Below are 52242 nucleotides of genomic sequence, written 5' to 3' on the forward strand. Positions count from 1 at the left end.
GACTCTGAGTGTTTTAGCCTTATCGTCATTGGCGGTAGCCTGCTCTAAATCCGCCTGAGTAATAACCTTAAAGCGTTGACTGGCTTTTTGCTTAATCTGACTGATTAAGTAACGCGACACCTCAACAATGTCTTTATCATCTAAGTTGTCGTAACGGGTTTTATCATCCAGCACTAACCAAGCTTGATCAACAATCACATTGTCATATTGATTCAAAATGTGGTTCAGATCGTTAACGCTACCAATTTTAGGCTGCGCCCAAATCAGATCGCTACCACCTTCAGGTCCGGGACGAAAGTCATCAAATGAGCTAAACATCTGCGAATTTCTATAATCCTGTACCGCCCCACAGCCGGTTAATAATAGAGACAAACCTAATAAAAAGAGTCGTGTTACCGTCATTATCGTTACTCACTTAGCAGCCACGTTAACAAAGGTGCTAACGCTAAACGCGCAAAGTTTACACGACACATAAACCAAAAGACAGCGAAATACACAGCTGTGTACAACAAAGCTTAACTCGTCGCTTAATTGCAATGGCCGATTAATCGACGAGTTAATCGTTAATCGGGATTAAATACCCCAATCACAGCACCAGTGGCTTTTTTGGCGACTTTCTCTTCAGTTTGTTGTTCACGATAATCACAGTCGACACACTCTACGGTTTCGATGCCATTTTCTTTAAACAATACGATTGACTCTTTTGATTGGCACTTAGGACATTTAGCGCCGGCTACAAAACGTTTTTTCACTTTTTTAGTTGTTATTGTCATGATTTAAATTCCTATCCATCTATATCGCTATTTTGCCACAAAAGTCGCATCAAGACCGTACTTTTCTAGGATCTGCCATAGAAGTATCTAGCGGTTCTGGGCTATCATCTGTCCCCAATATTTGCTGTTACTCTGACTTTAAGCCGACTTCAATGATCACCATCACTCAAGCTCAACTCGTTCGTGGCTCAAAAACCTTGCTCGATGAAACTTCATTAACTGTCTATCCAGGACATAAAGTCGGGCTTGTCGGTGCCAATGGTAGCGGTAAATCGTCACTGCTCGCACTCATCATGGGCAAGATTAGCCTAGATAAAGGCGAGTTCAACATGCCTAACGGCTGGCAATTGGCCACCGTTGCTCAGGAAACCCCAGCGCTTGATGTATCCGCAATAGAATATGTGATTGATGGTGATGCCGAATACCGTGAATTAGAAGCTAAATTACACAAAGCTCAAGAGGCCGATGATGGCCATAATATTGCGTTATTACACGGACAAATCGACGCGATTGGTGGCTATGCTATTCACTCGCGCGCAGCAAGCTTATTAGCGGGTTTAGGTTTTAGTGAGCAAGAACAAAGTAACCCAGTGAAGAGTTTCTCTGGTGGTTGGCGCATGCGCCTTAACTTGGCTCAAGCGTTACTTTGTCGGTCAGACTTATTATTACTCGATGAACCAACCAACCACTTAGACTTAGACACTATGTACTGGTTAGAAGGTTGGATTAAGGCTTACCAAGGCACGCTAATTCTGATCAGTCACGACCGCGACTTTATTGACGGTATTGTCGATGAAATCGTGCATGTCGAAAACGCTAAGCTTAACTATTACAAAGGCAATTACACCTCGTTTGAGCGAGTGCGCGCCGAGCGCATGGCTCAACAGCAAGTTGCATTTGAGCGCCAACAAAAAGAACGCGCTCATATGCAGTCGTTCGTTGACCGTTTCCGCTATAAAGCCAGTAAGGCGAAGCAGGCTCAAAGCCGCTTAAAAGCTCTTGAACGCATGGCTGAATTGTTGCCGTCTCAGGCTGATAGTCCATTTCATATGGCGTTTAGAGAGCCAGCAGCGCTGCCAAACCCACTGGTAACTATGGAGCAAGTCTCTATTGGCTATGGTGAAACCGAGATCCTTAAAAAAGTTCACCTTAATTTAGTACCGGGCGCGCGTATCGGCCTACTTGGCCGTAATGGTGCAGGTAAGTCGACCTTAGTAAAGCTACTTTCTGGCGAGCTATCGCCAATGCAAGGTAAGTATGAAACCAACCCCGGCTTAAATATCGGTTACTTTGCCCAGCATCAGTTGGAGTTTTTAAGTTTAGATGACTCGCCATTGCAACACATGGTGCGCTTGGCGCCAACGACGACAGAACAAGAGTTACGTAACTTTTTAGGCGGTTATGGCTTTAACGGCGATATGGCTCTCGCGCCCGTAAGACCTTTCTCAGGTGGTGAAAAAGCTCGTTTAGTATTAGCGCTACTTGTGTGGCAACGCCCTAATCTATTGCTACTCGATGAACCTACCAACCACTTAGACTTAGAGATGCGTCATGCATTAACCATGGCACTACAAACTTTTGAAGGTGCAATGATTATCGTATCGCACGATAGGCATTTATTGCGCTTAAGCTGCAGTGACTACTACCTTGTGGACCAAGGTGAAGTTAACAGCTTTGAGGGTGATTTAGATGATTACCATCAATGGCTACTCGATGCGGCTAAAAATGCGGGTAAAGAAGAAGCTGTTGAAACCAGCACGCCAATTCAAGACAAGAAGTTACAAAAGCGCTTAGAAGCAGAACTAAGACAGAAGCTATCACCGCTGAAAAAGGTGCAAACTAAGCTTGAAAAAGATCAGCAAAAAGCCAATGACCGTTTAAAAGAGCTCGAAGAGATGCTAGCGGATACTAGCCTTTATGATGCTGATAATAAAGCTAAGCTAACTCAGGTACTCAATGAGCGAACCACTTTGACTCAAGGCTTAGAAGAAAGCGAAATGGAATGGCTTGAGATCCAAGAAGAAATTGAAAATATTGAACAAAGCGTTCGCGCTGAAGTCTTATAGTTATCTTTTAAAGGGAAGCATTGCTTCCCTTTTTGTTAATGCCTCTTTTTAAGCTAGGACTAATCATCGATGACATTACCCGGTAGTTTTAACCCCAGCTTTTACCAAAGCCTTTGGCAAGATTGTGACGCCATCTATATGCAGCAACAGGCTACTTGCTTAGCACTGCAAGATGACCACCAGCTAAATGTAAACTTACTCCTATTGGCGCTATGGCTTGATAGTCACCATCAGCGACTCACTTCCTCTGATTGGCAACAGTTACAGCAAGATCTACTCAGCTGGGAGCAAAGACTATTACTGCCTTACCGTAAGCTAAGACGCTTAAGCAAAGCCGTACTTGAACAGGCTGAATATCAACAAATGCTGGATGTGGAGTTAATGTTAGAACGCAAGTCACAGGCTAAGATCCTCATAGCACTCAAGCCTATGGTTCTAGATGAAGTTTACCCTGCTAAAACCGATAGCAATGTGAGTCGCTACTTGGCGCTATTTAACCTTAAAAGCCAAAACTACCCCAGCCTAAACCAATAACGAGTTGCACTCTTCGGTTATGGGATAAGTGTTTTAAACGAATACTAAAAGGCGAGCTCTGCTCGCCTTTTTAGTCAACTAAACTTTGCTATTACAGGTTAAGCCGTCAACTTTTCAGCCAAGCGAGTGGCATTTCTAGCGGTAATGCCATAAATGGATAGCTGTGGATTCGCCCCTAAGCTAGTTGGAAAAATAGATCCGTCCATTACAGAGAGGTTCTCGAAGTAATGTGACTCACCAAAACTATTAACCATAGAGACTTTTGGATCTTCACCGAATGGGCAGCCCCCCATCACATGCGCAGAAGCAACCACGGTTTTCAGTGGCGCTAATTCCATCTCGTTAATCGCTTTTTTAGCCTCATTCCAGCTCGACAAATAAGGCATACCTTCACTAATCGGCAAAACCTGTTGTGCGCCAGCAGCAAATTGTAATTCAGCCATACTGGCAAAGGCACGGCGCGCAGCACGCCAGAAGGCATCGGTTAATGGGTAATCCAATGCAAAACCATTTTCAGTCAGCTTAACTTGCCCGCCTTGGCTATTTTCATGATAACCATCACGCACTAATGCGATTGTCACTTGCAGCTGATTAAACTTCTCCATCAACTCAGCATGGCTTTTACCATAACCAATCGTTTTTGAGGCGATTAAAATAGGGTGGATCGGCGGCACTTCAAGCTTGTAGCCAAGTTCGCCGTCAGCACCATTTTGCCAAACAAACTCATCAGAGTAGATAGATTGCGGCGCGCCGCTATGGCCATTGATAGGGTCACTAAACACAGCGCCACTAAGCAAGGTTGGGTGTAAAAAAGTGCGTTTACCGATTATCTCATGCGGGTCTGGCAGCTTAGAGCGCAACATGATTGTTGGGGTATGAATTGCGCCCGCAGCCAAAATATAGTGCTTGGCCTTAAACATAACTTCAATCGCTAATGGCTTCATATTGTCATCAACAGCTTGGGCTTTTACTGCAAAGACTTTGTCATTATGGTGCTCTAGTTTCATCACTTTAGCTTGGCTCACTAATGTTGCCCCGGCCTCAAGTGCAGCTGGTATCGTGGTGACTAACATCGACTGCTTAGCATTAACGGGGCAGCCCATACCGCAATAGCCGGTGTTCCAACAGCCTTTAACGTTGCGCTTAATCACTGTGTGCTGCCAACCCAATTGCTCACAACCTTGCTTCAATGCTTGATTGTTTCGATTAGGTTCATACGCCCATTTACTGATATTGAGCCGCTGTTCCATTTTTTCAAACCAAGGGTCAAGCTCTGCCCGAGACAAACCTTCTACCGATTTGCTCTGCGACCAATATTCAAGTGCGGGCTCAGGCGTACGAATTGAAGTGGTCCAATTGACCGTAGTAGAGCCACCTACTGCCCGACCTTGAAAAATACCAATGGCTTTATCAGCGGTTTTCATTCCAGCGGCTTGTTGATAAAGATCAGGGTAAGCGCGGCGCTCTTCCATATTAAAGTTACTAGATGATTTAAGCGGACCACCCTCAACAATAATAACTGATAAACCTGCTTGTGTGAGGATCTCAGCGGCAACACCGCCTCCCGCACCACTGCCAACTATCACAACATCGGCTTCTAAGGTTTGGCTTTCACTGAGCTGAGCCGCATTTATATGCGCCCAGCCAGAATCCAGTCCTGTTACAATAGGATCTTCAATGGCCATAAACGCGTCCTTTATCTTGAGCTTTTATTATCTTCGCCCGCTTGGTTAGCATCCGTATTAATAGCGCCGAAAGTAATCCAATTAACATCACGGCCTATCCTCTAAGAAACTCGGCTTAGCGTAATGCAATCGACTCCAGTGCTCAGGGCTTGAGTAGTAACTGGCCATGACCAGTTCACGTAAGCCTTGATAGGCAGTGACCATCATATCAAGATAACTTGTACGCCAACTTTGCAGCATATCGATGAGTTCAGACTGATTACGCATCATCAGCGGAGTGACGCTGCCAGTTAATATAAGCAGACCTAAGCGACCTTCAAGCATCCCAAGTAGCTGTTCTAGCTCTGCTTGGCTGTCTTGAGGCAAAATTGAAATAGTGTGTTCAATCGCATCTAATGTACGGTTAATCGCATCACGTTTTAAGGTTGCAACATCTGGTAAAGCACCATCTAAAAAAACGGGCACTAATACGCTAAATAACAAACGGTGTTTGTCATCTAGTCCTTTGTTGACCGCTATATAATCTGAAGAGCAGTAATTCACTCCCAGTGCGATACAGGCTGTGCCAGCTAATGCTGTTGTGATAAAAGTCCGTCGTTCCATCGCGTCCTCTAATTCTTATCATGGTATTTTTATGGCGCTCAAGCCTGTTTACTCTGTCAGAGTTTGAAACGCTTACAACTGGAAACAAAGTCAATAAACAGCCCAAATTCAAGTTGTGCTACACTCTGCTGATAATAACAACTAAACACACGTTTTAATTTTCAGCAATAGCCAATAATTATGAGCCAAATATTTTCACCACCTTGGTGGGCCAGAAATCCCCATGTGCAAACGATCCTCCCTGTACTGACTAAAGTGGACAGACCAGAACTAAAACGTGAAAGATTAGAGTTGGCAGACGGCGACTTTATTGATCTCGATTGGCAAGGTAGCCCCGCAGCTGAACAACCTATTTTAGTGATTATCCATGGCCTTGAAGGCAGTGCAGAGTCGCATTATGCTCGTAGGATTTTAGCCGAGAGTAAAACCTTAGGCTTAAGTGCAGTAGTGCATCATCACCGTAGCTGCTCGGGTGAGTTAAATAGACTACCCCGTGGTTATCACAGCGGCGATACCGAAGATCTTCATTGCACACTACAACACTTAAAAAATCGTTTCCCAAATAATGCATTGCTCGCGGTAGGCTATAGCTTGGGTGGTAATGTGCTAGTTAAGTATCAAGGTGAGCAACAGCAACACAGCTTAATCACCAAAGCTGTAGCCGTATCGGCGCCGCTACAACTAGGCTCTTGTGCTAACCGTTTAGAAAAAGGCTTTTCCAAAGTTTACCAGAGTTATTTAATTAAGCAGTTACAGCAAAAAATGCGCGGTAAAGTCGCTAATCCTGATTTAGCCCCTAAAATGCCAATTACCCATCACGATATCGAACAACTCAACACCTTTTACGCATTTGATGATAAAGTCACAGCGCCGCTGCATGGTTTTGAAAATGTCGATGATTACTATACTCGCGCAAGCGGTATGCCTTATTTAAGTAAGATCTGTAAACCGACCTTGGTTATTCATGCAAAAGATGACCCTTTTATGACCCCAGCTGTCATCCCTAACTCTCAACAGCTATCCACTCACGTGCAATATGAACTGCATGCTAATGGCGGCCACGTTGGCTTTATCGATGGAGGTAGTCCGTGGCGACCACGCTACTACCTTGAAAAACGCATTTTAAACTTTTTAACCTCTTTGGAAGCATCCGTATGTTAGTGCCTTATGAGTCTCTAGTGCAGCTGCCTAGCGAAACCTTTGATAACTTAATAAAAGAATACCTCATTAGCCAAGTCGAAGATGGCAGTTTTTCTGGTGATGGTGAACACAGTATGGAAAGAGCAATTGTTCAGTGCAAAGCTGCGCTTAAGCAAGGGACTTTGGTTGTGGAATACAGCGAGGAAGAAGAATCAATCGGTATTAGACGCAAAGAAGATATCGTCGTCCAAGATTGGCAGCAAGATTAATATCACGCAGTAAAAGCTTGCTCTTGGCTGAGGTCATAGATTGACCTAAGCCAAGTGAAGCCGTATAAATGAACACTATCAGCACAAGCTTCTTACCTTAATCACTATAAATGAGTCTTAAATAGACCCTGTGCAGGTGATAGTTAACTCTCTTTCTTTGGGTAAAAAAATGTCAGCAAAACATCCAATTATTGCAGTAACCGGCTCGTCAGGCGCAGGCACGACAACCACAACAACTGCATTCAATCATATCTTTAGACAGCTTGGCATCAATGCAGCTATTGTCGAAGGCGATAGTTTTCATCATTTTACCCGTCCAGAAATGGCGGTTATGATCCGCAAAGAAAAAACAGAAAACCGTAATATCAGTTACTTTGGCCCAGAAGCTAATGATTTCAATCGACTAGAACAATGTTTTAGCGATTACGGTAATACCGGCCAAGGCGAAACCCGCGCTTATTTGCACACTTTTGATGAAGCCGTGCCGTTTAATCAGATGCCGGGCACCTTCACCCAGTGGCACCCATTACCTGAAAATACCGATATGCTTTACTACGAAGGTCTGCATGGTGGTGTAGTCACTGACGATTGTGATGTCGCTAAGCATGTCGATTTACTGATTGGTATGGTGCCTATTGTCAACTTGGAGTGGATTCAAAAGATTATTCGCGACACCTCTGAGCGTGGCCATAGCCGTGAAAAAGTGATGGACTCTATTGTGCGCAGTATGGACGATTACATTAACCATATGACGCCACAGTTCTCACGAACCCATATTAACTTTCAGCGAGTACCAACGGTAGACACGTCAAACCCTTTTAGCGCTAAGAGTATTCCGAGTTTAGATGAAAGCTTTGTCGTGATCCGTTTTCGCGGCATCAATAATGTCGACTTCCCTTACTACCTCAGCATGATTCAAGGCTCATTTATGTCTCGCGTAAACACCTTAGTGGTGCCAGGTGGCAAGATGTCTTTGGCAATGGAGCTAATCCTCACCCCGCTGGTTAAAGATCTTATGGATAAACGCCTACAGCTTATTTCACCAGAAAACGAATAACCCAGCTAAGATAATTCTGTATTAAGATTAGTTTAAGCCAATAAATGTAGACTTCATCTTATCGGGATTTCAGGCGAAAGAACGATAAGCTAGCAGTCCTTTGGAGGTAAATTCCCCCATCTTGATCTGTTTATCACCTTTGGATTGCTAGCTGACCTTATCTCTAAAAACTACCTAGAAATCATCTAAAGAAGTTTAATTCCACCTTCATGCTTGATCTGTTTATCACCTTTGGATTGCTAGCTGACCTTCTCACCAAAAAGAAAGCTTAATTCCACCTGCATGCTTGATCTGTGTATCTCCTTGAGATTGCTAGCTGACCTTACAAAGACTTCCCTAAAAGAAAGCTTAATTCCACCTTCATGCTTGATCTGTTATTTTCTTAGGATTGCTAGCTGACCTCCTCACCAAAAAGAAAGCTTAATTCCACCTGCATGCTTGATCTGTGTATCACCTTTGGATTGCTAGCTGACCTCCTCACCAAAAAGAAAGTGAATTCCACCTGCATGCTTGCTCTGTTTATTTTCTTAGGATTGCTGGCTGACCTCCTCACCAAAAAGAAAGCTGAATTCCACCTGCATGCTTGATCTATTTATCTCTTTGGGATTGCTAGCTGACCTAAACCCCCTCTAAAAATCACCTAAAGAAAGCTCAATTCCATCGTCATGCTTGCTCCGCTCATGTTCTTAGGGGTGCTAGCTGACTTTATATCCCCACAAAATAAATTTAAATTTCGCCACTGTGTTTAATCGGTTCAATGCCAGAAATGGCTATCTAAGCTTAGCTATAAGCTAGGGATGGATAAGCTAATTTTTAAGTTTAACAACTGATTTTAATATATAAAAATGGCTGTTTTTATCAAAAGCACTAAAAATAACTCGTCTATGGCAGTCATACCCTTTTGCTATTGGCTATAGAGTCAGAACAATGAATAGAGCACGAGTTACCTCCTACGGGCACAAAAAAAGCCCCTAATAACTTAGGAGCCTTATTCATTATGCGTTTTACCATAGAAATGGTTTAAATCAGTCCAAAATCTACAGTCTTTTATTCAGCCATCAATGGCAAAGTTTCTCGATACGGTTTGTCATTCTGATAGTTTTTTAAACGTTGCTTAAACTCAACGGTTTTACTGGTATCTTCAGTTAACTTAAGGGCATTAATCGCTTTTTGTTGCGTCGAAATCGCCGCTGCAAAATCGCCAATTTCAGCATACGCCGCAGCTAAATTATCTAATGTCGTAGGGTCTTGTTCATTCGATTCAAGTAGCGCCAAAGATAACGCTAATGCTTTATCGCCATTACGATACTGAGCTTCGGGGCAAGTTGCTAAAATCCAAGCTACATTACCTAAAGAAACTTGATCGCCAACGGCATTAAATTGCTCAACAGCCTTACCACAGTTACGCTCTACGCCTTCACCGCCTGCAGCATAAATAAAACCAAGCCTAAAATTCGCCCATTTGCTACCTTGCTTACTCAGTGCGCTATACCATTGCTCTGCCGTTGATAAATCTCGTTTTATTAAGCTGCCTTCAAAAGCTAAATCAGCCATTGTTTGCTGAGCTTTAGCATGTCCAGAAGTTGCCGCTGCAGTAACCCACTTAGCGCCTAAGACTCGATCTTGTGCAATATAGCGACCCGATAAATACATTAGCCCGAGTAGATATTGGGCATCGGCATCGCCTTGCGCCGCTTTTAACTGAATATGAGCTGAGCGACTCGCTTCTTCAGCTCCCTTAGGTTGTGGGATTGAGAAAGCACTAGCACTACTACTTAGCGCCAAACAAAAGACCACAACAGTATTTAAAATCCAAGGTCTATAATTCAAAACAGCCTCCAACAATCGCTAACACAACTTAGTACCTAATCAGGTTTTCGGTAATTTTTATATCTTATTTTCAATCAAGTTAGCCAGAAATTGACCACAATGTCGAGTTTAAATAGCTCACCTATAGAAATGAGAATCGTTATTATTGACAAAGTTCAAAATTATCACGTTTTTTATTATATTTTACTTCTCTGACAAGCCTAAGACTTCTTATCTGCTACATATTGGTTTTGTATTTGCTAGGACAAGGTATTTTTTGCGCTAAAATCAATACTTACACCACGTAGACAACCAGCGTATTTGTAACAAGATGTGATGTAAGCCTAATTGTTAAAGCAACAATCAAGCTTAGTGGCGGATTCAGTTGACATATATCACTAATGTATCAAAATACCCTATATCTAAATGGTTATTCACCTTCGAATTGAGACGGTCTAAAGTAAGACTTCTATCAAGGTTTTAATCACTTAATTGACGTAAGATACTTAATTAGCATATTCTTACTTTTAATGTAAATCAGCCGAGGAACATAGGCATGGCTCTGATTGGAAAGCCAAAACCAGATCCAACTTTGGAATGGTTTTTATCACACTGTCACATTCATAAATATCCAGCCAAAAGTACTTTGATCCACGCTGGTGAAGATTCAGATACACTTTACTACATAGTTAAAGGCTCTGTAGCCGTCTTAATTAAAGACGAAGAAGGTAAAGAGATGATTCTTTCTTACCTTAACCAAGGTGACTTTATCGGTGAGTTAGGTTTGTTTGAAGAACAAGCTGAACGTACTGCATGGGTTCGTGCTAAGCAAGCTTGTGAGATTGCAGAAATTTCATACAAGAAGTTTAAGCAACTAATTCAGGTTAACCCTGAGATTCTGATGAAGCTTTCTTCTCAGATGGCTTACCGTCTGCACAGCACAAGTCAAAAAGTAGGCGATTTAGCCTTCCTAGATGTTGCTGGAAGAATTGCACAAACATTGCTTCACCTTGCGAAGCAACCAGATGCAATGACGCACCCTGACGGCATGCAAATCAAGATCACACGTCAAGAGATTGGCCAAATTGTTGGTTGTTCTCGTGAGACTGTAGGTCGTATCTTGAAAATGCTTGAAGAACAAAACCTTATTCAAGCTCACGGTAAAACTATCGTAGTTTACGGAACGCGCTAAGCCAGTATTAAGCTCGGTTTAAGACAGCTTCTATAAAGTGGCCTGAGATTATCTCAGGCCATTTTTTTATTAGGAGTTCAGCGTGAAAATAGCATTTTACTTATGCCTTTTGACTGCAGTACTGCACCAGCCTAACGCATTAGCTAATCAAAAAATTGAAATTCAGCATTACGAAGCACAAAACCTTGTTAGTAGCGGACAAATTCTTTCTCTAGATGTCACCCTTTCTAGCATCCAAGCTATGTGTCATGGCAAGCTTATTGATGCACACTTATATCAAGATGACGGCAATTGGCGTTATGAAGTACAAATCCGAACCACTAAGGGCCAACTGGTAGAGCTTTTACTCGATGCCAGTACAGGTCAGCTTGCTAAACCGACTCGCTTTCCAGCCAGCTGCACCCCTGAAAAACTGTAATAATGGTTTAAAAATCAAATCTAGTTACACTGAAGTGACATTTTTGAGTTAACATGAATTCACGCTATAAACTGCCTGTCACGTTAAATAGTAACATTGAGAGCACTCTATGAAATTACTCCTTGTAGAAGACAACACCCTTTTAGTCGAAGAGCTGGTTAAACAGCTAAAACAAGCCGGATACGTTACTGATACAACGGATAAGGTCAGCGAGGCTGACTATCTCATTAAAGAAACCAATTATGATTGCGTTATATTGGATATTGGCTTGCCTGATGGCAACGGTTTAGAACTGCTAGAAAAATGGCGTGAACAAGGCATTAATACCCCAGTAATTATGCTTACCGCCCGCAGTCAATGGCATGAAAAAGTTGAAGGCTTTAACTCCGGTGCTGATGATTACTTAGGTAAGCCATTTCATACTCAAGAGCTATTAGTACGGATTCAAGCGCTAATCCAACGCGCCCATGGTAAAGCCAATACGCCAAATAAACAGCTCACTTATGCGGGCGTAGCACTTGATGAAAACCAACAGTCTGTTGCTGTAGGCGAGCAAGAGTTTGAGCTTACGGCCATGGAGTTTAGGCTACTCAAAATCTTCCTTATGTCGCCGAAAAAGCTGTTATCTAAAGCCCAGCTAACTGACAAGCTTTATCAGTTTGATGATGAAAAAGAGAGTAATGTGGTTGAAGTCTATGTGACTCACTTACGTAAAAAACTCGGTAAAACAGCCATTGAAACACGTCGCGGACAAGGGTATATCTTCCACGGTCTGCAACAATGATATCTATCCGTACTAAACTAAGCCTGTGGTTAACAGGCTTAGTGGTTATCTCTACCGCAATTGGCATCATTTTTTTTGAGTCCATGCTACGCCAAGCATTTCACGACTCTATCATCGCTCGTCTACAAGAAGACTTACAGCAAGTCTTGCTTGCAACTCATTTAGAAGATAGCTCTTTTAGTATTGACGAAAGCCAGTTATCTAGCTTTTATCGCCCAGTCTATTCAGGTCGTTATTATCAATTAGATTTACCCGAGCAGGAGCTCAGATCTCGTTCTTTATGGGATCAGCGTCTTGAAGTTGTCGACTTAGAAAAGGGCGAAACTCGAGCCTGGCAAACCAAAGGCCCACAGAATCACGATATTCAGCTTTTATCTATCGGGCTAAAATCTGAAACCTCAGGACTTACCGCTACGTTAACCGTTGCGCAAGACTTAAGTATTGGCCGCAAGGTTTTCACTGAAGTATACGGCACTAAGTTGATTGTCAATTTAGCCATGTTATTGGCCATGATCATGGGTATTTTCTTGGTGCTGCGCCAATCCTTTAAACCGGTTAATCAGATGAAAGACACCTTAGCTAAATTACGTGAAGGTGAGATCTCATCATTCGATCTCAACTCTATTCCACTAGAGTTGCAGCCACTGGCTAAAAATTACAATGAATTGCTCACATATTCGAGTAAACAAATCGAACGTAGCCGCAATAACTTAGGCAATTTGAGCCATGGTCTTAAAACGCCGCTAGCGGTAATGCAACAGCAAGTCGAAGCTCTGTATTTAAAAGAGCCTGAGTCTGCAGAGGCAATGCAAAAGCAGCTCGATTTAGTCCACAAGATGATTGAGCGAAAATTAGCTGCAGCGCGAATTACTGGTGACATGTTACCTGCCGCGCAGATGCAGTTACCTAAGGATATTGAAGATTTAGCGCAAACCCTAAATAAGGTTCACCGCACCAAATCGGTTCACTGCCGCTTTGATATTCCTCCTGCAATCACTAGATTACCAATGCACCGTGAGGACGGTATGGAGTTACTGGGTAATCTACTTGATAATGCCTACAAATGGGCAAGCTCTGAGATTCGCGTTTGCATTAGCAATAATAATCAGCAGCTTAAGTTAAGCATAGAAGACGATGGCCCTGGGGTAGAAACGGAAGAACTCGCCCTGTTAACTCACAGAGGTAAACGTCTGGATGAAGCCACTATGGGGCATGGCTTAGGCTTGTCGATTGTTAAAGATATTGCCGAGCAATACAAGATTGAACTTAAATTTGAACATAGCCAGAGCCTATCAGGGTTAAAAGTGACGTTATTGTTCTAACCCACTGAGGATTGCTACAGCCATAAAAAAACCGGAATCACTTCCGGTTTTTTATGCTACATAGCTAATCAACTAAGAATTAACGTTAGTGCTTTCAAAAATCTTGTCCGCAGAAGCCGCTACAAAGCCCGTGTAAAGCTCACCGTCTGGTTTGGCATAACGCAAAGCAAACTCATAGAAACAGCTAGGAATGCTAACCACAGCGTCTGAGAAGCTAACTTCAATCTTGTCTGCCATCGTTGATGACTGCTCAAGTAATACTTCTGGAGTGCCCTTCACTTCACCGCCAGAGGCATTTAATACAAAGCCTGCCGCTTTCAAGGCATCATTCACTTCAAAAATCGTCTCATAACCCGGCAAGTGATTAATTGAAACGGTAAAGTGATTGGCACGATAACCAAATGCAGCAACCCAAGCTGCGTATTCGCTTTCAGCTAATAATGCTTTATAGGTTTCGCTATCCAACTGCCAGTGACGACCTGAGTACAAGAAGTTGTCAGCAGTCGTCGCAGCAGTGTCGATTTGCTCGATCAAGCCCTTAACGGTTGCTTGTAGCTCATCGCTGAACTCTTCAACAAGTAGCTCAGAGATAAACACTTTAGGCTGTGTACTATCAGGGTGTTCAAAATGCTTAGCGTTGAGCTTTTTAGCTTCAAACTTATAGTCGCCACAGGCAACATAGCCAATAGATTCGAAATGCGCTGCTAATACTTCAAGGTTTACTTTGGCAATATTAAAAGTACGTAGAGCAATATGATCGTTAATGATCGTATCGCCTTTAGACAATAATTGATGCACCTTCGCCGCCGAAGGTGTCATCTCAATATAGTCTTGCCAAAGTGCTTCAAATAGCGCGTTTACATTCGTGTGCATTGTTCACTCCTTTATGCCGACATGCTGACCTGTTTATTTATTAGTTTGGCTTATTGCATGCGGCTGTACACGTTTATAGGGATACAGCTTGCTTGTTAGGGTACTGCTTTCATATCAAGTGTTATAAATAAAAGGGAAGCGCCCCGAGCGCTTCCCTTTTGATTTAATCACTATGCTTACAGGCTTAAACCTGGGCTCAGTGTTGCTGGTAGGCTTACTGCATCAGCTTCCACAGATGCAACTGGGTAAGCACAGTAATCAGCGGCATAAAATGCGCTTGCTCTGTGGTTACCTGATGCACCGACCCCACCAAATGGTGCCGCGCCAGAAGCGCCTGTGATCTGCTTATTCCAGTTAACGATACCCGCACGAATACGTGCTAAGAAGTAGTCATAATCTTCACGACTGTCAGCCAAAATACCTGCAGACAAACCGTAGCGAGTAGCATTAGCGAGTTTAATGGCTTGATCAAAGTCGCTGTAACGCACGACCTGTAGTAATGGACCAAAGTATTCTTCATCTGGCAATTCAATAACATCAGTGACGTCGACTAGACCCGGAGAAACTAAGCCAGTGCCTGCTTCTACATGAGTCAGCTCGACTAACACATTACCGCCTAAGTTAACTAAGTTGCGCTGTGCTTCAACCATGCCTTTCGCGGCAGCTTCAGAAATCATCGATCCCATAAATGGCTGTGGCTGTGCGTTCCATGGGCCCACTTGAATCTGCTTAACTGCTGCAACAAGTTGCTCTAGTAGCGCATCACCTGCCGCGCCTTTCTCAACATAGAGGCGACGCGCACACGTGCAGCGCTGACCTGCAGAGATATAAGCTGATTGAATGATGTCATGTACAGCAGCCTTAGTATCTGCAACACCTTTAATAATAAGCGGGTTATTTCCGCCCATTTCTAGCGCTAAGATCTTACCTGGATCGCCAGCATATTGCTGATGCAAGATATGACCTGTACGAGAGCTACCAGTAAAGAAAAGACCGTCGATTTGTGGGTGCGCAGCTAATGCTTTACCAGTTTCAACTTCACCTTGCACTAGGTTAATAACACCTGCTGGTAAACCAGCTTTTTCCCAAAGCTTAAGCATTAGCTCAGCCACTTTAGGCGTAAGCTCTGATGGCTTAAATACCACTGTGTTACCCGCAAGTAATGCTGGGACGATGTGGCCATTTGGTAGGTGACCAGGGAAGTTATATGGACCAAATACCGCTACCACACCATGTGGCTTATGACGCAGCACTGCACGTCCTGCAGGCGTATCATTTTCAGTTGTGCCAGTACGCTTGTTATAAGCCGCTACTGACAAGCCAATTTTACCAATCATGGCACCCGCTTCAGTGGCGGTTTCCCACTGTGGTTTACCGGTTTCTTGGGCAATCACTTCCGCCATTTCAGCTTTGTTAGCCTCAAGTTGGTCGCGATAAGCTTCAACAATCGCTAGGCGAGCTTCAAAGCCAAGCATAAACCAATCAAACTGTGCGTTACGCGCTGCATCAACTGCTGTAGAGACTTGCTCTGGCGTCGCTGTTTTACTGCGCCAAATTACTTCTTGGTTTGCAGGATTAATTGATGTCACGTCGTGACCTAAACCTGCAACCCACTTTCCTTCAATAAATTGTGTCATTTTTTGTTCCTACATTGGCAATACGCGGATCTGCTCACCATCAGCGACCATCAGGCCTGCTGCGGTTTCGGCATCTAAGATCACGTCGTCACTGTCGTCTAATACAGCTAAGTTAGCTGCGCTAGCGCGGTAATTAGCTAATTGAGTATTTGAAACGATGTAGCTTGTTGCATCGCTTGGTGTCTCACCTATGCTCACGGTGAGTAAGCGGCTCTCGCGCACTGAACGAATATCGTTTAAGTGACACTCAACCGTAGGGCCTGCATCAAAAATATCAACATAGCCACGGCATCTGAAACCTTCAGCTTGTAATAGATTTAACGCTGGACGAGTATTAGCATGCACTTCACCAATCACTTTTTGGGCTTCTTTTGGTAACAAGCAAACATAAACTGCATTTTTAGGCATCATTTCGGCCATAAAGGCCTTTTGACTCAAGCCCGATAGGTAATCAGCTCTCACAAAGTCGATACCTAAAAAGTGCTCTTGTAACCAACCATAGAATGGCGAGTTGCCCTCTTCATCACTTTCTCCGCGCATTTCAGCAATCACTGTTTCACCAAAGCGCTGTGCATGCTGTGCTAAAAACAGGAAGCGGCTACGTGAAAGCATACGACCATTGTTATTTTTGCGATAACTACTGCGTAAAAACAGGGTGCAAAGCTCAGCGGCACCGGTGTAATCGTGACATAGGGTTAAGGTTTCAACTTCATTGCGAACATCAATTTGCTCTGAATGATAAACCTCAGTGCCGAGTCGGTAATGATAGAAAGCGTCAACCATGCCAACGGCAGCTTCGATACCACAAGTACCAACAACCTCACCGGTTTCGGTATCTTCTAGCACCATTAAATAGCCTTCATCGAATGGCTTATCGACTTGCTTGGTAAATGACTCTTCTACGCGAGCAATCTTGCTACGCAGCAATTCTTCATTCACAGGTAGAGATGTAAAGCCGTGCCCCGACTCCTGCGCAATTTGATACAGCGCCTCATAGTCAGTAGATCGGATTGGACGTATAACTAGCATCTAGGAGTCTCCTCGCTATCGCTTGGTAAATAGGTTTCCCCACCAGCCAAGCTTTCCTAAAGACAAAAAAGGAGTACCACTTTTAATAGCACTCCGTTTGCCTATTAGGCTGCAACCACTTTAGCTACTGCACGCTCAAAACGTGCTAGACCTTCGGCGATATCGGCTTCTGGGATGACTAGAGAAGGCGTGAAGCGCACAACGTTTGCACCAGCAACTAGACTCATTACGCCTTCACTAATACCGGCAACAAGGAACTCTTTTGCGCGACCTTGGAACTTTTCATTCATTACCGCGCCAATTAGCAAACCTTGACCACGGATCTCAGTAAATACGTCGTACTTGTCATTGATCTTAGTCAGACCGTCGCGCAGTAACTGCTCACGGTGTTTAACGCCATTCAATACTTCAGGTGTATTAACAACATCAAGGACTGCGTTACCAATAGCACAAGCGAGTGGGTTACCGCCGTAAGTAGAACCGTGAGTACCAATTTTAAGATGATCGGCAATCTCTTTAGTGGTTAGCATTGCTGCAATTGGGAAGCCGCCGCCGAGTGCTTTTGCTGTTGTGAGTACATCTGGCACTACGTCGCCACGCATGTAAGCATAAAGCTCGCCTAAACGACCAACACCAGTTTGTACTTCATCGAATACCAACAGAGCGTTGTGCTTATCACAAAGAGCGCGTACCGCTTTTAGGAACTCTGGATCGGCATCAATAATGCCGCCTTCACCTTGCAGAGGCTCCATCATGATGGCGCAAGTTTTATCTGAAATAACGGCTTCTAACGCAGCAATATCGTTGAAAGGAACATGAGTGATGCTTTGTGGCTTAGGACCAAAACCATCTGAATAAGCCGCTTGACCACCTACGCTTACAGTAAAGAATGTACGGCCATGGAAGGCTTTATCGAACGCGATAATTTGGTCTTTTTCAGCGCCAAATTTATCCATTGCATAACGACGAACCAGCTTAAGTGCAGCTTCGTTAGCTTCTGCACCTGAGTTGGCAAAATAAACACGGTCTGCGAATGTTGCGTCAACTAGCTTAGTCGCAAGTTCCAGTGCTGGCTCGTTAGTCATAACGTTAGCAAGATGCCAAAGCTTCTCGCCTTGGGTCTTAAGTGCACCAACGAGGGCTGGATGACAATGACCTAAACAGTTAACCGCAATACCACCAGCGAAGTCGATATACTCTTTACCTTCCTGATCCCAAACACGGCTGCCTTCGCCACGAACAGGGATAACGGCTGAAGGCGCATAGTTAGGCACCATAACTTCATCAAATTGGGCACGTGTAAGATTCATATTTACGCTCATTCTTTCTCATCCTTTGTCGTTAATCGGCCTTTTAGCTGGCCGTATTTCGCTCTATGTCTTTATCTTCTATAGGTGACATGGCGATTGTTTGTCTAACTAGGAAGACATTATTAGCTAAAATGTGATCAAAATACCAGTTTTTAACAAGCTACAAGTGAGCCAAGTCCGTAAACAATGCATAAAGATTTGAGTTTTAGAATTAACAAAGCGTATATAGCGGGGCTTTAAGCATAAATAGTCATAAAAAAGTTATCTAGCGCCAAAAAACACTATCTATTCATAGTAAATGAATAACTAATTAGACTTTATCGTCATTTTGAACTCACGTTTAATGCTAGAAAGTGAGTGCTTATCTGAGCGGATATCCAATATAAGTAAGATTAATCAGTATAATCAAGGAAGGTCAAATTTTGCCAAGAAAGCAGCTGTGATTAAACCTCTAGCAAGCTCACTTTCAAGTAATGCATAAAAGATGAAAAAGCGCTCAATACGGTACCCGACAACCCCTCATTTTTAGCCATAAAATAAACACCATCAATTTGAAGCGGCAAAATTTGAAACACATAAGTAACATGCGGATGCTATACCGCCGTATAAAAAATCAAAACAGCGGTAATTTGTTGAGGTTTTGCTTACTTAATTTAAGCAACTCTTGCTCTGTTACCTGATAATAATCGAACATTAATCGAGATTCAGCGACAGTTATATTTCCAGTCTCCTTTAACAAGAATACCTTAGCATAACAATTTGCTCGTTCAATGATGGCTGTATCTGGATCAAGTTCTGCATACTTTAATTTCGTCTCTATTGCTTGAAAAGTCGTTGTTAAACGGCTTTGCTCAAAATGAAGTAAACCCAGCAATTGCCAGTTTAGTTTAAGGCTATGAGTCACGATCTGTTTATACACATCCTTTGCCGGAAACTCAGTCGCTAAGACGGCATCATAAAGCGACTTATCACCACTTGCACTTGCTTCTTTTAGCCAATTACGCCACATCTCTTCAAAGATCCTTGCTGATTGCTGGATCACACTTGTTGTACCCAATTGACTCATTAAGCTACAGGTATAAATAAAAGCGGAGTCTCTCTCATGCAACGATGCTAGCGTTTTCGCGGCAATTGCGGCCATAACCGAATATCGCCATAATTTACGACTCGTCCAATGCAGCTGTGTTTGTGCACATGGCATTAAATTACGTAAACAAAAGTAGGGAATTAACGTCTGTAGGTTTTCAATACCAATGTAGTTAAGAACAAGCTTAACATCAGTGACTTGAACTTCAGAAGATTGCGGACGCCGATGCCTAAAGGTTGAACTATTAAGCATATTAACGAGATCACGAACAAGCCAAGGCAAGGCTTCAACCATAGGTCTTATACGCGTTAAATCTACTTGCTCAGCTGAAAGCTGCTCAAGTAAAGAGACCTGCTTTTCATTTAGTTTTGAGTGCGCTAGAACCTGCTCCGGACATGATAAATGATGTTCTATATTGGCGTTCACACTAGCCAATAGTTGTGCTGATACCGTATCGACTATCGCTTTAGCTTCATTTTGCTTGGCAAGCCTTGCACGCATTGCTTGACGTTCGACCTCAAGCTTATTAGCAGCCTCTTCAAGACCCGAATTGAAGTCGTCGGTAACGACAACAGCTTTATCTCGCCCGATAATTAACAGCTTCTGAAGCCGCTGCTCAATCTCTATTATTTGTGCAGGCTTAACCCCACCCGCTACCGAAATTGCCACTAATTAATGTTCTCCTGCCAGACTTAAGCTCAGTTTACCTATTATTAGTGTAGGTATAAATCGTTAATTTTCTTTAGGTATAACAATAAAAAAGGCTTCATAATGAAGCCTTTCTGCGTACCAAAGTAATTATTTAAGCTCTTGCTCAAATAGCTTATGAATACGACGGTATTCATCTAACCAGCTTGATGGTTGACGGAAACCATGTGGCTCAACCGGATAAATCGCAGTTTCAAACATTGGCTTTTCAAGCTCAATTAAACGCTGCACTAGACGCACGCTATCTTGGAAGAATACGTTATCGTCTAACACACCACTCATGATCAACAGTGGCTTTTGTAAGCCGTCAGCATGTTCAATCGGCGAACTACGCTCGTAGGCGATTGGGTCAACATCTGGTGTATTCAAGATATTCGAGGTATATGGTGCATTGTAATGCGCCCAGTCTGTCACAGGACGCAGTGCTGCCCCTGCTTGGAATAACTCAGGTTCATTAAACAGTGCCATAAAGGTTAAGAAGCCACCGTAAGAGCCACCATAAGTGCCTACCTTACCGGCATCAACATTGACGTTAGCCGCCATCCAATTAACACCATCTTTTAAATCTTGTACTTCTGGCGTGCCCATTTGACGGTAGACTGCAGTTCGCCAATCGCGGCCGTAACCTTTCGAGCCTCTAAAATCCATATCCATCACCACGTAGCCTTGCTGTGCTAATAGGTTATGGAACATAAATTCTCTGAAGTACCCTGAGAAGCCGTAATGAGCATTTTGCAGATAGCCTGCACCATGGTTAAAGATCACCGCTGGGTACTTATCTGCGTTGTCTTTACTGTAACCTTGCGGCAAGTAAACACGAGCATAAACTTCACCCGCACCATGGCTTGATGGCACGGCAATAACTTCTGGCGCTTGCCATGCATAGTTTTTAAACGCATCACTAGTATAGTTAGTTAGCTGCTTTAACTCACCACCAATTGGCTGCACAAACAGCTCTGCGGGCTGAATACGCGTAGATGCATTTAATAGCAGTGCGCTGCCATCAGGGCTTAAAGTGTAATTTAGCTGTCCTTGCCACTGGGTTAACTGCTCATCCTTACCGGTAGCAATTTCAACGCGGTAAACGTTATCAATACCAGGGTGAGTCTTGTTTGCCTTGTAGTAAATAAACTGTGCTTTAGGACCTAAGGTAACGTCACTCACCACAAACTTACCTTGAGTCAGTGCTTGTGGTTTTTCACCTTGCTGTTTTAGGTAAAGCTGAGAAAAGCCCGTTTCCTCAGAAAGATAGTAGATGCTATCACTATTAGGTAACCAACCATATTGGTTGAATGTGTAGTTAATCCAAGCGTCATCATGCAAACGATGCTCGGTGATTAGGCTACCTTTATCCAGATTAACGGTAGCAATCCAACGGTCTTTGTTATCAACAGATTCAAGCATGACCGCAACCTTGTCGCCAGAGTCTGACCACTGAATTGCGCTTTGCGACCAGCCCCAATCTTGCATTAGCTGCAGATTACGCGGCGCTTTTTCACTTTTATAACTTTCGCCTTTGGCTTTGGCATTTTCGGCTTTTACTGCAGCGAGGACATCTTCGTCGAAGCCTGTTAAGCCCTCAATGGTGATATCTTTTTTGCTGTGGGTAGTTAAATCGAGCAGTACTAAACGCTCACCGGGGTTGTTATCTTCAGCGACACGAGCGCGGGCAGGCACTGCATCTACATAGCCGTCTTTACCTAAGTAGTTAGGCATAATGTCGTGCTCACTACGCCAGCTGTAGCTCTTGTCTTTAAGTGCCACAATCACATAGCGGCCGTTAGGAGATAGACTTAAATTAGTCACTATCTCTTTATCGCCTAAATACCAAGTCTTAGCCGACATAGTCGGGTCAGCTTTGGCAAGCTCAGCCTTATAATCTTGCTTAGCTTTAGCATTATCTTGCTGCATCGCTACGTACTGGATCAGTCTATGCTGCTGCTTGGCGATGTAGCTTGATGGCTCTTGCACACCTTTAGGCTCTGCAGCCATCTTGATGTTGGCGATCTCTTCTAACAAACCTGAGTCTTGGTGGATCTTGAAAATATTATCGCCTTGCCAGTACGCAATATCGCCATTATTTAGAAAGCGTACACCATCAATAGCGGTATTTTGGCGAGTAAGTTGAACCACTTTACCGCTATTGAGATCTTTGGCGAACAAGTTGCCTTGATAGATATAGGCTTTACGTGTTTTGTCATTGTTTAAGACACCACGACGCTGATCAGCACTATGCAGCTGATTTAATGCCAGCTCGCTTGCCGCGGTACCTTCAATACTTTGCTGATAATAGGTTTTAGTTGGTGCACCGTGTGCTTGTCTTGCAAAATAAATTGACTGGCCGTCATCACTCCAATAGGCGCCTTTAGCCAACAAGCCCATCCAGTCTGGATTAGCCATAATTTGGTTTAATGTTAATGCTTGGTCTACTTGTGGCGGTGCAGATAAGGCCACTAGAGTTGTTTGATTAGCGACTTGATTAGTCGCTTGAGCTGATTCGCTAGAGCCATTGGTTGCACTGCAACCTGCTAATACTGCCAATGAAAGTGCACTGAAGCCGACATGACGAATGACGCTTTTCATATCCATCCCTATTATTATTGGTATTTTTGCGGACTTTTATACCACACTTTGGCAACGGGATTATCTGAAAAAGCGGTAAAATTTGTAACAGATGATAGGTTTTTCGCTGATTTTGCTATAACTTGCTAACAGTTCAAGCAACAAGGTTAGCTAGTATTAATGGTCTAATCGTCAAGCTTTATCGCAGACATACCCTCATTATCTGTTAGATAAAGCCGATAGCGAACGCACCAGCTTCATAAGCTGAAGGCGTTAGCTTATCTTAATGAAATTTGCTAATAAATCATGACCTTGCTGAGTCAGGATTGATTCTGGATGAAACTGCACACCGTAGATCTTTTTCGCCGGCATACTCATCGCCATGATCTCGCGGCCATGCAGCTCGTCGTCAAACCATGCATCAAGTACAAAGCCCTCAGGCACCTTATCCACCAGCAGTGAGTGATAACGAGTGACAGTAAGCGGGTTCGCTAAACCACTAAATAAACCGCTATTGTTATGGATTATTGCACTAGTTTTGCCATGCATTACCCGTTTCGCTCGAATAACATTGGCGCCAAATACTTGCGCAATCGCTTGATGACCAAGACAAACACCTAAAATAGGTAGCTCGCCAGCAAAGTGTTTAATGATAGAAAGCGATAACCCGGCCTCGTTAGGCGTACATGGGCCAGGGGAAATAACAATGTGGCTGGGCGCGAGAGACTCTATCTCATTAATGGTGATTTCATCATTGCGCTTAACCATAATATCTTGACCAAGCTGCTGAAAATACTGCACCAAATTAAAAGTAAATGAGTCGTAATTGTCGATCATTAAGATCATAAAGATCTAAAAACCTATGCTGCTGGCGTTATTTTTCTAACGTATAGCTTATGGCCTTGCTAGAACAATAACACTCAATATGGATGATTTGGGCGCAGATGCTATCACAGCCATCCGCTTTGATCATCTGAGTTTCTCGTCAAACAGCACTAAGCTAGATAACCTTTGATTAAAAGCATCCGCAATCGTGGCAAACCCAGGTGTTTGCGCAAGCTTTCTGTAACTCGCCTGCGCCTCAAGCCACAAGCCATCTAGCCAGTAACTTTGCCCTATTAATAATAAAGCCTGTCCTTGGAGCTGACTACGGCGCTGACGGGCATGTTTTATTTCAGCCGCATTGCCGATAGGCAATGATTGTAAACCAACTTCTCCCCATGCACTTCGCGCCTTATCACCTTGTTTTAAAGCCGAAAATAACTGGCCTTGAAGAAGATAAAAATCATCATGCAGCTGGTTTTGGCTGGTGATACCAAAGCCCGCTAACATATCTAACGCTTGTTGATAGCGCCCTGACAGCCAAGTGTATTGCGCGCAGGCAAAATTCGCTGAGTTAAACGCTGCCTGACTCGCTTTGGGATTAACTAACCTGCTGCAGCTTGCAGCTAAGTTGTAAGCTTTAATCTGAACCAATAGCCCAATGCTATCTGTTGCACCGCTGGTATTATTTACCTGCAAGCTTGCAGCAATATCATTAGCAACAGCCGCTTCAACAAGCTGGTTGAGTCCAAGCTCACTGCGCATTAATACTTGCCAGGCACTGCGATTCACAGGCTCTAATGCTAGCCATTGCTCGGCGCTAGTTTTAGCTGCTTGCCACTGCTCTAATCCCAATTGACTGTAACTAATCAGCGGCCACCAATGTGGTTTAACTTGTTTGACGTCTTGAAGCAGCTTAGTTAATACCGCTTGATATTGCGCGAGTTGATAGTGCGCGTAGCCGCGCATGTAGCGCACCTGTGCCGCAATAGGTTGGTCTACATTTGCAAGGTTAACACCTGCTAAACTGATTATCGCCGCCTCAAATTGTTCAAGCTGTAATTGTGCATGGGCGAGATTAATCGCAATATTGTCATTATTTGAATAAAGCTTATACCCGCGTTGCCAGCAACTAAGCGATTCTGTTTCTGCGCCCGTATCAGCAGTGGTTTTACAGGCATATTGGAATACTGTGGGATGAGGTTCGCTTTGATTCAGCAATGGCTGCATCATAATTAGCGCTGCATCAAAATCGTTGCGCTCTAGCAATACACTTGCTTTATTAAGCAAGTTAGACTCAAATCGATTCAGTGAGCGCCCTTGGTCTGCCTTTTCCTCTTGTTGAGAATGGCTGTAAAAACTCACTAAAGACCCACTGAATAAAAGCGCAAATGCGAGCTGCTGAATACGCGTCATCACTAACTCACCTTGAAATTAATCGGTACATCAACAAACACCTTAACCGCCTCACCTGCTAATACAGCAGGCTTAAAGCGCCATTTACGCGCAGCCTCTATCGCAGATTGATCAAATACTTGTTTGGGCTCTGCCTCTAACACCTCAGCCTGACTCACTGCGCCATCGGCCTCCACAATCAGCCGCAGTAAGACTTTACCGCCTTGCTTAAATTTACGGCCGGCGACAGGCATTTTTGGCTGAATAAAGCGTAATAATTCAGGCGCTTTATCAACATCTTTGATCCCAGCAATTACTGGTGCAATGCTAGGTAAACTCAAGCCGTTTAATGTCGGAGTTGCCATAACAGGCACTTGCAACGGCATATCGGCAACCGTTGGCATAATCGGCATACTGCTTGATACCGGTGTTATCGCACTCGCAGTAACTGGTTTTGATTGCGCTTTTTCTGGCTCAGATTGACGCGGTTTATCTGGCGGTAATAAGGGCAGTGGTTGTGGCTCAAACTGCTGACTCAACAGCCCTACTACTTGGCTTTGATTTAAACTATTGGGTAAATAGTAACAAAGTAAAATCGTTGCCATTAACGATAAGGCAAGCCTTACTAATTTAACCCCAACCGCTTTCAATTGCACAGTAGCCATTATTGGATCTCTGACGCGACAGAGCTAAAACTAATGCCAGCTTGCTTAGCGATATCGAGTACTTTAATTGTTACTCCGGTTGGGCAGTTGGTATCGGCGACCACCAAGAGTTTAGCTTTTGGCGTTTGACTGGCAATTTGTTGTAGCTTGCCCGGCAGATAGTAAATATCGATCTCTTTCGACTCAAAGTAGACCCGGCCGGTGGTATCGAGCGTGACCACAATAGGACTACCATCAACACTGGTGGCCGTGCTAGCTTGAGGACGCTTGATCTCAACTGATGCTTGCTGCACAAAGTTGGTCGACACAATAAAGAAGATCAACAAAATAAACACCACATCGAGCATAGGTGTCATATTGATTTCAGGCTCTTTATCTTGTCTAAATCGATCGCTAAGCATTAGCGCCTCCTACTAACAAGTTAGTATCGACACGGTTTAATTTTCGTTGCCAAAAAAAGGCCAATATGGCGCCAGTTAACCCGACAAACAAACCGGTTTGCGTGGTCACCATCGCCATAGAGATCCCTGCAGAGATAACCGCTGGATCGTGAAAACCATAATTAGCTCCCGCATCAAACATGGCGATCATTCCGCTCACTGTACCGAGTAAACCAAGTAACGGTGCCACCATAGCAAGCAATTTAACCCCTTGAAGATCGGCATACTGCTGCGCTTCCGCTTGCCTTAATGCTAATAAATGTAAACGCTGGTTCAGCCAGTCGTGCTCAGTAGTAACTGTCTGTAAACATGCACTTAGATTGGCCTCTTTGAATAAGGCGCGACTCACTAACCACAACATCCATAAACAGCAAATAAATAGCGGCCACATCACTATGCCGCCTAGCTCAATAAAGCCTAAAACAGCATGAACAAATTGCTCTAATGACTGCATCGAACTACTTTGAGCCATGGCCTTCCCCTTGCTCAAGATTGAGTGCTAGTAACAAGGCAGATTGCTGCTCCATATTCAAACTTAACGCTTGAGCACGGCGCTTTAACGGGTAATGCAGCAATAACAGAGGTAGTGCCACCAGCAAGCCTGCTTGAGTGGTAATCAGTGCTTTACTGATCCCTTGCGACAACAACTTAGGGTCGCTATTGCCAAACTCAGTGAGTGATTGGAAAGTTTCAATCATGCCGGAAACTGTTCCCAGCAAACCTAGCATTGGCGCCATGGCAGCAAGTAGCGCAATAAAGCCAAGACCTCGCTCAAATTGTGTCATCTGTTTCAGCATTAATTGCTTAAGCCGCTGATCCATGGCGTCAACACTACTCCCCTCAACAATGGCATTGGCTAGCACTTTCGCTGCCGGTACTCGAGACACACTCTGTAGTTGCTGTTTAATCTTTAGCAGCTCCACTTTCGCGCTATCATCTTCTTGAAGCTGAGCTAATGGCCGCCAATACAGTAAGACAACCGCACGCCAGAGGGCTATCAGTAAACCAAACGCTGCCAAAATAAGAATTGGCCACAAGACTTCGCCACCATCTTTTACCCATTGGCCAAGGCTTTGCTTTTGCGCCAAGCTTGGCAACATACGCCCTTGACTTAAATCCATCGCCAATAGCTGAGTTTCACCATCTAACCATGCTTTTAGCTGCTGACTAACATCGCTATCAACAGGTGTAATAGCGGTTGGCAGCTTGTCAGTAAAAGCAATGAAGCTCGGTAAATCAGTGTCAGTTACCGCCATTAAGCCACCAATTACAAATAGATCTTTGGTGCTAACACTGCCATCAGCTTGGCTTATTGGCGCTGCGGTACTAGCGACTTGCGCCGTCATCTGCATATCATCAACGGCGTAACCGATAAGCTCATTGAGTTGTGACAAACTTGGAAAACCAGAGCTTGCCTTAGCAGCAGCTAAACTTTGCCCTCGCTGCACTTCAATTAAGCTGGTAGGGCTTTGCTGCCATTGCTGCGATAAGCTGCTCAGCGCTTTTTGGTAAGCCCCTTGAACCAACTGCATATCATCAACAGCGAGTTGGTAACTGCTCGTTAATTGCTGCTTTTGCTGATTAAGCTCGACTAATTGCTCATTTAATGCTGTTAATTGTGCGCGTTTACTGGCTAACCTTGCGCTTAACGCTTGTTGGTTAGATTTGACCTCATCGATCTCTTGCTTTAACTGACGATCCCAAGCAGCATTTTGCTGACGGATATCAGCCACTCGGTTATCGATTTGAGCCTTTTGCTGCTGATAATCAGCAGCCTGCTTAGTCGCTGTAATATCTGCAACAACTTGAGCTTGGGCAAAAGCTTGAATAGAGGCGCTAAATAGTAAAATTGCAATCACAGTTCTCATTGTTCTTGCCCTCCTAGTGGAAGGTTCACAATCTGCGCCACCTGCTTATTAGCAGTAATTGCCATGGCTAATTTAATGTCACCTTGTAGCTCAACAGCTAACGGCCGCCACTGGCGAGACTGATTATCAAACCAACCTAAATGTTGCTCATCAGGGGTGATATAAAACCAAGATAAACGACCTAGTCGTAGTAAGTTAACCTGCACAGGTTGCTTATCAATTGCGATAACCTCCTGAGTTAACTGCTGGCCATATCCATAAGCCACTTCGATAGTCATCACATCGAGTAAGCGCCTAAAACGCTCGGCCAATGGCAGATCATGGCTATCCATTGCAGTGCGTAAAAATGCTAAGCGACGCTTACGCTCATCAAAATCAAACGGAAGATCGCTGCTTACTTGACGCTCTAACATGGCATACCAGATCTCAAGCTGTGGCTCGAGCTCCTGCTTTAATGCGGTTATCGTGGCAATGTCTTGCTGCAACAGCGCAACCTCAGCTTGCAAGGAAGCCAAATACCTTTGCTGTTTTTGCAGCTGATATTCAGTCCAGTAAAGCTCACCTAAGTCTTGTTGTTGCTGCGATAAAGACTGTGCTTTTTGCTGTTGCCATGCCGCCGCCTCTTCACCAAGCTGCACTGCTTGCATGACAGGTTGTTGTATTTGTTCTCGCCAGCGCTCTGCTAAATTGCAGCTTGAATCAATCGCTGCAGCAGTCGCATTAACGTTGAAAGGCAATACACTAGATGCGACCAATAAACCGATATATATTCGAGCTAACATTTGCGGCCCCCTTTTTTGATTGAACGACGCCAAAACACCAGCCCTTGTAACAGTAAACTCAGCAGCAATAGGCAGTAACAGATAAAGAAATAGTTAATCAGCGGGTTATGGACCGCTAACATCTTAACTTGCACGCCTTTTACCTCTTGTTGATAAGGCACACGAAAGTCCGTCACAGTGATATACAGATCGCCCCAGTTAAATGGACGCAGGAAACCAGCATGACCACTGACGGTCTGCTCGCCAGTGCTTATCTCAAAATAAGCATTGTTTATGCGCGGGTCGAATACCTCTACGCTACGACGAGTGATACGGCCTGCCGGGCTATAACCCTTTTCGTCTTCGATGATTTGGCTGACATCGTTGCGATAATCGACTTTGACTAACTCAATTTGGTAACGCCCACTGTTAAAACGCTCACCTTGATGTAGAACAACACTGTCGTGACCATGAATAAACACTAAGTCGACACCATGAAAGATAAACACCAACAAGGTCAGGATATGGATCGGCAGCATCATGATCCGTGGGCTGCGCCAGCGCTTATGACGCCAGGTCGGCAACAGATCGCGCCAAGAACACAGTGCCGTGTTTAGCCCAAGTAGAAACATCAAACCAAATAGGCCAACAAGCCAACTTGCCACAATAGGCGCATTAACTAAACTCTGCATCCACTGCGACATAGGCAGATCATTAAGTGAGCGTAATACTTGTCGATAAGCATCTTGCTCACTCATAGCAACGCCAAGCGCAAACCACACTGACAGCAGCAGTAGCAATACAAAAGCTAAGCGCATTGAAAACAACCAGTTCATAGTCATGACAAGCGATACCCCAACATCAATACACAAATAAAGCCAAGCACCGCAGCCTTACCTAATGCCAAAGCTTTACCATTAGCAAACCAAGCTTTTGGTAAGTGAAACACTAAGATAAATAGCAGGTATGTCAGCGCGGAGAAAAAGAAGTGACCGCTCCAGCTCCAGCTACGTCCCCAGCCGATAAACGCCCAATAGCTCCCCGCAATTTCGCCGCCAAGAAACGCCGTACCCGCGAGCAAACTGAGAAGATGACTATGGCTTTCTAAGCGCGGATCGCGAGCAAAAGCATGGATTAAGTACCCCACACAAGCAGCGATAGCTAAACCTAGTGCAATGGGTCTGGAAAGGAAAAACAGCTGTGCCCAAAGGGAGGTCAGCATGGCACTATCGCCCATTGGCGGCTCAAGGGTTTTACTATAGATAAGTAGCAATAGCGCAAAGCCGCTTGCTATCCATGCATAGCGAGCTTGCAAAGCATTACGGATTGGTAAAATGCACACAGCTAACGAGCTAACAATGGCTGTGACCACTAAATATGTGGTCACGCTACTACCGGGAAATAGCAAACTATTGGCATTAATTAAGGTCAGCGTTGTCACCGACAACGCGAGCACGACCAAACTAGCAAGACGCGCAGCGATAAAGCGCTGTTCAAGCGTACTCGATTGATTCAAACTGATATCTTTCATTAGCTTTGCTCACTTACAGAGGCTACATTATCAGCATTGATAAACTGCATAAGCTTTTGTGGTAAGTGCACATCTTCAATATCGATAACTTCAGGGTTATGCAGCGACCAATGGCGACAAACTTGCTCAATCAAGTTTGGCCGCACCACCCAAATATGGCGGCTATTTTCCACTGCGAGAAGTGGCGCGATTTGCTTACCAAAGCCCTGTCCACCAAGCTCCATCGGCCCAATTTCATCGACAATACAGATATCACCTTGGTTAACGTTATTATGATCTAGGGCTTGTAAACCAAGGGCCAATCCGGATTCAGTGAAACTAAAACGAGTGCCGGTTTTCTTATCTAACACGCCAGTACGATGACCAAATAGACAACGCTCACCTGTGGCGATATCAACAATGTCGCTACTAAAACGGCGGCCATCTTTCATTACACCGGGACAAAACATGCCTTTTAACTTGATCTGCTGTTGTTGGCACTGCTCAATAAGTGCAGCTAAAGCGGTGGTTTTTCCGCTACCACTTTCACCAGTCACAATCAGCACTTTACTGAGGCTCAAGCCCAATACATTTTGCGGCATAAAAAACTCCTGCGAGGCAACTTGATAGCTGGCTGTAGCCAAACCATAGAGTCGACTGATATTTTTACTGGTCATCACAGCGCTGCGCTCGCCGTAATCCAATACCTTGCCGTGCTCCAACAGCAGTACTTTGTCTGCGTATAACTGAGCCAGATTTGGATCGTGCAAAATAGCAATTACTGCGGTGTTAGATTCAACACAACTGCGTTTGACCTGAGAAAGAATTTGAAATTTATTGCGATAATCAAGATGGTTAGTCGGCTCATCGAGCAGCAATAACTGCTCACTCTGAAACAAGGCTCTGGCGAGCAAAACCAGTTGACGCTCGCCACCTGATAAGCGGTTATAGTCCGCCTTGGCTAAACCGCCGACATCAAGTAACTGCATGACTCTTTTAGCGTCATGAATGTCTTGCTCTGATGGTGATTCAAAAGTTGATAAAAACGGCGTGCGCCCCATTACCACCATTTCAAGCGCAGTAAAAGCAAAGGCAGTCTCTTGTTGCTGTGGCACCAAAGCCATCTGCTGCGCTATTTCGGCGCGGCTCAAATTATTTAACGACTGACCATTCAGCTTAACTCGCCCTTGGCTTGGCTGATTTAAACCACATAGGCAATTCATCAAGGTCGTTTTGCCTGCACCGTTAGCGCCTAGAACCGCTAAAAACTCGCCAGCTGCCAGCTCAAAGCTAACATCTTGTAATAGTTGCTGACCCGCAACAGAAAAGCTCACATTCTCAACCGCTAGCATTAGTACGCGCCTCCCTGACGAAAACGAAACAGTAAGAAGGCAAATAAAGGCGCACCAACCAATGAGGTTACAATGCCAATGGGGATCTCCATGCTAAAGCTCGCCCTTGCAACACTATCTGCTAGTAGCAAAAACATCGCGCCCACAGCAGTCGATAACGGGATTAAGCGCATATTGTTAGCGCCAGTGAAAGTGCGCACCATATGTGGCACCACTAGGCCAATCCAAGCGACAGAACCTACTGTTGCGACGCATGAAGCCACAATAAATGAACTAATCACTATCAACACCATACGCAGCCTTGCAGGCTCAACCCCAAGGCTGCGGCATTGATGGTCACCTAAGCAGAGCACGTTAAGGCGATAACGTAATGTATGGATAAGCCCATAACCTACAGCCACTGGCACGATAAGCTGTGCAACCGTGCTCCAACTGCTTACCGACAAAGAGCCCATTAACCAAAATACAATCGCAGGTAACTCGCCATAGGGATCGGCCAAAGCTTTTAACATGGTCAAGCCTGCGCCAAATATCGAACCAACAATAATGCCGGTCATAATCATTAGCAGTAAACTGTTGCTACCAAAGCGCTTAGCCATCAACATCGCCGCACAAGCTGCGGCGAGCCCGCAAACAAATGCGAGTAACTGCACCATCAACCAACTGCTGCCCGGTAAAATAAGCCCCATCGCTGCGCCAAACATACAGCCCGATGCAACGCCTAGAATATCGGGTGACACCAACGGGTTACGAAATACCCCTTGATACACGGCGCCAGATACAGCTAGTCCTGCACCTACAATCAGAGCGGTTAATAAACGCGGAAAACGGATCAGCAGAATGACCCTTTCTTCTTGGGTTAAGTTATCTGGCACTTGCCCTGTAAGTATTAAGCTACTTAATACAGACGGCAGTTTTTGAATTGCGCTGAATAAGTCGCTTGGGTTAATCGAAAAGCGTCCCGCGCAAAGGCCTACCAAGCCTACAACAATGGCAATGCCCAACCACTGAACTGGCTGTAAAATGCGTCCTTTAGCTACCGACATTGGCTCGTCTCTTGCAGCGGTGAGAGGCAAGGATCACCAAAAGCCACTTGATAGTAGTGAGCGATTTCGGAATCTACATCGATGTTTTTAAATCGTTCAGGGTAAGCGTTAACCGCAATATAAAGTGCACCTGCCATTGCCATCGGCGATGGCATATCCCAAAAACTGCCTTTAGGGATGTTGATTTGCGGTAGCTCTGCAATTTGCGTCATCAGTGACTTTTTAAGTTGCTCATCAACTTTGGTTGAATCATTGGATTCGCGCACTAGCAATTGCGGCTGCCAAAGTAGTAACTGCTCTGCATTAACTTTAGGGTAAAAGCCCGGTACCCCGGTTGCGACATTTTTAAGACCTGCAACGGCCATGAGTTGATGTTGAAACATCTGCTCACTCGCGGTGCGGTATAGATCTGAACTATTGGCGTAATATGCTCGCAGACGCTGCTCATCACTAAGGCCTTTAAGTCCAGTTTGAATAATCTCAGCTAATCGCTGGTTCTCAGCCTCGATCTTAGCCGCCTTATCTTCTGTGCCCGTTGCCTTTGCTAATAAGGACAGCACAACTTCACTATCTTTAAAGCTTTCTGGCTGAATAACTAGGCTAGCGATACCTAATGAGGTAAGACGATCTGCCAATCTATAGCCATCTTTTTTACCAAAGACTAAAACAAGATCCGGCTTTAATGCGACTATGGTTTCTAAACTAGTTCCGGCCGAGCGACTGCCGATCACTAAAGGATCGCGATCTCCCAAAATACGATTAATAAATGGCGAGTGCTTGGTGCTACCACCAATACCTACGAGTTGGTCTTCAAGACCAAGACTTAGAGCAAACAGGTTTGCAGGAGTAAACGTTGTCACAATACGTGAGGCGGGCTGTTGCAGCACCACCTCACGGCCTTGTTGATCGACCAAGTGTATCGGCGTTGCCGATACACTTGAAAGACCACAAAGGAGAATGACAACAGCACTAAATAGTCTGTTTAACATTCCAATTCCTTAGAAGCGGTACTTTACGCCAACTTCATAAGAGCGGCCTTCGTTTGGCTGGCCGTATCCTTCGTAATGTGACTCATCGAGTAAGTTATTAAGGTTCACGTAAGCTGAAAGCTGCGGTGTAATCGCCTTCTTAATACCCATATCGATAGTTAAGGTGTCTGACTCCCACTCTTGTGAGCGCTCGTCAATTAGGATGTCAGTGCGGTAACGAACACGTAGGTTGCTATCGATATCTAACCAAGGCTGGTACCAGTTAACAATCGCTGTAACTGAATCTTTTGGAATATCACGGAAGTAATCAGAGTCGCGGTTTTCACTCTTATTGCGTGCATGGGTATAAGTGTAATCCAGTGACAGACTGATATTTTCCGTTAGCTGGCTTAGCGTGGTGATCTCAATACCGTAAAACTCTGACTTACCAATGTTTTGGTAAACTTCAAGATCCCAACCTGGATCATTAGGATCCGGTAGATAAGTTTCAACAATTTTGTCACTGATATCGTGATAGAACAGACCCACATCTATGCTATTTAACAAACTGTGGCTAAAGTCATTTTTCCAGCCTAAGGTATAACTCGTATTACGTTCAGGCTTTAGATCGTGACGGGCACCAGTATCATCAAACATCTCGGTGAAGGTGGCAAAACGCGTCTTTTGGGCGATAGAACCGTAAACTAGACCCGCATTATCAAAGGTGTAGCTCATACCTAGCATAGGATCTAGGGTATCTGAGCCATCTTCACCCGCTGTAGCATCATTACCACGATCTTCTACAATCGTTTGCTTATGCCAAGCAATACCTGCAACCACATTTAGCGCGCCAAAGGTCATAGTATCTTCTGCAGCAACACTTATGGTATCAAGCTGAGAGCGCTCATAACCGTGAGAACGGTCTACATCAACGTAAGCAACATTCTTCTTTTTGTGCACATCATTTTTATAGTTAACTGACAGGCTTAAGCTATTCCAATCAGCTAATGCCATGTCGGTAAACAAAGCACCACCTGCGGTGTAATCACTGTAGCTACTTGTTGCTAACTTAAGATCTTTGTCAGGATTATCGTATGAATCATAACTGTCGTTATGCATGTGGTAATAACCTAATGCACGCACTGTTAGCCAATCATTTACCCGGTGTAAGCCACTTAGATCCATACCCGTGTCTTTGTACTCAGAAATATCAGCAAAGCTACTAAAATCGCTAAATACCTTGTTATAACGAGTGTTGTAAGGCAGTTCTCGATCAGAGTCTAAGCTAAATACGCTAGCAAACAGTTCTGTACTTTCATTGGCATAACCGCCGCGCACCCAAATGTTAGTCGATTCATAAGCAGAGTTATCGCGCTTACCGCCGTCTTCAACAACCATCTGCTTTGGTAAATCACCAAATCTATCTTTGATATCAGACAGCACTGGCTCAAAGTCGTTCGACATACGCATTGCATCACGACCGCGGTGATCAACTGAAGCAAATAAACTAAAACCATCTTTGCCTAAGCTGATAGAGCCTGCTTGATGATTTTGTCCCATCTGCCCAAATGATGCATTAAGATCACCACTGACGCCTTCTTGGCCTTTCTTGGTGATAATATTAACCACCCCCCCCATGCCATTTGGACCATAAAGTACTGAAGAAGCGCCTTTTACCACATCAATTTTGGCAATGATGTTAGCTGGAATTTGGTTAAGATCTAACTGTCCATAGTTAGTTTCGTAATATGGCACACCATCAAGCAAAATAAGCACTTTATCTTGCTCGAAGCCCTGAATAGTTAGAAACTTCTCACCTTTACTCGACTGAGCAACATGCACGCCTGGCACATAGTCCAAGGCATCCGCAGCCGTTTTTGCACCGATTAATTCGATTTGCTCTGCAGTCATAGTGTTATTGATAGCAATATCTTTTACACCTGTCTGCTCTGAAACAACAATTTCACCAAGTGAAAAAACGTCATTTGCGTCATTGGCTAGTACAGCTTGGCTTGATAGTAGGGTGCTGATGATAATAGCGATTTTAGTATTTCTTGTTTTGATCACCTAAGACTCCGATCTGCTCGTGATAATGGCTTGCAGATCTTCAACATCGTTAAAAGTCTGCCTCACCGTAAATTCGCGCACATCTTATTCTTTATAACCTAGTTCAACTATTCGCAAACCTGAACTCTAGACCGATATCACCCAATAAAAAACCAATTACGACGTAACGACATATACTTACACATACTAAAGGACAATTAGTCACACCAGGACAAGTTGACCAGTCTAATTTGTCTACACTTAAATTAACCATGTAAAAAGCACTCGTTCAAAGTTAAGACCTAATACCAAGAAGTCATCTTTGATTATTTTGACAAATAGCGCCCACAAAAAAGCCAGTCGTTAGACTGGCTTTTAATTGGTTTTAACTAGCGAGATAGCTTATTTAACCAGAGTTCTTATTTAACCAAAGTTAAATGACCACGGCGCTTAGGCTCTTTAGCCTTTGTGCTTTCGGCTTCTGGTTCACAGGTTTCAACAACCGGTTCTTTCACTACAGAAAGTCCCGACTCTTCTTCGATGTCATCTTCAAGCTGATAAGCTTCTTCTAACTCAAAGACAGTACCTGCACCATTCTCTCTAGCGTAGATGGCAACAATTGAAGCCATCGGCAATAGTACCTGCTGAGGAACGCCACCAAAACGCGCGCTGAACTCAATAAACTCATTAGTGATCTGTAGGCCACCTACAGCACTCTCGGTAATATTAAGTACAATTTGACCATCTTTAACATATTGCTGTGGTACTTGTGTGCCTGGCACATAAGCATCGACAACAACATGAGGCGTTAATTGGTTATCCATCAACCAATCATAATAAGCCCGCAGCAAGTATGGACGGTTTGGGGTTAGCTCTTTCATTAGATACCCATGCGCATTTCGCGCTCAGTCTCAGTCAAAGATGCTTTAAATGATTCACGATCGAATAAACGTGTCATGTAAGCTTTGATATCTTTAGCTGTACGGCTATCAAGCTCGATACCTAGTACAGGTAAACGCCACAATAGCGGACCTAAGTAGCAATCTGCTAAACCAAACTCTTCACTCATGAAGTATGGCACTTCACCGAAGATTGGTGCGATAGCAGTAAGACCTTCTTGAAGCTCTTTACGAGCTGCATCAGCACGGTCGCCTTTACGAATACGCTCAACAAGTGCGTACCAGTCTTCTTCGATGCGGTGCATCCAAAGACGTGTTTGACCACGTGAAACCGGATAAACAGGCATTAATGGAGGATGAGGGAAACGCTCATCTAAGTATTCCATAATGATACGAGAGTTATAAAGAACTAGCTCTCTGTCTACCAAAGTTGGCACTGTGTTGTACGGGTTTAGCTCGATCAGGTCTTCAGGGATCTCATTTGGATCAACCTGTAGCACATCAACTGTCACACCTTTTTCAGCTAGTACGATACGTACTTGGTGGCTATAAAGGTCGTCTGCACCTGAATACAGGGTCATGATTGAGCGTTTATTGGCAGCAACAGCCATTGATACCCTCCGGGATTCACAAGTAAAAAGCAAAAAATGCAAACGCAAACGAGGAGCAAGGCTCCCCGTTTACAATTTGCGGATAATACATTCTAACCTTTATTTGAGGTTAGTGTACATCTTTCCAGTACTCTTTCTTTAAGAGGTAGGCCACAATAAAGAAAATAAATAAGAAGCCTAACACCCACCAACCTAACCTTTCACGCTCAAGTTTAACGGGGTCGCCAGAGTAAACTAGGTAACCCGTGATATCACGAACTACTTGGTCATACTCTTCAGCTGTTAAGGCACCACCAGTCGCGACTAGTGTTCCATCTTCTTGTTTAACTGGCGTCCCTTGAAGACCCTCAAGCACATGCGGCATACCCACTAACGGGAAGATTGTATTGTTCACACCAAATGGACGGCTTTCATCTTTATAAAAGCCATGTAGGTATGAATAAATCCAGTCTTCACCACGAACGCGAGCAACCAAAGTTAAGTCAGGAGGAGAAGCACCAAACCATTTTGCAGCATCTGCATCTGGAATGGCATTTTCCATTAACTCACCGATCTTAGCACCTTCGGGTAGATACTTAGCACGCATTTCATCTAATGGAATGTCTAAGTCAGTAGCAACTCGATCATAGCGTTGATATTGAGTGCTATGACAACCTGCACAGTTTTCTTGGAAAAGTTCCAATCCACGCTGCAGTGATTCAGTGTCATTTAGATCAATATTAGCTTTATCTAGCGGTGCACCACCACCGGCTGCGATAGCCAGTGTTGGGACCAATGCAACTAATGCGATTAATAATTTTTTCATTAGTGTGTCAACCTCTCTGGTACAGGCTTAGTCTTTTCATTCTTACTGTAAATCCATAGGAATAAGAAGAAACCAAAGTAAGTTAGCGTAAAGATACGCGCTGCAATAGTAAGAGCTGGAGTCGCTGGCACCGCACCTAAGTAACCTAGTACTAGGAACGAAACAGCAAACTGGCTAATGTTTAGCTTATGAACCATGCTACGGTAACGAATTGACTTCACTTTACAACGGTCTAACCATGGCAATACAAACAGTACCGCAATTGCTAAGCCCATGCCGATAACGCCCATCAACTTATCAGGAATAGCACGTAAGATTGCGTAGAAAGGTGTGAAATACCAAACCGGTGCAATATGCTCAGGTGTCTTCATTGGATTAGCCGCTTCAAAGTTCGGCTTCTCAAGGAAGTAACCACCACCTTCAGGCATAAAGAACAATACATAACAGAAGACAATAAGGAAGCCTGCGACGCCCATGATGTCTTTAACTGTGTAGTATGGGTGGAATGGGATACCATCTTTTGGCCAACCATTCTCATCTTTGTTTTGCTTGATTTCGATGCCGTCTGGGTTGTTAGAACCCACTTCATGCAATGCGATAAGGTGTAAGAACACCAATACCACTAGCACTAATGGCAACGCAATAACGTGTAGTGCAAAGAAACGGTTTAGGGTTGCACCCGAGACAACAAAGTCACCACGGATCCACAATGTTAGGTCGTCACCAATAACTGGGATAGCACCAAACAAAGAGATAATAACCTGTGCGCCCCAGTAAGACATTTGTCCCCAAGGCAACAAGTAACCCATAAATGCTTCAGCCATCAACACAAGGAAGATCAGCATACCGAATAACCATAGTAGCTCTCTTGGTTTTTGGTATGAGCCGTAGATTAGACCACGGAACATGTGTAAATAAATCACCACAAAGAATGCGGAGGCCCCGGTGGAGTGCATATACCTCAGCAACCAACCGTACTCAACATCGCGCATGATATATTCAATAGAAGCAAACGCACCTTCAGCTGTAGGCACATAGTTCATTGTTAACCAGATACCAGTAAGCAACTGGTTAACCAGTACTAACATGGCTAGAGAGCCAAAAAAGTACCAAAAGTTAAAGTTGGTTGGTGTCGCATATTGACCGACATGACGATTGTACGTCGCAGTCATTGGAATGCGTTCATCAATCCAATTGATAATGTTCTTAACCATTACGCAGCTCCTTTATCAACACCGATAAGCACAGTGCTATCATCAATATATTGATGTGGAGGGATAACTAGGTTTAATGGCGCTGGTACACCTTGGAATACGCGACCAGCCATATCAAACTTAGAACCGTGACAAGGGCAGAAGAAGCCAGAAGCAACGCCTTCTACTTGCTCACCGAATGTGTCTGGTAGGTAAGTTGGAGAACAACCTAGGTGAGTACATAAGCCGACAGCTATGAAGTACTCAGCCTTAATTGAACGACCAGTATTCTGTGCATATGCAGGCTGCTGTGGTTCTACAGAGTCTGGATCACGAAGTTGAGCATCGATAGCTGGCAGACCATCTAAGATCTCCTGCGTACGGCGAACAACCCATACAGGCTTACCACGCCATTCAACTCGAATAAGTTGACCTGGCTCTACTTTACTTATGTTTACTTCAACCGGCGCACCTGCTGCTTTCGCTTTGGCACTCGGATTCCATGACTTTATAAACGGAACCGCTACAGCTGCGGCACCTGCACCACCAACTACGGCGGTGGCTGCGGTCAGAAATCTGCGACGTCCGGTATCGACTGGCGCATTGCTCATCCACTTGTCTCCAGAGAGTGTTGGAATTTTTTTGTTTTATCTGTCTTCTTCTAAGCTGATCCGAACTAAAATCGAATTCTAAACTTGAAGCGCGGCTCATTATAGCCAAAAATTAGAACCAGATCATAGTTAAAACACTCAACTTAGTTAACTATGTTACTTTTAGTGCCATTTCTGCATAAAAAGACCGCACCTGAACCAACAAAAACGCTAATTTTTATTAGCAGAATATTCAAAAACCATCATTCATTGTCTACTAAATTAGCAACTTAGCACGTTTTATTGGTTTTTTATTAGCTAGAAGCTAATAGTTGACTTAATAGGTAGGAATTATAGTTAGGTGATAACAATCGATAAATGGGCACAAAAAAAGGCCTAACAGACGTTAGACCTTTTTATAAATCGCTACTGAGTTTATTTACCTGTAGAGCTGTTCATATATCTAAAGAACTCGCTGTTAGGCTCAAGTACCATAACGTCATTTTCGCCAGAGAAACTTGCTTTATAAGCATCTAGGCTTCGCATAAAGCTAAAGAACTCTGGGTCTTTAGTGTATGCATCAGCATAAATCTTAGCAGCCTCTGCATCACCTTCACCTCGAGTAGTCAAAGCTTTACGCTCTGCTTCTGCTGTTTGAATGGTAACGCTTGCATCTGTCTTAGCGCGAATAATTTCGGCTTGCTCTTGACCTTGAGCGCGGTGCTCTTTAGCCACAGCTTGACGTTCTGCACGCATACGTTGGTAAATACTGGTACTGACGTTTGCTGGCAAGTTAATTTGCTTAACTCGCACATCAACCACTTCAACACCTAAATCTTGAGCACTTTCTGCTGCATTTTTAAGCGCATCAGATTGCAGCTCATCACGGCTACCAGAAACGATTTCTTTAATCGTACGACGACCAAACTCGGTACGAAGATCGTTGTTAATCTTACGTTGTAGCAAAGTCTCTGCGTTAGCCTTAATACCGCCATTGGTAGAAAGGTAGTAACGTTCAAAGTCTTTAATACGCCACTTAACGTATGAATCAACCATCAAATCTTTCTTTTCAGAGGTAACAAAACGGTCCGCTGCACCGTCAAGTGTTTGCACTCTTGAATCCATAAACTTGATTTTATCAAGCATAGGGATCTTTAAGTGAAGACCTGGAGCATAAACGCGCGTTACGCCGTCATCCTTAAGGACTTTACCAAATCGAGACACAATAGCGCGCTCACCTTCATTCACTACAAGCAGTGAAGACAAAGAGATTGCAATAAGTATTGCTACGATTATCGCTGTAAATCTACCCATCTCTTAGTTCCTCCCCAACGAGCGTTCACCACGTGATGGACGTCCATCAAGTGGCATGCTGCTGTTATTATGAGTTGTACTATTAACTGACATAACAGGTGTTGCCGGTTTGGTCTTAGTGCTTGCAGAATGATTAGCTTGGCTATTTTGCATCAACTTATCTAAAGGAAGATACATCAAGTTGCCATTATTCTTAGCATCAATAAGTACTTTGCTAGTACCACTTAGCACTTCTTGCATCGTATCGAAATACATACGCTCGCGAGTCACTTCAGGGGCGGCTTGATATTCAGGTAGTAGTTGTTCAAAACGAGCTACTTTACCTTTCGCTTCAAGAGTAACTCTCTGCCTATAAGCAATTGCTTGTTGATCCATACGCTCAACAGTACCACGAACCTGAGGCTCTAACTGACGTGAGTATGCTTCAGCTTCACGAATGAAACGCTGCTCATCCTCTTGTGCAGCAATCGCGTCATCAAAGGCGTCTTTTACCTCTTCTGGCGGACGAGCAGGCAAGAAGTTAACGTCTACAACGGTAATACCTAGCTTATATGGCTTGATAATGCGTTCAATTTCATCCCAGGTGTCACGACGAATTTTATCTCGACCAGTAGTCAAAATATCATCCATAGTGTTGTGACCAATAACGTAACGAAGCGCACTGTCAGTTGCTTCACGCAAGCTGGCATCCGCATCAACAACGCTATACAGGTAATTTTTTGCGTTACTTACGCGATACTGAACGTCAAGCTGAACTAAAACCACGTTCTCATCGGCTGTTAGCATACTGCCTGAAGCTGGAATCGAGCGAACAGTCTGTACGTTAACTGGCGTAACTTCATCAATGAAGGTCGCTTTCCATTGAAGACCTGGATCAACTTCACCCACGTATTCACCAAAGCGAAGCTCTACACCTTTCTCTGCTTCTTTAACTGTATAGAATCCAGAAAGACCCCATACAACTACAGCAATGACCAAAACGATGATTAAACTAGCACCGCTGACGCTGCCACCAGAACCATTGCCTTTGCCGCCGAAGCGCTTTGAAAGGTTACGAAAAACTTCATCTAAATCTGGTGGTCCTTTATCATTACCACCTTTATTGCCATTTCCCCAAGGGTCTTGACCCTTGTTACCGGGCTCGTTCCAAGCCATTTAGTACTCCATAAGTGTATGAAATAAACGAGATTACTAAAATACTTAATTATGCGACGACTGGGTCGACGACAAAAGTCTCTATTTCACCTTGGCTCTGTTTTACTAATCGGCGCCAATCGGCATCCAATAAGCGAACAGAGATCATACAGTTCCCCAGATCGTCATACGCTTTCTGCTGTATTACATCCAGTTTATAAAACTGGCCGAGATAATGCCCTGCCGAAGCTGGGATTTGCAAGGTTAGTTCTTGGATTGCTTTACCAACAATTTGGTTAATCGCTTCCTCAACTAATTCCAAGCCTTTTTGCTGCTGAGCAGAAACCCAGACTCTAATCGGTGTTCCCTCGTCATCGTAGTCGATACGTGGGTTCACCTCATCCAATAGATCGATCTTATTGCAAACGATCAACTGTGGAATGTCTATGGCATCGATCTCTTTAAGCACCTTTTGAACTTGCTCAAAGTTATCAGCCATTTTTTCATCTGCACTATCGACGACATGCAAGAGTAAGTCTGCCTGCCGTGTCTCTTGCAGCGTTGCTTTAAATGCAGCAACTAAATCATGGGGCAAGTGCCTAATAAATCCGACGGTATCCGCTAAAATCACATCACCATCAGGTAAATCTAGCTTACGTAACGTTGGATCCAATGTTGCAAAAAGCTGATCTGCTGCGTAAACGTCTGATGTAGTTAAGCCGTTGAACAGTGTTGATTTACCAGCGTTAGTATAACCAACTAAAGACACGGTAGACATCTCACTGCGCTGACGGGCTCTACGACTCTGATCACGCTGCTTATCAACTTTTGCTAAACGGCGGTTAATGGTGCTGATGCGGCCCCTTAGTAGGCGCCTATCAGTCTCTAACTGAGTTTCACCAGGTCCTCGCAGACCAATACCACCCTTTTGGCGTTCTAAATGCGTCCAGCCTCTGATTAAGCGCGTTGACATGTGGCGCAATTGCGCTAGCTCCACCTGTAACTTACCTTCAAATGTCCGCGCTCTTTGAGCGAAGATATCTAAAATCAGAGTTGTTCTGTCGAGTACTCTGCACTCACACAACTGCTCAAGGTTTCGTTCCTGAGCTGGACTTAATGCGTGATTGAAAATCACTACATTGGCATCAGTAGCCGCAACCATCGCAGCCAATTCTTCAGCCTTACCCGAACCGACAAAAAACTTGCGATCAGGTGAACGACGACTTGCCGAGATCACTCCAATAGACTGAGCGCCAGCCGAGTCAACTAGAAGCTTTAATTCATCTAAGTCTTCTCGGTTGTTTTCATCAGTAAAGTCGATATGGACAAGTACCGCTTTCTCTCCCGCCTCATAACGATCAAACAAAAAGCAATCTCCTTAGGCGCAAGTTACTTCTCGTCGCCATCGTCATGCTGTGCGTTATAGCCAGCTTGAGCATTTGTCGCTTGGTGGTTACTCACGTTAAATGGACGTGAAGGCACCACTGTTGAAATAGCGTGCTTGTAAACCATTTGGCTCACGGTGTTTTTAAGCAAAATAACGAATTGATCAAAAGACTCAACTTGTCCTTGTAACTTAATGCCGTTAACAAGATAAATAGATACTGGAACGCGCTCACGACGCAATGCGTTCAAAAACGGGTCTTGTAAAGATTGCCCCTTTGCCATTGTCTAATTTCCTTTTTAATTAAAATTAATAGTTATTCTAATGCGCTAAAACTTTTATCTTTGGTTTTAGTATTATACAGCTACAGCTAATAAGCTAGCGACTATGTCGCATTACTGTAGCAAGATTACTTTCGGCCCCGCTTTCTAGCCAGATTAAATCAGGCCAGCCACGTAACCATGTTAATTGACGTTTTGCTAATTGCCTAGTAGCAACAATAGCTTTTTCGACCATAGTATCATAGTCAATTTCACCATCTAGATACTGCCAACATTGACGATAACCTACACAACGCATAGACGGCAGGTCTAAATGCAAGTCATCTCGAGCCTTTAAACGTTCAACCTCGCTAGTAAACCCTTGTGTTAGCATGGTTTTAAATCGAGTTTCTATAGCCTTATGTAACACCTTTCTATCACTCGGCGCAATCGCAAATTGCACAGCTTGGTAAGGAAATGCGTCGGATTTAGTTTTAGTCAGTTCAGTTAATGACTGACCGCTAATCCTAAACACTTCCAATGCTCTAGCTAACCGCTGTGGATCATTAGGGTGAATGCGTTCTGCAGAAACAGGGTCGATTTCTCGTAGTTGGTCATGTAAAGCTTGCCAGCCTTGAGCTTCAGCCTCGGCAGCAATTTGTTCTCTAATCGCTTCATCTGCCCCAGGTAGCGGTGATAATCCTTCAAGTAATGCCTTGAAATACATCATAGTGCCGCCAACAAGCAGTGGGGTTTTACCACGGCTTAAAATATCTTCTATTTGGGCTAATGCATCACGTCTAAAATCCGCCGCAGAATAGCTTTGCGCCGGATCAATAATATCGATCAGTAAGTGAGGAGCCGCTGCTTGCTCTGCAGCATCAGGCTTAGCGGTACCAATATCCATATCTTTGTAGATCAATGCTGAATCCACAGAGATAATCTCACAGTCGTACTGCTTAACAAGCTCAATAGCTAATGCGGTTTTCCCCGAGGCTGTTGGCCCCATTAGGGTAATCACTTTCTGTGATGTTTTATCGGTCACTCTGATTTTCTTTCATCCATTGTTCCCAAGGTAACTCTTGAGATTGATTATAAAGCTCTTGCTGCACATTAGCTGGCAACGTATTGAGGGCAAACCATGCTTGGTTAGCAGAGGTAAATCGATTAGCCGCTTGTTCTGCAAGCCACTTAACTAGGGCTTCGTCACTGGGTTGATCTAATCTAATCCACTGCAATAGCTCTGGAACTAAAGTTGCTAATTGGCTATCCCTTAGATATGGGGGCACTTTCTTAATAATCAACTGCCCTAACCGAATAGATAACTCAATTCCTAACTTTCTAAGTAATTGTTCTCGCTCTTCAAGCACTACAGCCCAATCGTCATCCATCGCAACAGCAACGGGCATTAATAACGGTTGGCCGACTAATCCTTGACATAGTTTAGCGCCAATTTCAGCCTTTAGAGCTGCCTGAGCAACTAATGCGATGCTGAGTAACGATATTTTATTCTCTTTAGCTAGCAGCCAGTATTCACCACCAATAACTGCAGGCATCTGTGCTACATGTTGATGAGCTGAAGTTAAACCTGCCTGCCCGTTAACTAACTCAACGCTAGGAGCATGGTTAGTCGGGGCATTTTGCTCATAATTAGCTACTCTTGTAGCATGAGCACCTGAATTATCAGTGCTAAGTAACTCTCCATAAGCACGAATACTACTTTGCGACGGACGACTTGCCTCACTATTGGATGCGTTACTCTTTAGCGGAGCACGAAAGCTTTGGCTGTCAGGGGCATAACCTCTAGTGCTGGTTACAGATTGGCTATCGCGCACACTCGAATCTGCACTTACTCTGGTTGTATCCTCGTATGGATTAGTCTTTACCGCACCACGAAGCGGTGCAGGCTGGCTGCTGTCCACCTGAGTGTTAGGAGAGTCATAATTTTCCGATAGCGATTGAGACATTGCCGATTGTAATGCCTGCAAAATAAAATCATGTACATAACGGCTTTGATGAAAACGTACTTCATGTTTGGCTGGGTGAACATTGACATCGACCTGATGCGGATCGAGATCCAGCATTAATACATAGCCTGGCGACACGCCTTCAGCATATTGCGCAAAAGCTTGTCGCACAGCGTGATTAACCAATCTATCTTTTACTAAGCGACCATTTACATAAAAATATTGAGTTTCACTGTAACCATTTGCAGCACTCGGTGACTGCAAATAACCACTAAGCTTTAGATCGTTATGCTCACATTCAATACGCAGGCAGGTTTCAGCAAATGCTTTACCGCAAATTTGCCCTAATCGTTGAATGTATTGAATTTCCGTGTTGGCCGGACGATAGTTACGTACTGTTTTATCATTGTGCTTAAGGGTAAAATGAATATCCCTTCTCGCCACGGCAATACGCTTAAGCCACTCATCAATATGAGTAAACTCGGTCTTATCACTTTTTAAAAACCGGCGACGCGCAGGCGTATTAAAAAACAGATCGACCGCTTCAACCGTTGAGCCTACCGGATGAGCAGCCGGTAACACTTTAACCGCCATTTCAGTACCTTCAGCCTGAGCCTGCCATGCCTCGGTTTGCTCCGCTGTGCGTGAGGTTAGCGTTAACCTTGAAACCGAGCTAATACTAGCAAGTGCTTCGCCACGAAAGCCAAAACTTAATATCGCTTCCAAATCATCAAGGGATTTGAGTTTAGAAGTCGCGTGCCTTGAGAGTGCTAGGCTCAAATCTTCTTTTGGAATACCTGAGCCATTATCGCGAATACGGATAACTTTTGCGCCACCCTTCTCAATCTCAATATCAACACGCGTAGCCCCTGCATCCAGACTATTTTCAACCAGCTCTTTAATCACAGAAGCAGGCCGTTCGACCACTTCTCCGGCCGCGATCTGGTTTGCTAATTGAGGAGGTAACTTTTCTATCGCCATGGGGTACTCTTTTACAACCTAAGCTCTTGGAATAATCAGCTTTTGACCAATACGAATACTATTAGACTTGAGATTATTCGCCTTTTTCAAACGAGTTACTGAAATTTGGTAACGCTGAGCGATAACCGATAAAGATTCACCGCTACGTACCTTGTGCTCCACACTGCTCTTACTCGCTAATAAGGAGTTAACGGGTGGGTTAGCTTCAAAATACTTTAGCACGCCTTTATGGATGGCGTTGGCAACGTTATTTTGATGATCGCGTTGCGACAATAAACGCTCTTCCCGAGGGTTTGAAATAAAACCTGTTTCGACCAAAATTGAAGGTATATCCGGCGATTTAAGCACAGCAAAACTGGCAGATTCGGGCTTATGTTTATGCAGCTTAGTTACTCGACCTAAATTAGATAACACATCACCCGCAATATTGTGGCTAATAGCCATGGAGCGATCCATTGACATATCAAGAAGTGTCATTGCAAGGTACTGTTCATTATCAGTATTTTGAATGATTTCGCCTGCACCACCAAGCAATTCTGAGTGTTTCTCTTTTTGCTCTAGCCAACGACCAATCTCACTGTTTGCCCGTCGCATCGATAGCACCCAAACTGAAGCGCCTTGAGGCTGTGGCGAGGTAAATGCGTCTGCATGAATTGAGATTAATAAGTCAGCCTTACTATTACGCGCTATATCAGAGCGCTTATTTAAGTTTACAAAGTAATCACCAGTACGTGTCATTACCGCCCGCATACCCGGAGTGGCGTTGATTTTGTTAGCAACTTTCTTTGAGATCTCTAGAACAAGTTTTTTCTCATAAATCCCTGTAGGGCCGATAGAACCCGGGTCTTCGCCACCATGACCCGCATCAATTGCTATAACAACATCTCGTAATTTAGTGGTCGTTTTCGGCTTAGTCACTGCCGGCTTTTTAGCTGACGTGCTAGCGCCATCAAGATCCACAACTAAACGGTTGCCATATGGCGCTGTTGCTGGCAATGCAAACAAATTGGCTTTAACAGGCTTAGCCAAATCAATGACTATTCGTAAAGTGCCCTTTTTCGGAGGAGTACTTTTACGAACTTTTTTTACCAACTTGCTGTTATTTTTTATCTTATTTAAATCGACTTTATTCGTCGACTGCTTTAAATCGACAACTAAACGAGAGGGGTTAGTCAAAGTGAAATAGCTGTAATCAGGTGATTTGCTTAAATCAAACACGATACGTGTTGATTCCGGCGCAGCCCAAATCCTTACGCTGTCGAGTTTATTCGAACTGTGCGCAAAAAATGAAAAACTCGATATGATAAAAAATAGAAAAAGTCTAAAAATATTACTGTTTATTGTCATTATCGTTTAAAGCCACCAATATGTTTTCACCTGCAGAAGAAAGTGCTTTTAGCTCAACTTCTCGTCCAGTATTAACATATTTAATATGGATATGTATATCAGCAGAAGGCAATAAACCATGGCCACGGTCTGGCCACTCTACGATGCAAAGGCTTCGCTCAGTAAAGTAATCGCGGATCCCCATAAACTCGAGTTCTTCGGGATCATACAAACGATACAAGTCAAAGTGATACACGTCGATCCCATCTAGCTCGTAAGGTTCAACTAATGTATAAGTCGGACTTTTCACTGCACCTTGATGACCAAGGCTTTGAATCAGCCCGCGGCTAAAGGTGGTTTTTCCAGCACCAAGATCACCACTTAAATAAATGGTTAGCGGGGGAGTAATCAAGCTTGCCAGCTTAGTACCCAAAACGACTGTATCTTGTTCGTTTTCTAAATTTAGTATCATTGATTGCGTATTCATTCCGAGTCGAAAGGCGCCTTAATAAAATTGCCGATAGAATGCATTACTTTAACCTAATCACCTAGCTTTCTAAACTAGATTTCATTAACTAACTGACGAATGTACGGCATTAAATCACTGGCCAACATACCTCGCTCACCTGATTGAGCTGCGAGATCTGCCGCTTCACCATGAATTATGACACCTAAACAAGCTGCATCCATATTGGAAATGCCTTGCGCGATTAACCCACCAATAATGCCTGCCAGCACATCTCCACAACCACCACTTGCTAAACCAGGGTTTCCAACAGGAGCAACGATGCACTTTTCATCATTAACAATTATCGTACCCGCCCCCTTTAATACGATGACACCACCGTACTTTCTGTGCAGATCTTTAGCAGCCTTAAACCTATCTTGTTCAACTTCGCCAACCGAGATCCCGAGTAATCTTGCAGCCTCTCCAGGATGGGGAGTAAGAACGTAATTACTACGACTTATCGGCATCGATTTCAGCAAATTAAGCCCGTCGGCATCAATAACACAAGGCTTATCAGTAAGCTCAACCGCTTTTAATAAATTATAACCCCAGTCATTTGTTCCTAATCCTGGACCGATAACCAAAACGGACGCCCAGCCTAATTTTAGATACACCTCCATATCGACCAGTTCACAGCCCCAAAACATCAACTCTGGCCGCGTTGCACTGACAATAAATTGATGATCAGGTCTAGAAATCACGGTAACTAAGCCTGCACCGCTTTTTAAACAACCTTCAGCGGCAAGTCGCACAGCTCCCGCCATACCGTAATCACCACCTATGATTGAAACTTTACCGTTGTGTCCCTTATGAGCATCTCGCTTTCGTGGCGAAAACACACCTTTTAAGGTATTGCGGCACATTTTTTGGGTATTAGTCTCGGGAAGAAACTCATTAAGGCCTAGGCTTGCAACAGATAATTCTCCACAGTAATGACGTGCTCGACTGGTTAGCAACCCTTGTTTTATTCCGCCGAAAGTTAAAGTTACATCAGCTTTTACGGCAACTTGAGCAAAGCTACCTGTATTAGGATTGATTCCTGATGGTAAATCTAAACTGAGTATCCAGGCTTGACTGCGGTTGATAGCATTAATGATACCAACAAGCTCTGAGCTTAGTTCACCTCGAATACCGGTCCCGAGTAAGCCATCAATAATCAATTCGGCTTGCTCAATGGCATTTTCATCAAATTGGCTAATTAACCCGCCAGCCTGTTGGAAACTATTGATAGCCCATACCAGTTCTTCACTAGGTTTGCTTGCAGAAGATGCTTGCAGTAAAACATCAATCCCAGCTTCCAATAATAACGTCGCAGTAATGAAGGCATCCGCAGCATTATTACCGTGCCCAGCAAGCACTAAAACCTTTGTCGCAGTTTGTTGTTTTTGCTTAAACAATAAAAAAGCAGCTTCAGCCGCTTGATCTACAAGTTGAGATAAACTGATCCCGCCGCTTTTAACCGCGTTTATTTCCGCAGATCTTATTTGCTCAGCAGTAAATAAAGGCATCGACACTAAGCTATGCTCAATCATATTTTTGTTCCTTCACTCGCTGGTTGCTATTACTTTAAAAGTGTACAAACTCCAACTTAACTACAAATGAAAGCTAACCCTGTCAAACTCAGTTAATTTAGTCTGCTATTTATGACAAAAAAGCACCCAGAGGTGCCTTTAGTGAAACTAAAACAACGTCATCGCTCAGTTTAAATATCATCCATACGTATGCTGCTATGCACTAAACGCTGCTGCTGAATTCTTTTTACTCTGACAAGATCTTCTAAAGCACCTTTGGTTTCTGTCGTTGCGGAAGAACCAGCCGTTTTCTCGATGAGATCAATTAACAGGTTATCTAGCTCCAAATGCTGCTCAAGAACATCTTCCTCAGTCATATTTCCAGGTAGATTCAGTTTTTGGCATCTCGCGATAAAATCTTCAAATACAATGTCTTTATACCAAGTATCTAAAACTCTTTTTGGTGCGTCATCAATATAGTTTTCTAACTTATCTGCTGCTTCTCGTTCATGTTGTTGGAAGTACTCCAACATTAACTTAACTCTAGAAGAGTCAGCTTGAGCATGCAGTCGTCCATATAGCTTTGCCATTTCTATGCGGCATGACACAACATAGTCTAAAAGTTCACTCAATTGTTGAATTCGCATCTATCACTCCCTAAGTAGCCTATTCGAATAGGCTGCTGAAATAATACTCGCTAATGATTATGGTATGAAAAAGCATCGATAAATTTGAGCAGCATCAAGTTTTAGCCCTAGTAGAGCAGTTTAGTTTAGCGTTTGTTAAAGAAAAGCCACATTGATCACAAGATAAAAACACGCTAGGGACTTGATCATGACCAAATAAGATTCGAGCCGTAGCTTTTTTCAGCCAGGAAAAATATCAACATGTTTGACAGGCGCAGCAGAGCTAGAGCCCTATAGACAATAGAAAGATTGAAGCGAGCTTTTAGTTTGAACAAAAGAGATTTAAGCAAGAATGGCTTCGAACTGGCTGCTTATAAAAAATAGGGATATACCTTGGCAAAAAAAGGTATCAACATTTTCTGCGAGCACAACTGGGCTAATGTCGCATAAATATTTTGGTTTTATTCAGGATTCAGGTTTGATTTGAGATATTTGAGTATGTGCAGAGGAAGATTGGAGCGAGTTTTTGATTTAAACAAGACTGGGTTCGAACCGACTGCTTATAAAAAATAGGGCTATACCTTGGCAAAAAAAAGGTATCAACATTTCTACGAGCGCAACCGAGCTAATGCTGCATAAATATTTTGGTTTTATTCAGGTTTGATTTGAGATATTTGAGTATGTGCAGAGGAAGATTGGAGCGAGTTTTTGATTTAAGCAAGAGTGGGTTCGAACCGACTGCTTATAAAAAATAGGGCTATACCTTGGCAAAAAAAAGGTATCAACATTTCTACGAGCGCAACTGAGCTAGTGCCGCATAAATATTTTGGTTTTATTCAGGTTTGATTTGAGATATCTGAGTATGTGCAGAGGAAGATTGGAGCGACATATCGGGTTCGAACCGATGACCTATACCTTGGCAAGGTATCGCTCTACCAACTGAGCTAATGTCGCATAAAACTTTTCACTACACTTCTAGTTGTAATCATTAACCAAGGGTATCGTTTCACCTTTAGCAACTGAACTATTATCGCGTAATCTTTTTACTTACCGGACTTGGTATTCCAATAAGTTTAAATTGGAGCGACATATCGGGTTCGAAACAAATAACCGATGACTTATACCTTGGTAAGGTATCGCCCTTTTGCTCTAAACTAAGAGTCAACTGAGCTAATGTCGCACAATCTTTTAAATTTGGAGCGACATATCGGGTTCGAACCGATGACCTATACCTTGGCAAGGTATCGCTCTACCAACTGAGCTAATGTCGCATAAAACTTTTTACTTACCGGACTTGGTATTCCCATAAGCTTTAAATTGGAGCGACATATCGGGTTCGAACCGATGACCTATACCTTGGCAAGGTATCGCTCTACCAACTGAGCTAATGTCGCATAAATCT

General features: G+C 43.8%; 48 protein-coding genes and 4 tRNA genes (1 of these 52 cut by a window edge). 9 read left to right on the plus strand and 43 right to left on the minus strand.

Annotation, left to right across the window (positions count from 1 at the left end):
• Both L2748_RS08560 and L2748_RS08565 read right to left on the minus strand, forming a co-directional pair.
• A protein-coding gene (locus tag L2748_RS08560) for a DUF3313 domain-containing protein (RefSeq protein ID WP_220779957.1) crosses the window boundary here: on the minus strand, positions 1–402 show its 5' portion. 309 nt of this gene lie to the left of the window's left edge; the window shows 402 of its 711 coding nt (coding positions 1–402); it begins with the start codon at positions 400–402; its stop codon lies beyond the left edge, outside the window.
• A gap of 161 nt (positions 403–563) precedes the next feature.
• The gene (locus tag L2748_RS08565) at positions 564–773 is read right to left on the minus strand and encodes a YheV family putative zinc ribbon protein (protein ID WP_220779956.1); all 210 of its coding nucleotides are present in this window, start codon (positions 771–773) and stop codon (positions 564–566) included.
• Between the two features lie 152 nt (positions 774–925).
• Here L2748_RS08565 and L2748_RS08570 point away from each other — a divergent pair, with 152 nt between their 5' ends.
• Both L2748_RS08570 and L2748_RS08575 read left to right on the plus strand, forming a co-directional pair.
• Positions 926–2839 (plus strand): ABC transporter ATP-binding protein, encoded by a 1914-nt coding sequence (locus tag L2748_RS08570; RefSeq protein WP_220779954.1) that lies wholly within the window; start codon positions 926–928, stop codon positions 2837–2839.
• Positions 2840–2908: 69 nt separating this feature from the next.
• Positions 2909–3373 carry a TIGR02444 family protein gene (locus tag L2748_RS08575; protein WP_220779952.1) on the plus strand — a complete coding sequence of 155 codons (465 nt, stop codon included), beginning with the start codon at positions 2909–2911 and terminating at the stop codon, positions 3371–3373.
• Between the two features lie 98 nt (positions 3374–3471).
• On the opposite strand, the gene L2748_RS08580 is transcribed toward L2748_RS08575, so the two are convergent.
• Positions 3472–5058: a GMC family oxidoreductase gene (locus L2748_RS08580; RefSeq protein WP_220779944.1), complete on the minus strand. Its 1587-nt coding sequence runs from the start codon at positions 5056–5058 to the stop codon at positions 3472–3474.
• An 87-nt stretch (positions 5059–5145) separates the two neighbouring features.
• Positions 5146–5661: a TAT leader-containing periplasmic protein gene (locus L2748_RS08585; protein ID WP_220779943.1), complete on the minus strand. Its 516-nt coding sequence runs from the start codon at positions 5659–5661 to the stop codon at positions 5146–5148.
• 180 nt (positions 5662–5841) lie between these two features.
• On the opposite strand from L2748_RS08585, the gene L2748_RS08590 reads away from it, so the two are divergent.
• The 3 genes from L2748_RS08590 (at position 5842) to L2748_RS08600 (ending at position 8127) form a co-directional block, all read left to right on the plus strand.
• On the plus strand, positions 5842–6822 hold the full coding sequence (locus tag L2748_RS08590) for a hydrolase (RefSeq protein WP_220779941.1): 981 nt from the start codon (positions 5842–5844) through the stop codon (positions 6820–6822).
• Positions 6816–7070 (plus strand): YheU family protein, encoded by a 255-nt coding sequence (locus tag L2748_RS08595; RefSeq protein ID WP_220779939.1) that lies wholly within the window; start codon positions 6816–6818, stop codon positions 7068–7070. Before L2748_RS08590 ends, L2748_RS08595 begins: the two co-directional genes overlap by 7 nt.
• 169 nt (positions 7071–7239) lie before the next feature.
• Positions 7240–8127 carry a phosphoribulokinase gene (locus L2748_RS08600; protein WP_220779937.1) on the plus strand — a complete coding sequence of 296 codons (888 nt, stop codon included), beginning with the start codon at positions 7240–7242 and terminating at the stop codon, positions 8125–8127.
• A 1047-nt stretch (positions 8128–9174) separates the two neighbouring features.
• Here the strand turns inward: L2748_RS08600 and L2748_RS08605 are convergent.
• Entirely contained in the window at positions 9175–9957 is a 783-nt protein-coding gene (locus L2748_RS08605; protein WP_220779935.1) for a tetratricopeptide repeat protein, read from the minus strand.
• 535 nt (positions 9958–10492) lie between these two features.
• On the opposite strand from L2748_RS08605, the gene crp reads away from it, so the two are divergent.
• The 4 genes from crp to L2748_RS08625 all read left to right on the plus strand — a co-directional run bounded on the left by crp (position 10493) and on the right by L2748_RS08625 (position 13652).
• Positions 10493–11128, plus strand: coding sequence for a cAMP-activated global transcriptional regulator CRP (gene crp, locus L2748_RS08610; RefSeq protein ID WP_012156707.1), 636 nt, complete (start codon positions 10493–10495; stop codon positions 11126–11128).
• An 82-nt stretch (positions 11129–11210) separates the two neighbouring features.
• Positions 11211–11546, plus strand: coding sequence for a PepSY domain-containing protein (locus L2748_RS08615; protein WP_220779934.1), 336 nt, complete (start codon positions 11211–11213; stop codon positions 11544–11546).
• A 109-nt stretch (positions 11547–11655) separates the two neighbouring features.
• A complete protein-coding gene (locus L2748_RS08620; protein WP_220779932.1) occupies positions 11656–12330 on the plus strand; it encodes a response regulator transcription factor in 675 nt (224 codons plus the stop codon).
• The gene (locus tag L2748_RS08625; RefSeq protein ID WP_220779930.1) at positions 12327–13652 is read left to right on the plus strand and encodes an ATP-binding protein; all 1326 of its coding nucleotides are present in this window, start codon (positions 12327–12329) and stop codon (positions 13650–13652) included. Before L2748_RS08620 ends, L2748_RS08625 begins: the two co-directional genes overlap by 4 nt.
• A 72-nt stretch (positions 13653–13724) precedes the next feature.
• Here the strand turns inward: L2748_RS08625 and L2748_RS08630 are convergent, their stop codons facing one another.
• The 38 genes from L2748_RS08630 to L2748_RS08815 all read right to left on the minus strand — a co-directional run bounded on the left by L2748_RS08630 (position 13725) and on the right by L2748_RS08815 (position 52234).
• Positions 13725–14525 carry a DUF1338 domain-containing protein gene (locus L2748_RS08630; protein WP_220779928.1) on the minus strand — a complete coding sequence of 267 codons (801 nt, stop codon included), beginning with the start codon at positions 14523–14525 and terminating at the stop codon, positions 13725–13727.
• 176 nt (positions 14526–14701) lie between these two features.
• Entirely contained in the window at positions 14702–16162 is a 1461-nt protein-coding gene (astD, locus tag L2748_RS08635; RefSeq protein ID WP_220779926.1) for a succinylglutamate-semialdehyde dehydrogenase, read from the minus strand.
• A gap of 9 nt (positions 16163–16171) precedes the next feature.
• Positions 16172–17191: an arginine N-succinyltransferase gene (astA, locus tag L2748_RS08640; protein WP_220779919.1), complete on the minus strand. Its 1020-nt coding sequence runs from the start codon at positions 17189–17191 to the stop codon at positions 16172–16174.
• Positions 17192–17295: 104 nt separating this feature from the next.
• On the minus strand, positions 17296–18513 hold the full coding sequence (locus tag L2748_RS08645) for an aspartate aminotransferase family protein (protein ID WP_220779917.1): 1218 nt from the start codon (positions 18511–18513) through the stop codon (positions 17296–17298).
• Positions 18514–19114: 601 nt separating this feature from the next.
• A complete protein-coding gene (locus L2748_RS08650) occupies positions 19115–20257 on the minus strand; it encodes an HDOD domain-containing protein (protein WP_220779916.1) in 1143 nt (380 codons plus the stop codon).
• 129 nt (positions 20258–20386) lie between these two features.
• Positions 20387–22879, minus strand: coding sequence for a S9 family peptidase (locus tag L2748_RS08655; RefSeq protein ID WP_220779914.1), 2493 nt, complete (start codon positions 22877–22879; stop codon positions 20387–20389).
• A gap of 252 nt (positions 22880–23131) precedes the next feature.
• The gene (locus L2748_RS08660; RefSeq protein WP_220779912.1) at positions 23132–23704 is read right to left on the minus strand and encodes an anthranilate synthase component II; all 573 of its coding nucleotides are present in this window, start codon (positions 23702–23704) and stop codon (positions 23132–23134) included.
• A 123-nt stretch (positions 23705–23827) separates the two neighbouring features.
• The gene (locus L2748_RS08665; protein WP_246616093.1) at positions 23828–25096 is read right to left on the minus strand and encodes a tetratricopeptide repeat protein; all 1269 of its coding nucleotides are present in this window, start codon (positions 25094–25096) and stop codon (positions 23828–23830) included.
• 2 nt (positions 25097–25098) lie between these two features.
• On the minus strand, positions 25099–25740 hold the full coding sequence (locus L2748_RS08670) for an energy transducer TonB (protein ID WP_220779910.1): 642 nt from the start codon (positions 25738–25740) through the stop codon (positions 25099–25101).
• Positions 25740–26141, minus strand: coding sequence for an ExbD/TolR family protein (locus L2748_RS08675; RefSeq protein WP_220779908.1), 402 nt, complete (start codon positions 26139–26141; stop codon positions 25740–25742). The genes L2748_RS08670 and L2748_RS08675 overlap by 1 nt, the downstream gene beginning before the upstream one ends.
• Entirely contained in the window at positions 26134–26652 is a 519-nt protein-coding gene (locus L2748_RS08680) for a MotA/TolQ/ExbB proton channel family protein (protein WP_220779906.1), read from the minus strand. The genes L2748_RS08675 and L2748_RS08680 overlap by 8 nt, the downstream gene beginning before the upstream one ends.
• The gene (locus tag L2748_RS08685) at positions 26639–28048 is read right to left on the minus strand and encodes a MotA/TolQ/ExbB proton channel family protein (protein ID WP_220779904.1); all 1410 of its coding nucleotides are present in this window, start codon (positions 28046–28048) and stop codon (positions 26639–26641) included. Before L2748_RS08685 ends, L2748_RS08680 begins: the two co-directional genes overlap by 14 nt.
• Positions 28045–28830: a DUF3450 domain-containing protein gene (locus tag L2748_RS08690; protein WP_220779903.1), complete on the minus strand. Its 786-nt coding sequence runs from the start codon at positions 28828–28830 to the stop codon at positions 28045–28047. The genes L2748_RS08685 and L2748_RS08690 overlap by 4 nt, the downstream gene beginning before the upstream one ends.
• The gene (locus L2748_RS08695; RefSeq protein WP_220779902.1) at positions 28824–29651 is read right to left on the minus strand and encodes a hypothetical protein; all 828 of its coding nucleotides are present in this window, start codon (positions 29649–29651) and stop codon (positions 28824–28826) included. The genes L2748_RS08690 and L2748_RS08695 overlap by 7 nt, the downstream gene beginning before the upstream one ends.
• The gene (locus tag L2748_RS08700) at positions 29648–30340 is read right to left on the minus strand and encodes a hypothetical protein (protein WP_220779901.1); all 693 of its coding nucleotides are present in this window, start codon (positions 30338–30340) and stop codon (positions 29648–29650) included. The genes L2748_RS08695 and L2748_RS08700 overlap by 4 nt, the downstream gene beginning before the upstream one ends.
• Positions 30340–31671 carry an ATP-binding cassette domain-containing protein gene (locus L2748_RS08705; RefSeq protein WP_220779899.1) on the minus strand — a complete coding sequence of 444 codons (1332 nt, stop codon included), beginning with the start codon at positions 31669–31671 and terminating at the stop codon, positions 30340–30342. The genes L2748_RS08700 and L2748_RS08705 overlap by 1 nt, the downstream gene beginning before the upstream one ends.
• Positions 31671–32717: a FecCD family ABC transporter permease gene (locus tag L2748_RS08710; RefSeq protein WP_220779897.1), complete on the minus strand. Its 1047-nt coding sequence runs from the start codon at positions 32715–32717 to the stop codon at positions 31671–31673. Before L2748_RS08710 ends, L2748_RS08705 begins: the two co-directional genes overlap by 1 nt.
• Entirely contained in the window at positions 32708–33706 is a 999-nt protein-coding gene (locus tag L2748_RS08715; protein WP_220779896.1) for an ABC transporter substrate-binding protein, read from the minus strand. Before L2748_RS08715 ends, L2748_RS08710 begins: the two co-directional genes overlap by 10 nt.
• A gap of 9 nt (positions 33707–33715) precedes the next feature.
• Positions 33716–35752, minus strand: coding sequence for a TonB-dependent receptor plug domain-containing protein (locus tag L2748_RS08720; RefSeq protein ID WP_220779894.1), 2037 nt, complete (start codon positions 35750–35752; stop codon positions 33716–33718).
• A gap of 398 nt (positions 35753–36150) precedes the next feature.
• Positions 36151–36612, minus strand: a complete 462-nt coding sequence (locus tag L2748_RS08725) for a ClpXP protease specificity-enhancing factor (RefSeq protein WP_220779892.1) — start codon at positions 36610–36612, stop codon at positions 36151–36153.
• Positions 36612–37241: a stringent starvation protein SspA gene (gene sspA / locus L2748_RS08730; RefSeq protein WP_012156731.1), complete on the minus strand. Its 630-nt coding sequence runs from the start codon at positions 37239–37241 to the stop codon at positions 36612–36614. Before sspA ends, L2748_RS08725 begins: the two co-directional genes overlap by 1 nt.
• Positions 37242–37350: 109 nt before the next feature.
• Positions 37351–38046, minus strand: coding sequence for a cytochrome c1 (locus L2748_RS08735; RefSeq protein WP_220779890.1), 696 nt, complete (start codon positions 38044–38046; stop codon positions 37351–37353).
• Positions 38046–39260: a cytochrome b gene (locus L2748_RS08740; protein ID WP_220779888.1), complete on the minus strand. Its 1215-nt coding sequence runs from the start codon at positions 39258–39260 to the stop codon at positions 38046–38048. Before L2748_RS08740 ends, L2748_RS08735 begins: the two co-directional genes overlap by 1 nt.
• Positions 39260–39850, minus strand: coding sequence for a ubiquinol-cytochrome c reductase iron-sulfur subunit (gene petA, locus L2748_RS08745; RefSeq protein ID WP_220779886.1), 591 nt, complete (start codon positions 39848–39850; stop codon positions 39260–39262). Before petA ends, L2748_RS08740 begins: the two co-directional genes overlap by 1 nt.
• 414 nt (positions 39851–40264) lie before the next feature.
• Positions 40265–41143 (minus strand): protease modulator HflC, encoded by an 879-nt coding sequence (gene hflC, locus L2748_RS08750; protein WP_220779884.1) that lies wholly within the window; start codon positions 41141–41143, stop codon positions 40265–40267.
• 3 nt (positions 41144–41146) lie between these two features.
• Positions 41147–42298, minus strand: coding sequence for an FtsH protease activity modulator HflK (gene hflK, locus L2748_RS08755; protein WP_220779882.1), 1152 nt, complete (start codon positions 42296–42298; stop codon positions 41147–41149).
• Positions 42299–42347: 49 nt separating this feature from the next.
• Positions 42348–43643, minus strand: coding sequence for a ribosome rescue GTPase HflX (hflX, locus tag L2748_RS08760; RefSeq protein ID WP_220779876.1), 1296 nt, complete (start codon positions 43641–43643; stop codon positions 42348–42350).
• A gap of 23 nt (positions 43644–43666) precedes the next feature.
• The gene (gene hfq, locus L2748_RS08765) at positions 43667–43945 is read right to left on the minus strand and encodes an RNA chaperone Hfq (RefSeq protein WP_012156738.1); all 279 of its coding nucleotides are present in this window, start codon (positions 43943–43945) and stop codon (positions 43667–43669) included.
• 94 nt (positions 43946–44039) lie between these two features.
• Entirely contained in the window at positions 44040–44966 is a 927-nt protein-coding gene (gene miaA / locus L2748_RS08770) for a tRNA (adenosine(37)-N6)-dimethylallyltransferase MiaA (RefSeq protein WP_276516274.1), read from the minus strand.
• Positions 44956–46869: a DNA mismatch repair endonuclease MutL gene (gene mutL, locus L2748_RS08775; protein ID WP_220779867.1), complete on the minus strand. Its 1914-nt coding sequence runs from the start codon at positions 46867–46869 to the stop codon at positions 44956–44958. The genes miaA and mutL overlap by 11 nt, the downstream gene beginning before the upstream one ends.
• Before the next feature lie 18 nt (positions 46870–46887).
• Positions 46888–48216: an N-acetylmuramoyl-L-alanine amidase gene (locus L2748_RS08780; RefSeq protein ID WP_220779865.1), complete on the minus strand. Its 1329-nt coding sequence runs from the start codon at positions 48214–48216 to the stop codon at positions 46888–46890.
• The gene (gene tsaE, locus L2748_RS08785) at positions 48200–48682 is read right to left on the minus strand and encodes a tRNA (adenosine(37)-N6)-threonylcarbamoyltransferase complex ATPase subunit type 1 TsaE (RefSeq protein ID WP_248957683.1); all 483 of its coding nucleotides are present in this window, start codon (positions 48680–48682) and stop codon (positions 48200–48202) included. The genes L2748_RS08780 and tsaE overlap by 17 nt, the downstream gene beginning before the upstream one ends.
• A 74-nt stretch (positions 48683–48756) precedes the next feature.
• The gene (locus tag L2748_RS08790) at positions 48757–50235 is read right to left on the minus strand and encodes an NAD(P)H-hydrate dehydratase (RefSeq protein ID WP_220779086.1); all 1479 of its coding nucleotides are present in this window, start codon (positions 50233–50235) and stop codon (positions 48757–48759) included.
• 170 nt (positions 50236–50405) lie between these two features.
• A complete protein-coding gene (locus L2748_RS08795; protein ID WP_220779085.1) occupies positions 50406–50861 on the minus strand; it encodes a ferritin family protein in 456 nt (151 codons plus the stop codon).
• An 857-nt stretch (positions 50862–51718) separates the two neighbouring features.
• A tRNA-Gly gene (locus L2748_RS08800) sits at positions 51719–51794 on the minus strand.
• A gap of 125 nt (positions 51795–51919) precedes the next feature.
• Positions 51920–52020 (minus strand) — tRNA-Gly (locus L2748_RS08805).
• A gap of 15 nt (positions 52021–52035) precedes the next feature.
• Positions 52036–52111, minus strand: a tRNA-Gly gene (locus L2748_RS08810).
• Positions 52112–52158: 47 nt separating this feature from the next.
• A tRNA-Gly gene (locus tag L2748_RS08815) sits at positions 52159–52234 on the minus strand.
• Positions 52235–52242 lie beyond the last annotated feature (8 nt).

Origin of the sequence: Shewanella sairae, assembly GCF_023283535.1 — a bacterium.
GTDB classification, from domain to species: Bacteria; Pseudomonadota; Gammaproteobacteria; order Enterobacterales; family Shewanellaceae; genus Shewanella; species Shewanella sairae.

Coding starts and splice junctions, on each gene's coding strand:
- L2748_RS08565 (WP_220779956.1), bottom strand. CDS start 773: ATGACAATAACAACTAAAAAAGTGAAAAAACGTTTTGTAGCCGGCGCT.
- L2748_RS08570 (WP_220779954.1), top strand. CDS start 926: ATGATCACCATCACTCAAGCTCAACTCGTTCGTGGCTCAAAAACCTTG.
- L2748_RS08575 (WP_220779952.1), top strand. CDS start 2,909: ATGACATTACCCGGTAGTTTTAACCCCAGCTTTTACCAAAGCCTTTGG.
- L2748_RS08580 (WP_220779944.1), bottom strand. CDS start 5,058: ATGGCCATTGAAGATCCTATTGTAACAGGACTGGATTCTGGCTGGGCG.
- L2748_RS08585 (WP_220779943.1), bottom strand. CDS start 5,661: ATGGAACGACGGACTTTTATCACAACAGCATTAGCTGGCACAGCCTGT.
- L2748_RS08590 (WP_220779941.1), top strand. CDS start 5,842: ATGAGCCAAATATTTTCACCACCTTGGTGGGCCAGAAATCCCCATGTG.
- L2748_RS08595 (WP_220779939.1), top strand. CDS start 6,816: ATGTTAGTGCCTTATGAGTCTCTAGTGCAGCTGCCTAGCGAAACCTTT.
- L2748_RS08600 (WP_220779937.1), top strand. CDS start 7,240: ATGTCAGCAAAACATCCAATTATTGCAGTAACCGGCTCGTCAGGCGCA.
- crp (WP_012156707.1), top strand. CDS start 10,493: ATGGCTCTGATTGGAAAGCCAAAACCAGATCCAACTTTGGAATGGTTT.
- L2748_RS08620 (WP_220779932.1), top strand. CDS start 11,656: ATGAAATTACTCCTTGTAGAAGACAACACCCTTTTAGTCGAAGAGCTG.
- L2748_RS08625 (WP_220779930.1), top strand. CDS start 12,327: ATGATATCTATCCGTACTAAACTAAGCCTGTGGTTAACAGGCTTAGTG.
- L2748_RS08630 (WP_220779928.1), bottom strand. CDS start 14,525: ATGCACACGAATGTAAACGCGCTATTTGAAGCACTTTGGCAAGACTAT.
- astD (WP_220779926.1), bottom strand. CDS start 16,162: ATGACACAATTTATTGAAGGAAAGTGGGTTGCAGGTTTAGGTCACGAC.
- astA (WP_220779919.1), bottom strand. CDS start 17,191: ATGCTAGTTATACGTCCAATCCGATCTACTGACTATGAGGCGCTGTAT.
- L2748_RS08645 (WP_220779917.1), bottom strand. CDS start 18,513: ATGAGCGTAAATATGAATCTTACACGTGCCCAATTTGATGAAGTTATG.
- L2748_RS08655 (WP_220779914.1), bottom strand. CDS start 22,879: ATGAAAAGCGTCATTCGTCATGTCGGCTTCAGTGCACTTTCATTGGCA.
- L2748_RS08660 (WP_220779912.1), bottom strand. CDS start 23,704: ATGATCTTAATGATCGACAATTACGACTCATTTACTTTTAATTTGGTG.
- L2748_RS08665 (WP_246616093.1), bottom strand. CDS start 25,096: ATGACGCGTATTCAGCAGCTCGCATTTGCGCTTTTATTCAGTGGGTCT.
- L2748_RS08670 (WP_220779910.1), bottom strand. CDS start 25,740: ATGGCTACTGTGCAATTGAAAGCGGTTGGGGTTAAATTAGTAAGGCTT.
- L2748_RS08675 (WP_220779908.1), bottom strand. CDS start 26,141: ATGCTTAGCGATCGATTTAGACAAGATAAAGAGCCTGAAATCAATATG.
- L2748_RS08680 (WP_220779906.1), bottom strand. CDS start 26,652: ATGGCTCAAAGTAGTTCGATGCAGTCATTAGAGCAATTTGTTCATGCT.
- L2748_RS08685 (WP_220779904.1), bottom strand. CDS start 28,048: ATGAGAACTGTGATTGCAATTTTACTATTTAGCGCCTCTATTCAAGCT.
- L2748_RS08690 (WP_220779903.1), bottom strand. CDS start 28,830: ATGTTAGCTCGAATATATATCGGTTTATTGGTCGCATCTAGTGTATTG.
- L2748_RS08695 (WP_220779902.1), bottom strand. CDS start 29,651: ATGACTATGAACTGGTTGTTTTCAATGCGCTTAGCTTTTGTATTGCTA.
- L2748_RS08700 (WP_220779901.1), bottom strand. CDS start 30,340: ATGAAAGATATCAGTTTGAATCAATCGAGTACGCTTGAACAGCGCTTT.
- L2748_RS08705 (WP_220779899.1), bottom strand. CDS start 31,671: ATGCTAGCGGTTGAGAATGTGAGCTTTTCTGTTGCGGGTCAGCAACTA.
- L2748_RS08710 (WP_220779897.1), bottom strand. CDS start 32,717: ATGTCGGTAGCTAAAGGACGCATTTTACAGCCAGTTCAGTGGTTGGGC.
- L2748_RS08715 (WP_220779896.1), bottom strand. CDS start 33,706: ATGTTAAACAGACTATTTAGTGCTGTTGTCATTCTCCTTTGTGGTCTT.
- L2748_RS08725 (WP_220779892.1), bottom strand. CDS start 36,612: ATGAAAGAGCTAACCCCAAACCGTCCATACTTGCTGCGGGCTTATTAT.
- sspA (WP_012156731.1), bottom strand. CDS start 37,241: ATGGCTGTTGCTGCCAATAAACGCTCAATCATGACCCTGTATTCAGGT.
- L2748_RS08735 (WP_220779890.1), bottom strand. CDS start 38,046: ATGAAAAAATTATTAATCGCATTAGTTGCATTGGTCCCAACACTGGCT.
- L2748_RS08740 (WP_220779888.1), bottom strand. CDS start 39,260: ATGGTTAAGAACATTATCAATTGGATTGATGAACGCATTCCAATGACT.
- petA (WP_220779886.1), bottom strand. CDS start 39,850: ATGAGCAATGCGCCAGTCGATACCGGACGTCGCAGATTTCTGACCGCA.
- hflC (WP_220779884.1), bottom strand. CDS start 41,143: ATGGGTAGATTTACAGCGATAATCGTAGCAATACTTATTGCAATCTCT.
- hflK (WP_220779882.1), bottom strand. CDS start 42,298: ATGGCTTGGAACGAGCCCGGTAACAAGGGTCAAGACCCTTGGGGAAAT.
- hfq (WP_012156738.1), bottom strand. CDS start 43,945: ATGGCAAAGGGGCAATCTTTACAAGACCCGTTTTTGAACGCATTGCGT.
- mutL (WP_220779867.1), bottom strand. CDS start 46,869: ATGGCGATAGAAAAGTTACCTCCTCAATTAGCAAACCAGATCGCGGCC.
- L2748_RS08780 (WP_220779865.1), bottom strand. CDS start 48,216: ATGACAATAAACAGTAATATTTTTAGACTTTTTCTATTTTTTATCATA.
- tsaE (WP_248957683.1), bottom strand. CDS start 48,682: ATGAATACGCAATCAATGATACTAAATTTAGAAAACGAACAAGATACA.
- L2748_RS08790 (WP_220779086.1), bottom strand. CDS start 50,235: ATGATTGAGCATAGCTTAGTGTCGATGCCTTTATTTACTGCTGAGCAA.
- L2748_RS08795 (WP_220779085.1), bottom strand. CDS start 50,861: ATGCGAATTCAACAATTGAGTGAACTTTTAGACTATGTTGTGTCATGC.